Origin of the sequence: Providencia sp. wls1922 (assembly GCF_009706505.1) — a bacterium.
GTDB lineage: Bacteria > Pseudomonadota > Gammaproteobacteria > Enterobacterales > Enterobacteriaceae > Providencia > Providencia lanzhouensis.
The window spans coordinates 1-57,671 of sequence record NZ_WLUG01000047.1 but is presented as its reverse complement, the minus strand read 5'-3'; the positions used below and the strand labels follow the sequence as shown (position 1 = coordinate 57,671).

General features: G+C 41.4%; 37 protein-coding genes (1 of these 37 running past the window's edge). 13 read left to right on the top strand and 24 right to left on the bottom strand.

The features are described from left to right. From copA to ybaK, 4 genes are all read left to right on the top strand, one after another. Positions 1-2,451 carry the 3' portion of a copper-exporting P-type ATPase CopA gene (gene copA / locus GKR71_RS03515; protein ID WP_036952161.1) on the top strand. 288 nt of this gene lie to the left of the window's left edge, so only the last 2,451 of its 2,739 coding nucleotides appear in the window; its start codon lies off the left edge, out of view; it ends in the stop codon at positions 2,449-2,451. 144 nt (positions 2,452-2,595) lie between these two features. Next, a complete protein-coding gene (locus GKR71_RS03510) occupies positions 2,596-3,168 on the top strand; it encodes an HdeD family acid-resistance protein (RefSeq protein WP_036952163.1) in 573 nt (190 codons plus the stop codon). Positions 3,169-3,357: 189 nt separating this feature from the next. Beyond that, positions 3,358-4,164, top strand: a complete 807-nt coding sequence (locus GKR71_RS03505) for a TraB/GumN family protein (protein WP_154633950.1) — start codon at positions 3,358-3,360, stop codon at positions 4,162-4,164. Positions 4,165-4,199: 35 nt separating this feature from the next. Beyond that, positions 4,200-4,679 carry a Cys-tRNA(Pro)/Cys-tRNA(Cys) deacylase YbaK gene (gene ybaK / locus GKR71_RS03500; protein WP_154633949.1) on the top strand — a complete coding sequence of 160 codons (480 nt, stop codon included), beginning with the start codon at positions 4,200-4,202 and terminating at the stop codon, positions 4,677-4,679. Between the two features lie 46 nt (positions 4,680-4,725). Here the strand turns inward: ybaK and ushA are convergent, their stop codons facing one another. Continuing rightward, the gene (ushA, locus tag GKR71_RS03495; protein ID WP_154633948.1) at positions 4,726-6,396 is read right to left on the bottom strand and encodes a bifunctional UDP-sugar hydrolase/5'-nucleotidase UshA; all 1,671 of its coding nucleotides are present in this window, start codon (positions 6,394-6,396) and stop codon (positions 4,726-4,728) included. Positions 6,397-6,679: 283 nt separating this feature from the next. Between ushA and GKR71_RS03490 the strand changes: the two genes are divergently transcribed. Together GKR71_RS03490 and ybaL are read left to right on the top strand one after the other, a co-directional pair. After that, a complete protein-coding gene (locus tag GKR71_RS03490) occupies positions 6,680-7,894 on the top strand; it encodes an MFS transporter (RefSeq protein WP_108478325.1) in 1,215 nt (404 codons plus the stop codon). Between the two features lie 296 nt (positions 7,895-8,190). Next, complete coding sequence (gene ybaL / locus GKR71_RS03485; RefSeq protein ID WP_036952523.1) at positions 8,191-9,939, top strand: YbaL family putative K(+) efflux transporter; 1,749 nt, start codon at positions 8,191-8,193, stop codon at positions 9,937-9,939. Between the two features lie 74 nt (positions 9,940-10,013). On the opposite strand, the gene GKR71_RS03480 is transcribed toward ybaL, so the two are convergent. From GKR71_RS03480 to GKR71_RS03465, 4 genes are all read right to left on the bottom strand, one after another. Continuing rightward, positions 10,014-10,367, bottom strand: a complete 354-nt coding sequence (locus tag GKR71_RS03480) for a DUF1937 family protein (RefSeq protein WP_036952526.1) — start codon at positions 10,365-10,367, stop codon at positions 10,014-10,016. 114 nt (positions 10,368-10,481) lie between these two features. Next, complete coding sequence (locus GKR71_RS03475) at positions 10,482-11,258, bottom strand: DeoR/GlpR family DNA-binding transcription regulator (protein WP_051422679.1); 777 nt, start codon at positions 11,256-11,258, stop codon at positions 10,482-10,484. A gap of 35 nt (positions 11,259-11,293) precedes the next feature. After that, a complete protein-coding gene (locus GKR71_RS03470) occupies positions 11,294-12,523 on the bottom strand; it encodes an NAD(P)/FAD-dependent oxidoreductase (protein ID WP_036952529.1) in 1,230 nt (409 codons plus the stop codon). Next, the gene (locus tag GKR71_RS03465) at positions 12,520-13,920 is read right to left on the bottom strand and encodes an NAD(P)/FAD-dependent oxidoreductase (RefSeq protein ID WP_036952532.1); all 1,401 of its coding nucleotides are present in this window, start codon (positions 13,918-13,920) and stop codon (positions 12,520-12,522) included. Before GKR71_RS03465 ends, GKR71_RS03470 begins: the two co-directional genes overlap by 4 nt. 242 nt (positions 13,921-14,162) lie before the next feature. Here GKR71_RS03465 and GKR71_RS03460 point away from each other — a divergent pair, with 242 nt between their 5' ends. Together GKR71_RS03460 and eutH are read left to right on the top strand one after the other, a co-directional pair. Further along, complete coding sequence (locus GKR71_RS03460) at positions 14,163-15,602, top strand: FGGY family carbohydrate kinase (RefSeq protein WP_036952535.1); 1,440 nt, start codon at positions 14,163-14,165, stop codon at positions 15,600-15,602. Between the two features lie 35 nt (positions 15,603-15,637). Then, on the top strand, positions 15,638-16,888 hold the full coding sequence (gene eutH, locus GKR71_RS03455) for an ethanolamine utilization protein EutH (RefSeq protein ID WP_036952538.1): 1,251 nt from the start codon (positions 15,638-15,640) through the stop codon (positions 16,886-16,888). 73 nt (positions 16,889-16,961) lie between these two features. Here eutH and GKR71_RS03450 read toward each other — a convergent pair whose 3' ends face one another. The 9 genes from GKR71_RS03450 to apt all read right to left on the bottom strand — a co-directional run bounded on the left by GKR71_RS03450 (position 16,962) and on the right by apt (position 27,377). Further along, on the bottom strand, positions 16,962-18,275 hold the full coding sequence (locus tag GKR71_RS03450) for an inosine/guanosine kinase (RefSeq protein WP_036952541.1): 1,314 nt from the start codon (positions 18,273-18,275) through the stop codon (positions 16,962-16,964). A gap of 108 nt (positions 18,276-18,383) precedes the next feature. Next, on the bottom strand, positions 18,384-19,511 hold the full coding sequence (wzz(fepE), locus tag GKR71_RS03445; RefSeq protein ID WP_036952544.1) for an LPS O-antigen length regulator Wzz(fepE): 1,128 nt from the start codon (positions 19,509-19,511) through the stop codon (positions 18,384-18,386). A 108-nt stretch (positions 19,512-19,619) separates the two neighbouring features. Then, positions 19,620-20,597, bottom strand: a complete 978-nt coding sequence (hemH, locus tag GKR71_RS03440; RefSeq protein WP_154600098.1) for a ferrochelatase — start codon at positions 20,595-20,597, stop codon at positions 19,620-19,622. Between the two features lie 124 nt (positions 20,598-20,721). Continuing rightward, on the bottom strand, positions 20,722-21,366 hold the full coding sequence (adk, locus tag GKR71_RS03435; protein ID WP_036952549.1) for an adenylate kinase: 645 nt from the start codon (positions 21,364-21,366) through the stop codon (positions 20,722-20,724). A 192-nt stretch (positions 21,367-21,558) separates the two neighbouring features. Further along, positions 21,559-23,433: a molecular chaperone HtpG gene (gene htpG, locus GKR71_RS03430; RefSeq protein ID WP_108478328.1), complete on the bottom strand. Its 1,875-nt coding sequence runs from the start codon at positions 23,431-23,433 to the stop codon at positions 21,559-21,561. Positions 23,434-23,788: 355 nt separating this feature from the next. Beyond that, the gene (gene recR / locus GKR71_RS03425; protein ID WP_036952553.1) at positions 23,789-24,388 is read right to left on the bottom strand and encodes a recombination mediator RecR; all 600 of its coding nucleotides are present in this window, start codon (positions 24,386-24,388) and stop codon (positions 23,789-23,791) included. Continuing rightward, a complete protein-coding gene (locus GKR71_RS03420) occupies positions 24,388-24,717 on the bottom strand; it encodes a YbaB/EbfC family nucleoid-associated protein (protein ID WP_006659291.1) in 330 nt (109 codons plus the stop codon). The genes recR and GKR71_RS03420 overlap by 1 nt, the downstream gene beginning before the upstream one ends. A gap of 43 nt (positions 24,718-24,760) precedes the next feature. Then, positions 24,761-26,707 (bottom strand): DNA polymerase III subunit gamma/tau, encoded by a 1,947-nt coding sequence (dnaX, locus tag GKR71_RS03415; protein WP_154633947.1) that lies wholly within the window; start codon positions 26,705-26,707, stop codon positions 24,761-24,763. Between the two features lie 118 nt (positions 26,708-26,825). Next, complete coding sequence (apt, locus tag GKR71_RS03410; protein WP_036952557.1) at positions 26,826-27,377, bottom strand: adenine phosphoribosyltransferase; 552 nt, start codon at positions 27,375-27,377, stop codon at positions 26,826-26,828. A 143-nt stretch (positions 27,378-27,520) separates the two neighbouring features. Between apt and priC the strand changes: the two genes are divergently transcribed. Both priC and GKR71_RS03400 read left to right on the top strand, forming a co-directional pair. Further along, positions 27,521-28,069 carry a primosomal replication protein PriC gene (gene priC / locus GKR71_RS03405; protein WP_036952559.1) on the top strand — a complete coding sequence of 183 codons (549 nt, stop codon included), beginning with the start codon at positions 27,521-27,523 and terminating at the stop codon, positions 28,067-28,069. A 10-nt stretch (positions 28,070-28,079) separates the two neighbouring features. Continuing rightward, a complete protein-coding gene (locus tag GKR71_RS03400; RefSeq protein WP_036952561.1) occupies positions 28,080-28,250 on the top strand; it encodes a DUF2496 domain-containing protein in 171 nt (56 codons plus the stop codon). A gap of 12 nt (positions 28,251-28,262) precedes the next feature. Here GKR71_RS03400 and mscK read toward each other — a convergent pair whose 3' ends face one another. The 3 genes from mscK to acrR all read right to left on the bottom strand — a co-directional run bounded on the left by mscK (position 28,263) and on the right by acrR (position 32,813). Continuing rightward, positions 28,263-31,652: a mechanosensitive channel MscK gene (gene mscK / locus GKR71_RS03395; RefSeq protein WP_108478331.1), complete on the bottom strand. Its 3,390-nt coding sequence runs from the start codon at positions 31,650-31,652 to the stop codon at positions 28,263-28,265. A gap of 144 nt (positions 31,653-31,796) precedes the next feature. Further along, a complete protein-coding gene (locus tag GKR71_RS03390; RefSeq protein ID WP_036952565.1) occupies positions 31,797-32,150 on the bottom strand; it encodes a DsrE/DsrF/TusD sulfur relay family protein in 354 nt (117 codons plus the stop codon). Positions 32,151-32,162: 12 nt separating this feature from the next. Beyond that, on the bottom strand, positions 32,163-32,813 hold the full coding sequence (acrR, locus tag GKR71_RS03385) for a multidrug efflux transporter transcriptional repressor AcrR (RefSeq protein WP_036952567.1): 651 nt from the start codon (positions 32,811-32,813) through the stop codon (positions 32,163-32,165). Positions 32,814-32,947: 134 nt separating this feature from the next. Here acrR and GKR71_RS03380 point away from each other — a divergent pair, with 134 nt between their 5' ends. Then, a complete protein-coding gene (locus GKR71_RS03380) occupies positions 32,948-34,138 on the top strand; it encodes an efflux RND transporter periplasmic adaptor subunit (protein WP_036952569.1) in 1,191 nt (396 codons plus the stop codon). Between the two features lie 15 nt (positions 34,139-34,153). Continuing rightward, positions 34,154-37,312, top strand: coding sequence for an efflux RND transporter permease subunit (locus tag GKR71_RS03375; RefSeq protein ID WP_154633946.1), 3,159 nt, complete (start codon positions 34,154-34,156; stop codon positions 37,310-37,312). 68 nt (positions 37,313-37,380) lie between these two features. On the opposite strand, the gene GKR71_RS03370 is transcribed toward GKR71_RS03375, so the two are convergent. Then, on the bottom strand, positions 37,381-43,683 hold the full coding sequence (locus GKR71_RS03370; RefSeq protein WP_154633945.1) for a TcdA/TcdB pore-forming domain-containing protein: 6,303 nt from the start codon (positions 43,681-43,683) through the stop codon (positions 37,381-37,383). A gap of 281 nt (positions 43,684-43,964) precedes the next feature. Here GKR71_RS03370 and GKR71_RS03365 point away from each other — a divergent pair, with 281 nt between their 5' ends. Further along, a complete protein-coding gene (locus GKR71_RS03365; protein ID WP_036952573.1) occupies positions 43,965-44,591 on the top strand; it encodes a hypothetical protein in 627 nt (208 codons plus the stop codon). 131 nt (positions 44,592-44,722) lie between these two features. On the opposite strand, the gene GKR71_RS03360 is transcribed toward GKR71_RS03365, so the two are convergent. From GKR71_RS03360 to mazG, 6 genes are all read right to left on the bottom strand, one after another. Beyond that, positions 44,723-46,108, bottom strand: coding sequence for an SLC13 family permease (locus tag GKR71_RS03360; protein ID WP_036952575.1), 1,386 nt, complete (start codon positions 46,106-46,108; stop codon positions 44,723-44,725). Between the two features lie 374 nt (positions 46,109-46,482). Next, entirely contained in the window at positions 46,483-51,450 is a 4,968-nt protein-coding gene (locus GKR71_RS03355) for a TcdA/TcdB pore-forming domain-containing protein (protein ID WP_230085016.1), read from the bottom strand. Between the two features lie 75 nt (positions 51,451-51,525). Continuing rightward, positions 51,526-53,289: a T3SS effector HopA1 family protein gene (locus GKR71_RS20010; RefSeq protein ID WP_230085015.1), complete on the bottom strand. Its 1,764-nt coding sequence runs from the start codon at positions 53,287-53,289 to the stop codon at positions 51,526-51,528. A gap of 208 nt (positions 53,290-53,497) precedes the next feature. Next, on the bottom strand, positions 53,498-54,799 hold the full coding sequence (gene eno / locus GKR71_RS03350) for a phosphopyruvate hydratase (RefSeq protein ID WP_006659306.1): 1,302 nt from the start codon (positions 54,797-54,799) through the stop codon (positions 53,498-53,500). A 64-nt stretch (positions 54,800-54,863) separates the two neighbouring features. Then, the gene (gene pyrG / locus GKR71_RS03345; RefSeq protein ID WP_036952584.1) at positions 54,864-56,501 is read right to left on the bottom strand and encodes a glutamine hydrolyzing CTP synthase; all 1,638 of its coding nucleotides are present in this window, start codon (positions 56,499-56,501) and stop codon (positions 54,864-54,866) included. Positions 56,502-56,865: 364 nt separating this feature from the next. Continuing rightward, entirely contained in the window at positions 56,866-57,660 is a 795-nt protein-coding gene (gene mazG / locus GKR71_RS03340; protein WP_154600103.1) for a nucleoside triphosphate pyrophosphohydrolase, read from the bottom strand. Positions 57,661-57,671: the final 11 nt, after the last annotated feature.

Here is a 57,671-nt window from a genome sequence, read left to right as displayed (position 1 = left end):
GCCGCGGTAGTAGATACTCAACAGGCTAAAGTTTATGGCACTGCCTCTACAACCGATTTAATCGCCGCGGTAGAAGGCGCAGGATTCCACGCAGAACTTGCCCAAGAAGGTGCTAGCTCCCCAAAAACTGAGCCGCTGAAAACATCAATTGAACAGCCGGAAACGGGTTCAGCGGCAGTTTGTGATATTCCGGCACAAGAGTCTGACCTTGGCGAACAGCCTGACATTGCCGTGACCGATGACAGCATTCAATTATTACTCGATGGCATGACCTGCGCCAGCTGCGTCAGTAAAGTGCAAAAGGCACTTAATAGCGTACCTGGCGTGGAAAATGCACGAGTGAACTTAGCGGAACGCAGTGCGTTAGTCACTGGAACCGCGAAGCCCGATGACCTCGTCGAAGCGGTCGTAAAAGCAGGTTATGGCGCTGAAATCATCCAAGATGAAGCTAAGCGTCGTGAACGCCAGCAAGAAGTGGCTCAAGCGAATATGCGCCGCTTCCGTTGGCAATCTGCGCTAGCCCTTGCTTTAGGTGTGCCCGTGATGATTTGGGGGATGATCGGCGACAACATGATGTTAAGCGCTGATAACCACAACATTTGGCTCACTATCGGGGTATTAACGCTGCTGGTGATGATTTTTGCCGGTGGGCATTTTTATCGCAGTGCATGGCAAAGCTTAAAAAATGGCAGTGCCACCATGGATACCTTGGTTGCCTTAGGTACTGGGGCAGCTTGGCTCTATTCGATTGTCGTCAATATTTGGCCTGAGATGTTCCCAGAACAAGCTCGCCATCTTTATTACGAAGCCAGCGCCATGATCATCGGTCTGATCAACTTAGGTCATGCCCTTGAGCAGCGCGCACGCCAGCGTTCCTCCAAAGCCTTAGAGCGATTATTGGATTTAACGCCGCCAACGGCCCGCGTTGTCACCGAGCAAGGGGAAGTTGATATGCCCCTTGCTCAAGTGAAACAAGGCATGGTTTTACGCTTAACCACAGGGGATCGTGTCCCTGTCGATGGTGAAATCATTGAAGGTGAAGTGTGGCTGGATGAAGCGATGCTAACGGGTGAGCCTATCCCGCAGCAAAAAAGCCGTGGCGATGCAGTACACGCAGGAACCGTTGTGCAAGACGGTACCGTGTTATTCCGCGCCGCCGCAGTGGGTAGCCAAACCACGTTAGCGCGTATTATTTACTTAGTACGCCAAGCGCAAAGCAGTAAACCGCAAATCGGGCAATTGGCTGACCGAATTTCGGCGGTGTTTGTCCCGGTGGTAGTGGCTATTGCAGTGATTTCAGGGGCTATTTGGTATTTCGTGGGTCCCGCTCCACAAATTACCTACGCGCTGGTTATCACGACCACGGTACTGATTATTGCCTGTCCGTGTGCTTTAGGTCTTGCAACGCCGATGTCGATTATATCCGGTGTCGGTCGCGCCGCAGAGTTTGGGGTATTGGTGCGTGATGCCGATGCCTTACAGCAAGCTAGCGAGCTCGATACCATCGTCTTTGACAAAACCGGTACCTTAACTGAGGGCATGCCACAAGTTACTGATATTCACCTGTTCAACGGTTTTAATGAGTCACAAGCTCTGCAATTTGCGGCGTCCCTCGAAAGTGGTTCTAACCACCCGCTGGCTCGTGCAATTGTTAGCCGTGCAAAAGGGCTGGATATTGTTGCCAATCAGCAATTTAGAACTTTGGCTGGATTAGGAGTCACCGCGGTTGTTGAAGGTAAAACAGTTTTACTTGGCAATCAAAAACTGCTGACTGAAAACCAAATTGATACCCGTGAAATCGATGAAACGCTCCATCAGCAAGCGTCTCTTGGGGTCACACCAGTGCTATTGGCGGTTGATGGTCAGATTGCAGCACTGCTGTCTATTCGCGACCCATTACGTGAAGACAGTGTCAGCGCCCTCGCCCGTCTGCATAAACAAGGCTTCCGCTTAGTAATGTTAACCGGGGATAACCCAGTCACAGCTAAAGCGATCGCCAAAGAGGCTGGCATTGACGAAGTGATTGCGGGAGTGATGCCAGACGGAAAATCTGCGGCGATTGAAGCTTTGCAAGCCAAAGGTCATAAAGTAGCAATGGTGGGTGATGGTATCAACGATGCTCCTGCTCTCGCTCGTGCTGATGTCGGGATTGCCATGGGCGGCGGCAGTGATATTGCGATTGAAACTGCGTCAATTACCTTAATGCGCCAAAGCCTACACGGCGTTGCCGATGCAGTGTCTATCTCCAAAGGGACTCTACGTAATATGAAACAGAACTTGTTTGGAGCCTTCGTGTATAACTCGCTAGGTATTCCGATTGCAGCTGGTATTTTATACCCAATTACTGGCACGTTATTGAACCCTGTAGTGGCAGGAGCCGCCATGGCGCTCTCTTCCATTACCGTGGTCAGCAACGCCAACCGTTTATTACGTTTCAAACCTGAAAAATAGCCTTATCAAGCCACCTTTACACCTTAAAGGTGGCTTTTCCAACATTTTGACTCAACGCAATAAATCGCCCGAATACCTCAGTGCCTTCATCATTCCTGTTCTATAATTAAGTGATTCTAATTATTTTCACTGTTTGAGGGTTCCATGTTAAATATTAATCGCGAAAAGCTCACCAACTTAGCCAATGGTGACGTGAAAAAGCAACGTAATATTTTGGCGGTTCTCGCCGTGTTATTACTGCTAGGTGGTATCGCCTGTTTAGCTAATCCAGTTGCCTCTGGTATTGCCGTCAGTGCTATTGTGGGCGTGCTATTAATCTTAAGTGGCGTCGGTGCCATTGTGAGCATCCTGAGCACCACTATCTATACGGGCTGGTCTCGCCTCTTTGGGTTTGTCATCGGGATTATTTACTGCATCGTCGGTTATGCATTTATCAAAGAGCCTTTACAGGGCTTAATCGCCATGGCAATGGTGATTGCGGCGCTGTTTATTATTGGCGGGGTAATGCGCCTATATGCCGGTATCCAACAAATTAAATCTGCAGGTGGTTGGATGCAGATTATCATCGGGGTTCTGGACTTCTTTATTGCTTACTTATTAATTGGCAATGGTCCTATTACCTCGATTGCGCTGTTAACCGCATTAATCGGTATCGAATTAATTTTCAGTGCGTTTGGTTTATTCTCTCTATTAAGCCTATTAAAGCGCAAAGACTAATTTGCATAATGACTCACACAATATAATAAATAGCGCCTGATGATGAGGCGCTATTTTTTTATCTGCAATTCGTCTGCTTAGTGATAGGCAATATTTTAGTCATAGACCGTATCGTGCGGTGTGATTCGCAAATTCCTACAAGATTGTTTACTCTGTTTATCTCAGTCGTTAAATCAGGATAAATATCAGATGGGAAAACTACCCGAAAACTTAAAAAGTTGGCTGCACCGGGGAGTGGCTCCGAATTATCCTTATCCAGCTGTTGATGTTCGCTTACCTAATAATATAAAGCTGCACATTGTCGGCAGTATTCATATGGGAACCGAAAATATGTTTCCCTTATCCGCAACCTTGCTCGATAAAATCAACCACGCAGATGGGCTGATTGTTGAGGCGGATATCACGCAAGCAAACTCACCTTTCCCAACGTCTACAGCCTTGATAGCACCGATTTCCCAGAGATTAACGGACGCTGAGTTTGCCCTGTTTTTACAATACTGCCAAGAGATACGTCAATCCCCCACTCAGTTTGACCATCTTCCCTCTTGGCAAGTCGCCCTGACGATGCAAGCCACACAAGCGCAGTTATTGGGTTTACGAGGTCACTATGGAATTGACTACCAACTGATCCATAACGCACTAGCCCAAAATAAGCCCATTATTGAGCTAGAAGGTGTAGACTCCCAAGTGCAATTACTGCTCGATTTACCCGATGATGGTTTGCCATTATTGCAAGATACCCTAATTCATTGGCGCGCCAATGCCCGCTCCTTGCAAACCATGATTAGCTGGTGGCTGGATTTTCAACCGGAAAATTGCGTTACATTACCGAATACCTTCAGCGAAGGGGTTTATAATGTGCTGATGACTCAACGCAATCAGGAATGGGCGAGAAAACTGAAAACCTTGCCTGCGGGTAATTATGTGGTCGCCGTAGGCGCACTGCACTTGTTTGGTGAACAGAGCTTAATTGATTATTTACGAAACGATAATTGATCAAATCCAGTCATTGAAAAAGAAAAGGAATAATTATGACTCCGGCAGTAAAATTACTGGAAAAACAAAAAATTAAATTCACGCTACACCCTTATGATCACGATCCCAATGAGAGTAATTTTGGTGATGAAGCCGTCCAAAAATTAGGCTTAGATGCCAAGCAAGTCTTCAAAACCTTATTAGTCGCGCTTAATGGCGATCAAAAAACCTTAGCGGTGGCTGTCACTCCAGTTTCTGGGCAGCTCGATCTCAAATCTGTTGCTAAGGTATTTAAAGTCAAAAAAGTCGAAATGGCCGATCCGCAAATTGCCCAAAAAAACACGGGGTATTTGCTAGGAGGGATCAGCCCATTAGGTCAGAAAAAACGCCTTCCGACCGTGATTGACAGCCAAGCTCAAGAATTTACGACTATGTTTATTTCCGGTGGCAAGCGCGGTTTGGATTTAGAACTCGCCCCAAGCGATCTGGCAAGTGTACTAAATGCCAGCTTTGCGGATATTAAAAAAGAATCGTAAAAAACAAAAAGCCCCAATTAAGGGGCTTTTTCACACTCATTACCGATTATTTATTTTTATAAACAATCTCGCCTTTTGGCTCGTAATCAGCGGCTTTTAATGGAGAATGTTTCTCAATATAGCCTTTGAGCACTTCCGCATCCACAAAACCGGTGTTGACGTAGTTTGGATGATTATCGATAGCTGGATAACCATCACCGCCAATCGCGTTAAAGTTTAATGTCGCCATACGGTAAGTTTTGTTCTTATCGACGGGTTTGCCATCAATCTTCACATCGCTGATTGTGCCGTCGGCATTCAGAGTCAGGCTCACATTATAGAACTGACCGTAAGCACCTGAGTCAGGTTTCATGTTAGCGACCGCTTGCAGATACGGCAGAACCTCTTCGCCTTTAAAGTCCACATAGACTAATTCGTTAGCAAATGGCTGAACTTTCAAGACATCTTTATAGGTAATATCGCCGCTTTCGATGGAATCACGCACGCCGCCGCCGCTCATGATGGCAAAATCAGCCCCTGCACGCTCTTTTTGAGCCGCCAGTAGTAAATGCCCCATATTGGTTTGCTCAAAGCGCACTTTATTACGGTCACCCACCAGCTTGCCTTCCACTGAACCGACTTTCACGCCTAATTGCTGGTCGCCTTTATCTTGATAAGGGGTTAGCAATTTTGTCATTTCAGGGTTATGCGCAATTTCCTGTGTGTAGTAGACGTAATCCGATGAACCGTCGTCTTTCTTCACTTTTTTCTTCAGGTTAATTGGGATCAGCTGATAGTGTTTTAAGGTGAATTTACCGTTTTTGAATTCAAAGTCGGCACGACCTACATATTTACCCCACTCATGGGCTTGAACAATCCAGGTGCCATTTTGGTTGTCTGGCGCACATGGGGTTCCTGGCACATAGTCTTCTTGTTTGTAGTTTTTGTTCTCTTGAGACATACAAACAGGGTCTTGTGAGTGACCACCCACTATCATATCTAAATAGCCCGCAGGTAAGCTGCGCGCCATTTCCACATCCCCCGGTGCGTTAGAACCGTGGTTGCCATCATCGTAGTGTCCCATATGGGTTGCCGCGATAATAATGTCTGGTTTCTCAGTCGCACGTAGCTCTTCCACCACTTTTTTGGCTTCAGCAGCAGGGACGCGGAATTCAACATCAGGGAAGTTCGCAGGGTTACCGATTTTCGCGGTATCGTCAGTTGTTAAGCCTAAAACAGCAATTTTTACACCTTGCTTATCAAAGACTTGATAAGGTTTAAAGAGACGTTTACCTGTGCTGGTTTGATAAATGTTGGCAGATAAGAATGGGAACGTTGCCCACTTTTCTTGCTGCTTGAGGACTTCTAGCGGGTTATCAAATTCGTGGTTACCGAGCGCCATCGCATCGTAGCCCACCAAATTCATCCCTTTAAAATCAGGCTCAGCATCTTGCAAATCAGACTCTGGTACACCAGTATTAATATCCCCACCAGAGAGTAATAAAACACTGCCGCCTTGCTTCACCACTTCGTCACGAATTTCATCAACCACGGTTTTTTGTGCCGCTAATCCATACTCACCTTTTTCATTGTGCCAAAAATGACCATGATGATCGTTAGTATGCAAAATAGTGATGTTGTAGGTTTTATCTTTTTCCCACGCATTTGCCATCGCTGCGGGTAACAGCGCTAACGAGACAGTTAATGCGCATGCGGATGCCTTAAATGTCAGTTTCATACATTCTCCCTGCTGGTATAGAAATCTCTACCGATTACGTAGTTTTTTATGCGTAATAAGCTTATGAGTTAATAAGCCATGTGTTAATAGACTCAGTCTTATAGCATAAAAATGACGGCAAGATCTGAGCGGCTATGCACAAACAGAACGCTGTTACAAAGAAATGAGATCTGGATCGACTAATATTTTCCATCAATTTACCCATGCCACTCATATTGCCATTTAAATAATTTCTATATTAGTTATATTGGTTACAATTACGCAACAAACTAAAGTGATGATCATGAGTGAGCAAACAGCAGCGAATGGCGGCGCCAAACCCGCCAATAAAACGGGAAAAACCGTTTTCAGTATCCTGACGGCAATCAGTGTCTCTCATTTACTCAATGACATGATTCAGTCGCTAATATTAGCGATTTATCCCTTATTACAATCTGATTTTTCCCTTAGCTTCGCTCAAATTGGGATGATCACCCTCACTTACCAAGTCACGGCATCACTTTTACAGCCGATTATTGGTTATTACACGGATAAACACCCTCAACCCTATTCCTTACCGATAGGCATGAGCTTTACCTTGTCGGGTCTATTGCTATTAGCCATGGCAGAAACCTTCCCAACCATCTTAATCGCTGCCGCGTTAGTGGGGACTGGCTCTTCTGTCTTCCATCCTGAATCATCAAGAGTCGCACGGATGGCATCTGGTGGACGCCATGGTTTAGCCCAATCCTTTTTCCAAGTGGGCGGCAACCTCGGAGCATCATTAGGTCCTCTACTTGCCGCACTGATCATTGAACCTTATGGTAAAGGCAACATCGGTTGGTTCTCGTTCGCGGCACTACTCGCCATTATTATTCTTTTGCAAGTTAGCAGTTGGTATAAACAGCAGCATCGCGCTGCAAAGAAAAAGCCCGTCATTCACGGAGAAGTTAAAGTGCTGCCTCGCAAAGTCGTGGTTGGCTCACTCAGCGTTTTGTTAGTTTTAATTTTCTCAAAATATTTCTATTTAGCGAGCATTAGCAGTTACTACACTTTCTATTTAATCGATAAGTTTGGTGTTTCGGTACAAAACGCCCAAATTCACTTGTTTGTATTTTTATTCGCCGTTGCTGCGGGAACCATGATTGGTGGTCCTATTGGCGATAAAATTGGGCGTAAGTATGTTATCTGGTTTTCTATCCTTGGCGTTGCCCCATTTACGTTGATTTTACCTCACGCGTCACTCTTCTGGACGGGTGTCCTGACGGTGATTATCGGGATGATTTTAGCCTCAGCATTCTCGGCTATTTTGGTATACGCACAAGAATTGATCCCAGGTAAAACAGGGATGGTTTCAGGGCTATTCTTTGGTTTAGCCTTTGGTATGGGGGGCGTTGGTGCTGCTGTCTTGGGTCATATTGCAGACCAAACCAGCATTGAGCAAGTTTATCAATATTGTGCCTTTCTACCATTATTGGGTATTTTTACTGTATTGTTACCAAATATAAACAACAAATAGGCTTATTACCTTATTTTATCCATACTTATGTTTTTATAAGTATGGATAACCCTTCCTTTATTTCACAAAAGACTTCCATAAAAACGACTAAAATAAAAAGCTTGTAACGATTTAGCCCTATCAGCTCGATTTTTTTTTAGAAACTAGGCAATTTTTTAAAGAAATTTGTTTTCAAAACCGCTAAAATAGATAAACACGCAATTTGTATTTCAAAATGGTGATTAACGTCATCAACATTTTGAAAGCCAAAGGCATGTACCCACCTTTTTATTCATAAACAAACCAGAGGAGACTTAATGGAGCATTCAACGCCCTTAATTACAACCATTGTTGGTGGTCTCGCCCTTGCATATATATTAGGCATGCTCGCGCAGCGCTTAAAAATTTCGCCACTTGTCGGTTATCTTGCCGCGGGTGTATTAGCGGGTCCTTTTACCCCCGGTTTTGTTGCAGACACCACCCTAGCCCCTGAACTCGCTGAAATCGGGGTTATTCTTTTGATGTTTGGTGTTGGTCTACATTTCTCATTGAAAGATTTATTAGCCGTAAAAGCAATTGCCATCCCCGGCGCCATCGCTCAAATAGCCGTCGCGACTTTATTAGGTCTTGGCTTATCGATGTTATTCGGTTGGGGCGTATTTACGGGAATTGTCTTTGGTCTCTGTCTGTCAACAGCAAGTACCGTTGTATTACTACGTGCACTTGAAGAGCGGCAACTCATTGAAAGTCAACGCGGGCAAATCGCTATTGGCTGGTTAATTGTTGAAGATTTAGCCATGGTTCTCGCCTTAGTACTGTTACCTGCTGCCGCAGGGATCATGGATAGTAATGAAGCCAGTTTTGGCGAATTAGCCATGAGCCTTGGATGGACAATAGGTAAAGTCGTTGCCTTTATCGTCATTATGATTGTCATCGGGCGAAAAGTTATCCCATGGATTTTATCTCGCACAGCATCAACAGGTTCTCGTGAACTGTTTACGCTTGCGGTTTTAGCGCTTGCATTAGGTATCGCCTATGCTGCTGTCGCGATTTTTGACGCTTCCTTCGCATTAGGCGCATTCTTCGCAGGCATGGTGCTGAATGAATCAGAGCTGAGCCATCGTGCGGCTCAGGACACTTTACCGCTACGCGATGCGTTTGCAGTACTGTTCTTCGTGTCTGTCGGGATGTTATTCGACCCAGTGGTTCTCATTGAGCAACCGTTAGGGATCATCGCTGTTCTCGGCATCATTATTATTGGTAAATCTGCCGCCGCGCTGGTGCTCGTACGCATGTTTGGGCACTCACGCCGTACAGCATTAACCATTTCTGTCAGCTTGGCTCAAATTGGTGAGTTTGCCTTTATTTTGGCGGGAATGGGTCTGGCACTCGGGGTAATGGATAAAGACGCTCAAAACTTGGTATTAGCCGGTGCGATTGTCTCTATCATGCTAAACCCAGTGTTATTCAGCCTGTTGGATAAATATCTGGAAAAAACCGAGACCATCGAAGAGCAGCTTCTGGAAGAAACACTGGAAGAAGAGACTCAGATCCCAGTGGATATTTGTGGTCATGCAGTGATAGTTGGTTACGGTCGTGTTGGTGGCATGCTGGCTGATAAACTGCGTCGTCGTGAAATCCCACTGGTTGTGGTTGAAGATACCCGTGCACGCTTTGAAGAGCTGGCTGAAAATGGTTTCAGTGCCATCTTAGGTAATGGTGCCAGTAAAGATATCCTAAGCCTTGCCCGTATTGAATGTGCAAAATCCCTGTTACTAACCATTCCAAACGGTTATGAAGCAGGTGAAATTGTGGCTACCGCCAAAGAGCTGAATCCGAATATCACCGTGGTCGTACGCGCCCACTATGATGATGAAGTCAGCTTTATTAGAGAACGCGGTGCAGACCACATTATTATTGGTGAACATGAGATTGCAAAATCTATCACCACGTTAATGTGCAATGATGTGGCTGAATTTGGTTGTGCTATCCCAGATGATAAGGATAAAGATAATCACAACCCAGATGGCAAAAATTTGGATGAGTATCTAAAACCGAGCCACTAAGTTCAGTGTCAATTAAGTTCATTTTTAATTGAAAACAAAAAAGCCGTAACTGATTAACGTTACGGCTTTTTTTATTATGAATTCAGCATTTGTTCAGCAAATTCACTGTCAGTCCACACAGGTAAACCTTTATCTTTGAAGAATTGAATTTCTGCGGCAACACCACCACTTTTTTCCCATCCCGCCAGCGTCAGAACAATCAAACCATCGCAACGCTTTAAAAATTCCATATCAATCGCTGACCATGCCACTTTTTGCCCTTGCGAAGCTAAGTACTGATTGATCGGGTGAGTCATGGTAATTTGGCTATAGGTTGCAATTCCTTTAAGCGCTAATTCCGCTGCATATTGGGTACAAGCTTGAAAACGCATTTCCACAACATTGCTATCAGGATCAGAATATGGGCACGCAATAAAATAAAGTTTCATTTTAATTCCTAGTGTCGTATTTAACGAATTTTGAGCAAAGTAATCCTATGAAAAATAAATGAATTATTTTCCATAGGGTATAAATTAAATGGGTAATGCTTTGATTTTTATGGCTTACAGAATATCTGCAATAATAATTTTGGTTTTCGGGCGTTTTTTATTTTCAGCTAATTTAAAGTCTTTAGTGGTAGTAATGAGATAATCAATATTATCCCACCCAGCCACAAAGTTAATCGCATGCTTATGGGCTTTTGTTCCATCAGCTAACACCATCAGCTTATCACTGTTTTCCTGCATTTTTTGTGCAATGGCAGCCTCATCAACGTGTTGATCCATCACACCATGCTGAGGATGAAAAGCGCCAGCGCCGATAACCGCATAATCTGCGAAAAATTCCGTAATATTCTTTAATGCGATTGCGCCTAAGCAGGCATTTTGTGCCGCATTAAATTGCCCACCAATCAAAATCGTTTCGATGGTAGGGTTTTCCTGCAATGTGCTAGCTAATAACGGTGAGTTTGTTATCACCGTTATATTATCAATCGACTTAATGCGTTGGCTAAACTCGAAGGTCGTCGTGCCAAAATCAATAAACAGTGTGTCTCCAGGCTTAATTAACTCCGCCGCTTTTGCTGCTATCGCTTTCTTTTCATCAACAGCCGCTTGCGCTCGTTCTGTAAAATTACGCTCAAATTTGGACTGAATATTGACAGCCCCACCGTGAACTTTCTTTAATAATTTTTGAGTTTCAAGCTTGCTCAGATCACGACGGATAGTTTCTTGCGCCACATTAAAATGCGTCGCAAGCTCCTGTACATACACCTGACCTTGAGTCGATAACATCTCAATGATGGTTTGGTGTCGTACTTTTGAGGAGCGTCCCTCACACATAGTTTAATCCTTCTGACCATTTAACATTTCCAGCACTATACAACAGTGACAGTAATTTCAGTAGCACTCGCTTGGATTTTTGTTAAATCGATATTTTTCAGCAAAATACGACGAGTCGGTAAGCAGCGACGACGCTTTTCATACAGCACGGTATTACCTGCCATCACACGGATTGTTCCCGTTATCGCCGTGTTGACTTGAATGTTGAAATCCACATTTTTCGCAGTATTTTCGGACATATTGATACATGCAGGTACCGTAAAACGAATTGGCTCAGCAAATCGAATCGGCAATCTATTCCCTTGCTGTACATCCGTTTGATGGTGATTGGCTAATAAATCATCTGCAATATATCCGCCGGTGATCTCACCTTCTTGGTAGCACTGATCCCCCATATCCGCAGGGTGCAGCATGTTACCCGCCGCGTAATAGCAGCCATCAGAACAGCGGCTACGTTGATCAGTGACGGGTTTGCCTGTACTAGCCTCAAAACTCAAGTGGCTTTTACGAATTAACGTATTTTCACCCACAAAGCCCCCGGTAAAAATCACAGAGTCGCACTCAATTTTGCGTATTTGCCCTGCGGTTTCCACCATCACATATTCGACTCTTTCTAAGCCGCCAATTTCCGTGATTTTGCTATTCACATACACCGGGGTTCCCATGGCTTTAGCAAACAATGAAGCTGGTTTGAATGCCAGAATTCGTTCGCCACTTTCAATCATGGCTTTCGCTTTTACGCCCGCATTTTTTAATGTCCATAATGCAGAGAAACTGACTAACTCACTGCCAACGATCACTGGGTTCAAACACGGTTTTTGCCCTTTTAAATAGACAAATTGTTGTAGCGCACCCGCAGTTAAAATACCTTGAGGACGCAAGCCAGAAACTAAGCGTGGGTGACGTGGTGTTTCGCGAACGCCTGTTGCAATCAAAATGCGTTTACCGCGCATCTCAACCACGCCATCAGGAGTTGTGACTGTTAAAGTGCCATTAGGTTGTAATTGCGTCACAGTACAACGCGTTAGTATTGGTGTATCCCCTAAATTATTAACAATTTTTTCCGCAAACTGGTTGCCTTTCATTGGGCGTTTAAACACTAACAAACCGAAAGTGGGATGTTGGCAATGACGAGGAACACCACCTGCATGGGCTTCACGCTCTAAAATCGCAATATTATGAATACCACGGCGACGTAATGTTTGTGCTGCCGCGATACCCGCCGGCCCTGAGCCAATAATGATCACATCGTAATTTAAGCTCATTTCACTGCCTCCACCGCTAAGGTATTGTCAAAGCGACCGTTAATAATTTCAGCGACCTGACTACTACAATAAAAACCGTTACAACGCCCCATCATGACGCGAGTTCGGCGACGAAGTGCGCCTAAACATTCTGGTGGAATGTCAGAATCAAACGCGGCTTCAATTTCTCGTTGAGTCACTAATTCACAATGGCACACAATGCCGCCATTATTTTTACATTGGTAATCACGTTCATCATATTCAGAGAGCATCGGCATCTTAGGCCAAATTAATTCAGTTGGCGGTGATAGCTCAAATAATGCGTCAAAATTCTCTTGGTAAAGTTTCCCTAAGTGATTGGCGACCCCCAACGCTGCCGTTAAGCCCGTTGAGCGAATTCCCCCAGCACATATCCACTGCTTTTCGGGGTAATCATTAATTCGATAATATTTTTCTTCCGTGGCTGGGCGTAATCCAGCATAGGTGGCCGTCACACTGTAATTATGCAGTGATGGCAACATGCGAGAACCTTGGTCGATTAAATCTTGCAAGACTTCTTGCTTCACTTCCGCTTTCCAGCGGTCTTGTTGTTCTTCCGCTGTCGGGCCTAACAATAAGTTACCGAAAATGGTTTTCGATAGCAGAACACCTTTCGTAATCGCGGTGGGTACTGGCAAAATGATCGCATTGATATCTGCCGCTGCTGCTTTGTCGTATACCAAAAATTGACCTTTACGCGGTTTAATCTCAAATGGTGATGGGTGGCAGATAGATTCCACGATATCCCCATTAATCCCGGCACAGTTAATCACTAATCGGGCAGAAAATTCACCTTTTGATGTGGATAATGTCCAAATTCCCGCATTTAGCTCACCCTCAGTCACTTCACAATGAAATTGGTACTCTGCACCGTGTTTTACGGCTTGAGTTAAATACGCCAGTGGCGTGCTCCATGGATCAATCACCGATTCACCCGGAACTTCAACCGCTGCCAGCGCACCCTCCGCTAAATGAGGTTCTCGACGATAAAGCTCTTCTTTATCTATTATTCCCACATCCATGACGTTGTTAGTGTGTGCTTGCTCTACAATACCCGGCAGCTTATTGAGCTGCTCTTCGTTCCAAGCCACGACTAACGCGCCTGTTTTGAGTAACGGTAAATTCATTTTTTCTCTAATATCAATGAATTCCTGATACCCATCTTGCATGCATTCCAATTCTAATGTCCCTGGTGTGGCATCAAAACCGGTATGTAACAACGCGCTATTTGCTTTACTTGCTCCTGATAAAATATCGCCACCACGCTCTAACAGCAGTGTTTTAGCGCCCATCAATGTGAATTTTCGGGTCACTGCACAGCCAATGACACCCCCACCGATGACAATGACATCCCACATTTTTTTATTATTAGCATTCATGGCTGAAATCCTTAATATAAAACTTGGACACATAAAACCACACAATTCCCACAATCTCAATATATAAAACAACACAAATCACAATAACACTCCAAAAACTTCTCACATTGTTATCTTATTGTGACAGTTCTCACATTCACAGAAGTTATTGTGAGTTTTTTGTGGATTTTATTTCCGATTAAACGATAGTAAGCAAAAAAACAAACCTATTTACAACATTTATAACACTGGGAAATTCAGCGATGCTCAATCAACGTTATGCCGCTATCGATCAGGGAACAACGGGAACCCGGGTCGTCGTCTTTGAAGAAGGCGGCCATTACCATTCCCCGATGAGTATTCCACACAAGCAAATCACCTTAAACAGTGGTTGGGTTGAGCACGATCCTGAAGAGATCCTAACGAACATCATCAAGTGTCTGAATAGTTGTGAAGTCGTTGATGCTATTGGTATTTGTCATCAAGGCGAAAGTATTGTTGCGTGGGATGCTCAGACCAAGCGCCCCCTTTATAACGCGATTGTTTGGCAAGATCTGCGTACTGAAAAAACCATCCAGCAACTTAAAGATGCGGGGCTTGAGCCGCTTGTCCAATCAAAATCGGGACTGCCCTTAGATCCTTATTTCTCAGCCAGTAAAATGGGATGGATTCTGGAGAATGTGGTGGGTGCCAAATCCCTTGCGGATAAAAACCGCCTACGCATAGGCACTATGGATGCATTTTTCCTTGACCGTTTATGCGATGTTTTTGTGACGGATTATAACTCCGCATCACGTACCTCTTTACTCAACATTCATACCCTCGAGTGGGATCCACAGCTGTGTGAGATTTTTGGGGTGCCGATCCACTGCTTGCCGCCGCTGCGCGACAATATCGGTGACTTTGGCGCCGTCAATCTCGACGGACATCTCACGCCAGTCACTGCCATTATTGTCGACCAATTTGCGGGAACATTTGGTCATGGTTGCCGCCAAAAAGGGGATGCCAAAATTACCTTTGGTACTGGCGCTTTCTTGCAAGCCTTGACGGGGAGCGATATCCCACAAACTCATCAAAGCGGGTTGTTACCCACACTTTGCTGGAAATTCCCGGGTGAGGCCCCTGTTTTCGGCTTAGATGGTGGCGTGTATAACGCTGCCTCAGCAATCAACTGGGCACGTAAAATCGGCCTATTTGAGGATTTTGATGAACTTTCAGATTTTCGTGATGAACCCGCGATTAAACGTGGTTTAGCGTTTGTACCTGCACTCTCAGGTTTAGGCTGTCCTTATTGGGATCGCAGCGCTGCCGGCTTATGGGCGGGACTCTCATTAGATACCGATAAGAAAGATATGATGCAGTCGGTCTTAGAAGGAATAGCCGCCCGCTCCGCCGAAGTTATTTTCGCAATGGAGAAAATCTCTCCATTAGGTCAGTCCATTTCAGTCGATGGAGGGTTATCGTCAAATCAGTACTTTAAGCAGTTTTTAGCCAATTTATTACAAAAAAATATTGAAGCACCAGCAAATCGTGAAGTCACAGCACTCGGGGCTGCCTTGCTTGCTCGTAAAGGTTTGGGAATAAGCCATGAAATGGCGATACGACGCAACACCAGTGTCACGCGCCCAGACGGCACCAACATGCAAGGCGTAATGGAACAGTATCGCGACATTATTGCCCGTTCTCGCCAGCTAAGAAATTAATTCTTCCAACAATAAAAAAGAAAGGAAACCCTACTATGGCCGAATTCGGAAACTATATTATCTACTTAATCATGTGCGGCGCCGTGATTGGCGCTGTTGCATCGATTGTCAGACCTGCCAGCGACCTCGGAAAAGAGTTTGTAAACGGTATTTTTTCTATTGGTCCTGTGTTTCTCGCTCAAGCAGGGATCATGGCTGCCGTTCCGCTACTTTCACAATTGATATCTTACATCTTAGGACCAGTATTTAGCTCTGTTGGCTCTGATGTTTCTATCGCAGCACTATCCATTATCGCGGTAGATATGGGCGGATATCAGTTAGCAGACGCCTTAACGACGAATCGCGATATGTGGATCACTGCGATGTTGATCGGTTATACATCTGGGGCAACCATTGTGTATCTGATCCCCGTTGGTTTAACGATGTTAAATCGTAAAGATCACAAATATTTAGCCTTAGGGGCAATGGCAGGATTGATCTCAATCCCATTCGGGGTATTGGCTTCATTGCTGTTGATCACACTGAATAATATCCCTGTTCGCGATATTATTTCGACGAACTCCCCAGCGACTCATCAACTCACTCTTGATTTCTTGACGATGCTGCAATATTTAATGCCGCTATTCGTTTTCTGTTTCTTGCTGGCTGCGGGATTAAAATATCGTCCAATGCTAATGGTTACGGGCTTTCTGATCTTCGGTAAGATCATGGATGCATTCGTGAAATTAGTATTAGCCTTCTCCATTGTGGAACATTTTACCGGCGTATTTAGTAAAGTCTTTGGGGCTTGGGGATTCGATCCACTATTTGCCGATCAAAATGAGTTATTCCGTGCGATCGAGATTGCAGGTTATATCGGGATCATGCTCGCAGGTACATTCCCTATCTGTTACCTGTTCCAACGTTACTGCAAGCCACTAGTCAGCGCACTCAGCCGCCGATTAAAACTGAGCGATACAGGTTCTCTGGGTTTCATCATGGTGATGGCAAATATCATTGCAACTTACCACTTATTCAAAGAAATGCGTGCAAGGGATAAAGTGTTGTGCGTAGCCTTTGGGGTCTGTGCTCAAGCGACGATTGGCGACCACTTAGCCTTTACCGCAAACTTCCAACCCACATTGGTGCTACCAATTCTGTTAGGTAAATTAGTGGGCGGTTTCTTAGCGGTATTTATTGCGATTAAAATCTCTGTTCCACAAGCGATGCGCTATGAACAAGAAGATGAGAAAGCGGTTGAGGCGGTTAAAGCTGAGCACCCTGCGGGGATCGCCAAAGAAGCGTAATAGTTAGCGTCATGATAAAAACAAAAACACCTCATTCGAGGTGTTTTTTTATTTCAGCATTACTTATTCCAAGTTAGCGATCCCAATAGGACTCTTCTAAGCTATCTTCTTTTTCTGGTAGCCCGCGAGTTAAGCGCGGTGAATGCTGAGAAAGCACTTGATAACTTACACGGTTCGCATACTTACACACCTGTGCCAGTGAGGAATAAGTGAGATATTGACGCTCGTGCTTACTGGAATTAGGCACATTTGAACGGTGATATGAATTCGCCGTAATATCATGCAGTAACGCAGATAATGCACCATCACCCGCACCATTGGTATTCATGATTTTTTCGGGACCGCCCATATACGGCTCAATATGGGAGAAGATACGACGAGGTTGTTTACAATCTTGCATGCGCATCGCGCGGCTAAATTCATACAGGTTAAATTCAGCAATTGCTCCCGGCAGTAATGGGTGCTGAGTTTTACGTTTATATTCTTCTTCCGTAAAGCCTGCCATATACAGCCCTGAAGGTCCTGCTGTACACAGAACAAGGTCAACCCAATCCAGCGCCATATTAGATGCCAATAGGGGATCGCTAAAGCCAGTTAATTCCAAGGCTTCATCTTCGTTCATGGCGACTACTGATACATGATCTTTAAGGAAATCACGCCAGAATTGCGGATCTTGAGCGATAACAAACTTGGTTCCCAATGTCAGTACCACGGGAACATTATGTTTTTTCGCATAATGGATAGCTTGCATCGTCGCATCCGGCATCGTTTCCCCCGGCTTACAACGCACTAAATAAGCCGTTAATACCAACGCTGATGCGCCTGCAATAATCTCTTCAGGTATGCTATCAGGGTGCAAGCGGTTCATATGTCCAGGGCTAATTGCAAACGTACGTTCACCGTTATCAGTGACGAGCGTAAAACAGCGCCCAATAGGACCATCGACCCCTTGTAGGTAGTTTAGATCCATTCGGCTTGAAGTATGGCAGAGGTAGCGATAAGCATAACTACCAATCTGAATATTGTTGCACATCGTGCCCAATAAGACGGAGCGGTCATCGGCTAAGACAGAGTAATTGTGAAGCGTATTTCCTATCGTACCGCCTGCAAATTCATGGGTGATCAGTTTCTTATCGGTGAGCTCTTTGTAGAGCGCTTCAGCCGCATCATCTTCGATGACTAAAGAGTGACCTTTACTTAATTGATAACGTTCAATAAATTCATCATCAATTTTGGCTTCGATATCGACGAGTGTTTGGTCGATACCCACAATATACGATTTGCAGTTTTCATCATCAGAGAGCATCTCTTTCATCGGTTGTAAAAGAGGATCTCTGAGGGAGACGGGAAAGTAATGTTTAGATTTGCGTTGACCGGGGAATTTCATATTGGGAACATTAAAAAAGGAACATTTCCGTATTCTAACACGATAAAACAAAACCAGCACCCTTCGATAAAAAGGTGCCGGTTAGGTATTTATAATGCTTTAGAGTGATTACTTACGGCGAGTATTTTGCTGATTATAGTTACGGTACAGGTCACGACCTAGTACAAACGCACAGCTCATAATAAAGCCAAGAATAGCGCCTAATGCCACGATAAGCATCGATTTAGGGGAATCTTTAGTAATCGGTAAATCTGGAGTCAGAATAAATCTGATAGGCTCAAAATCTAATTCTTTAGTTGTGAGTGAGTTTAAGTTTTCAATATAGACTTTTGCATTTTGCAGTTTTTCACTGATCAGCGCTAAGTCGCGGTTCTTTAACTCAATCCCCAATTTTTCTTCTAACGCTTCTGAACCTAATGCAATTGGATAATCAGGGTCATCATTAATGGCCACTGAATCTCTTGCGATAGGACGCGTAATTCCAGCGGCTTTCGCGATAGTAATAGCGCGTTTTAAACGCTCAATTTTAACGTCATAAGAAATCTGGATTTTGTTGGTATCTTGTTTTAATGCTTCAACGCTATAAATCAGTTGGCGTGAAATTGCATTATCCACTTCTGTTTTCATTCTTTTACGGACAATACTCGCTGTATAACGAATATACCCATCCATTAAATCTTGCGCTTCAACCGCTGTTGGCGCGGTAAATGACAGAACAATGTCGCTATCATCACTGTCTTTTTCTTTACCGTTGTATTTAAGTTTAATCGAATCCGCAATAATGCGATTCACTAAGCGTTGAACCTCGAGCGGATCATTTTTATTCTCAAGCTTATCAAGCAGTGTTTTAAAATAATCGGTGCTTTTAACGAAGGCTTCTTGGTTAACTTTAGAGCGGTATTGAACAATAAATTCGTTGTAAATACGCTGAGAACTTAAGTCGACTTCCATGCCTAATGCATTTAAGTGCGCTGAAAATTCATTAGCTTCTTTTACCTCTTCAGACGTTGGCGGGATAATAATCGCTTCACTCGTCCATTTCTGAGGTAACATTTTGACAACCCCAATACTCAGTGCGGTAACAATGACTGTTGCAATAATAATCAATAATTTATTCTTGAACAGAACCGCTATCAACGCCATGAGATCTATTTCATCATTGTGCTGCAATTTATATTGCGGATCTTGCTCTAGCTGTTTTTTTAATTCTGGAGATAAATTGGTTTTTTCAGTCATGTTAATTCCAAACAACGCACTCTAAATTGTACCATTGAATATTGAGGTCATAATTATAGTCAAAATTTAAGTTTTGGATATAACCATTAACCTTCTTTATGAAATTACCTATGAAATCACTCTTTCTAAGTGATTTTTCAGAATTAACTGAATCATATTAATGCTGATATCGCTGTCATTCAGTGCAGGAATATAACGATATTGCTCACCACCATTATGTAAGAAAAATTCTTTATTTTGCTCGCTAATTTCTTCTAATGTTTCTAAACAGTCCACCGAAAACCCTGGGCAAACCACTTGCACTGACTTAACCCCCTCTGACGGTAGCTTTTTCATCGTCTGATCCGTGTATGGGCTTAACCATGGTTCACGACCAAATCGAGATTGGTAAGTCATTAACACTCGGTCACTTGGGAATTTCAGGGCTTGCTTTAATAATTCGGTGGTTTGCTCACACTCTTTATCATAAATATCCCCTGAGTCGCAGTAACGCTGCGGGATACCGTGGAAAGAGAGGATCAACCTATCTGGTTCACCGTGTTTAGCAAAACTGGCTTCGATGGATTCCGCTAAGGCTTGAATATACGCAGGATGAGTGGCGTAACTACGGATAAATTGCACCGACGGGATAGTCCGCATAGGTTTAAAAGCGCGAGTGATAGCCTCATAGACGGCAGCCGTCGTGGTGCAGGAATATTGTGGATACAGCGGTAAAACCACTAATTCCGTCACATCTTGCGCAATCAAGCTGTCGATAGCACTCTTTATTGACGGCGAGCCGTAAGTCATTCCCAGCTCAATCGGTGTATTAGGAAAAAATGCAGATAATTTTTCTTTTTGACGCTGTGAATAAACTAATAATGGCGAGCCTTCATCCATCCAAATTGAGCCATAAAGTTTTGCCACTTTGGAAGCGCGGATTGGCAAAATAGCACCATATAAAATAGGCTTCCAAATCAATGGGGAAACATCAATAACACGCGGGTCAGTTAAGAATTCAGCTAAATAGCGTTTAACGGCTGTTGTTGTTGGGGCATCGGGCGTTCCCAAATTTACCAATAGAATTCCATATTTTTTTTCTAACATTAGAACAGCTCCTAATTGATAATTATTCCCAACAATAACAGATTTTAATAACTAATTTTGCCAACTTGTGGCACAAAAAGAAAGGCAGCGATTAATGCTGCCTTTTTATATGATGCGTTAAAAATTAGCCTAAAATTTTTGCTAACTCTGCGCTCACTTCAGTCACTTTACGAGTACCGTCTAACTTGAAGTACTGAGTGCTGCTCGCTTTCGCTTCATTTTGATAGTAAGCGATTAATGGCGCAGTCAGTGCATGATATTCAACTAAACGTTTACGAACCGTGTCTTCTTGGTCGTCTTTACGGATAGTTAATTCATCGCCAGTTACGTCATCTTTGTTTTCAACTTTAGGTGGGTTGAAAGTGACGTGATAAACACGACCTGAAGGTGCGTGAACACGGCGACCAATGATACGTTCAACAATGATTTCGTCAGGAACATCGAATTCTAAAACGTAATCAACGTTGATGCCTGCTTCTTTCATTGCATCCGCTTGAGGAATGGTACGCGGGAACCCATCCAACAAGAAGCCATTGCGACAGTCATCTTGTTTGATGCGCTCTTTCACTAATGCGATAACCAGTTCATCAGTCACTAATTTGCCGTTATCCATCAGCTCTTTAGCTTGTAAACCTAATTCGCTCCCTGATTTTACCGCGGCACGTAGCATGTCGCCGGTTGAAATCTGAGGGATCCCAAACTTCTCCATAATAAATTGAGCTTGAGTGCCCTTACCAGCGCCTGGAGCGCCAAGCAGAATGATACGCATTGCGTAAACCCCTTGCTATTTAGTTTTTTATAATTTGAAAAGAAAACGCTCTACCATACCATTAGCATGGCATCTGACTCAAGAAGACACGTAAACGTTTTCCCATTTATCTTTTTTCGCAAAAGAAAAAAACCACGCAAAAAATCGCTTTTTTACGTGGTTTATGTTCGAAAACGAAAATACCTTAATAGACTACTTTAAAAGTAACTCGTTGATTTTTTTAATAAATAAGTTTGGATCTTCCAGCGTACCACGCTCTGCCAGTAGGGCTTGGTCGAGTAGTACATCCACCCAATCTGCAAACATGCTCTCATCTTCCACTTCAGACGCTTTTTTCACCAATGCATGGTTCGGGTTTAGCTCGAAGTTATATTTCACTTCTGGCGCCGCTTGACCCGCAGCAGCGAATAATTTCGCCATTTGGGTGCTCATTTCATCCGCATCGGTGGTCACAATGGCTGGTGTATCGGTTAAACGGTGAGTCAATTTAACCTCTTTCACACGGTCGCCCAAGAAGGTTTTCACGCGCTCAACAAATGGCTCTAACTGCTTCTCTGCTTCTTCTTGTTCCGCTTTATTTTCATCCGCTAACTTGTCTAATGACTCGTCGGCTTTGCTCACAGATTGGAACTGTTTACCATCAAACTCAGAGAGATAGTTCATCATCCATTCGTCAATGCGATCAGATAACAGCAGAACCTCGATGCCTTTCTTACGGAACAGCTCTAAATGCGGGCTGCTTTTCGCAGCGGCGTAACTATCGGCAGTAATAAAGTAAATCTTATCCTGACCTTCCACCATGCGGCTTACGTAGTCTTCCAGCGAAACATTTTGTACGCTACTGTCGTTATGGGTGGTCGCAAAGCGCAGCAGTTTTGCAATCGCTTCACCGTTCCCCATATCTTCCGCAGGACCTTCTTTCATGACCAGACCGAATTGCTGCCAGAAAGTTTGGTATTTCTCTGCATCGTTTTTCGCCAGTTTTTCCAGTGTTTGCAGAACACGTTTTGTCAGTGCACTGCGCAAGTTACGCGTCAGAGCGCTGTCTTGCAGAATTTCACGGGAAACGTTCAACGGTAAATCGTTAGAATCCAATACCCCACGAACGAAACGCAGGTAATTAGGCATAAATTGCTCAGCATCATCCATAATAAAGACGCGTTGAACATACAGTTTTAAACCATGGCGCTGGTCGCGGTTCCACATATCAAATGGCGCTTGAGATGGAATATACAGCAGGCTGGTATATTCTTGCTTCCCTTCCACACGGTTATGCGCCCAAGTTAGTGGGTCTGCGTAGTCGTGGGAGATATGCTTGTAGAATTCCACATATTCTTCATCCGAAATTTCAGATTTACTGCGAGTCCACAGCGCTTTTGCTTGGTTAATTTTTTCCCAAGTAACCGTGCCGTCTTCTTCGTTTTTCTCTTCGATTTCAACGGGCAGTGCAATATGGTCAGAATACTTGCTGATAACAGAACGTAAGCGCCAGTTATCTAAAAACTCTTTTTCGTCATCACGTAGATGTAAGGTGATTTCGGTTCCGCGATCGGCTTTTTCGATATCTGCGATAGTGTATTCACCTTCGCCAGCAGATTCCCAGAATACCCCTTCGCTCGCTTCAGCACCTGCGGCGCGGCTACGAACGGTGACTTTATCCGCGACAATAAACGCAGAATAGAAACCCACACCAAACTGACCGATCATTTGGCTATCTTTAACTTGATCGCTGCCTAATGATTCTAAAAATGATTTAGTGCCTGATTTAGCGATGGTTCCTAAGTTTTCAATCACTTCTTCACGGCTCATACCGATGCCGTTGTCACTGATAGTGAGAGTACCTTTGTCTTTGTCTGCGCTAATACGCACACGCAGTTCGCCATCATTTTCATACAGTTCAGGCTTAGATAATGCACGAAAACGCAGTTTATCCGCCGCATCGGATGCGTTGGAAATTAGCTCACGCAGAAAAATTTCTTTATTTGAGTAAAGAGAGTGGATCATCAACTGGAGCAGTTGTTTGACTTCTGATTGAAACCCACGAGTTTCTTGTCCTTTCATACTCATTAATCGCCTCTATATCATCAATCTAATAGTTAGTTTTGACTTATCGATGGAAACTAATTTGGGGACAAAAAAATAGAATTCAACCACTAACCACAAATTAGCAGCCAAATTAATATGAACAAAAGGAAATGACCAAAAACTACGATGCTTTTGCTTGGAAGGTTTTGCTTTAATATTTTTGCTTTGAGAGGTTTGCCTTTAAATTTTAAAATCAACTCCCCACCATCATCCTCTAAATAGTTCAAAGTTGTAGGTAGGCGGCAAGCAAGCTTATCCCTAGGAGCATACTGAAGTATGTGACTAGGGTGAGGTTGTGCAGCCAACACCCCCTACAATTTGAAATATGACGAGGATGCTACAATTTCGAGCGGCCTGACAACGAATGAGAAAGCGTCGTGCTATCGACCATTTCTAACTCACCGCCGACAGGCACCCCATGAGCAATCCGGCTCGCCGCCACCCCATACTGCGCACACATCTGCCCAATATAGTTCGCCGTCGCCTCCCCTTCTACTGTCGGGTTGGTTGCCAAAATCACTTCAGTGATGTTTTCCGATGCCAGTCGTTCTTCGAGCCTATCCAGCCCGATATCCATCGGTCCAATGCCGTCTAATGGCGACAAATGCCCCATGAGTACGAAATAGCGCCCCGAGAATTGCCCGGTTTGCTCGATAGCGTAGATATCTGCGGGACTTTCCACTACGCAAATCAGCCCATTTTGCTGACGACGCGGGTTATCGCAGATATTGCAGGTGTCTTGCTCAGTAAATGTGCGGCAGTCGCGGCAATGCCCGATTTCGGACATTGCACGAGTCAGCGACTGAGCCAAACGCATTCCGCCACTACGGTCACGTTGCAGAAGTTGGAAAGCCATTCGCTGCGCTGACTTGGGTCCCACACCGGGGAGACAGCGCAGCGCTTCCATCAATGATTCAAGAAGCGGACTCGTTTGCATTAGAATGGCATCTTAAAGCCTGGTGGCAGTTGCATACCGCTAGATACGCTAGCCATTTTTTCTTTTTGCGTTTCTTCGATACGACGAGCTGCGTCGTTGAATGCCGCAGCAATCAAGTCTTCCAGCATATCTTTGTCGTCTTCTAACAGGCTAGGATCGATTTCAACACGGCGGCAGTTATGTGAACCATTGATGGTCACTTTGACTAAGCCAGCACCAGATTCGCCAGTAGCTTCGAGTTGAGCGATTTCTTCCTGAACTTTCTGCATTTTATCTTGCATTTGCTGGGCCTGTTTCATCAGGTTACCCAATCCACCTTTACCAAACATAGTTTTCTCTCACAACTGAGGCTACAGATTCGCAACTGTAGCGTTAAACGGGGCGAATACTCTCTTCATCCAACTGCGCATCAAACATGGCACGCAATTTTTGAATTGTTTTATCCGCAATAATAGACTGACGGGCTTGCGCCAGTTTCTCTTCATAAATCGCCTGACGCCATTCCAACGGCGTTTTCACCGCCGTATTATCATCGTGAACGATTTTCAGTTCAACAGGGCGACCATAATGTTCACTCAACGCATCTTGTAACGCTTTTAGAGCGCTAGGTTTATCAAGATGGCGTTGAGCGGAGCGCAAGTGCAATACAATTTGCGACTCGTTCAATTCTTCTTTATATGAATTCAAAGCCAATTGTTCAACTAGCTTCGGAATATTTAATTGCGCGATTTCCCCCGACCAACTATCACGTTCACGCCCTTCTTCGGTGATTTTTATTGCTAATTCAGGGGTTTTTTCATATTCCAACGCCTCTTTGATCTCAGTAGGCGTTGTCACTGCGTCTTTTGCCTCGAGAACCTCACCATTTTGAGGCTTCCACTGGTATGCCTTCGGCTTCGCAGGCTTTGTTTTCTGTGACGCTTTTTCCATCACATTTTGCTGATGTTTGCTGGTTACCGCGGCCAGCCGCTCAAGTGCTGAAACCGCCGGCTTAGCCCTTTCGGACGTCACCGGATGAGTCTTTTTTGGACTCGGATCCTCACTTTGTGGCGTTTGTAGTGCCTGTCTGGCTTTCAATAGCTGCAATGTTGGGCTATTTTCTGGTAAGTTCTCTGCGCTCGCCGGTTGCGGGGCTGGGCGCCTTACCGTCGATGGTGCTGGTTCCGGCTGAAAAGCAGGTGCTGGCGCGCTTGAAACCAATTTCGGCGGCAACTCCACTTCTTCAATAATGCTCTTTGGGTGGAAGGCTAACGCTCTTAATAGCGCCATTTCCACGCCCATGCGTCTTTCTGGTGCGAATGTCAGTTCTTTACGCCCCACCAGCAAGGTTTGGTAGAAAAGTTGAAGATCCGCTGGGGAAATCAATCGCGCCACTTGTCTTAGGCGCCCTTCTGTAGAGGAAGGATCCGTTTCTTGCTCCGCTGGCAGCAGTTGGATCATCGCGATGCGATGAAGCTGCGAGAGGATTTCAACCAGTAGGTTTTCCCAGTCAGCGCCACGGGAAGCGGCTTGCTCCACTTGAGCCATCACGCCAAGACCATCTGCACGAACGAGGGCTTCAATAATGGCAAGAGGCTGCTCATCGTCAAGCGTGCCCAACATTTGGCTCACGATATCCGCAGTGACCTTACCTTGCCCCATAGCTATCGCTTGGTCAGTCAAGCTCAGCGCATCACGCAAACTGCCGTCAGCGGCGCGGGCAATCAACTGACGAGCACGAGTATCGTGCTCAATATTTTCCGCATTCAGGATCAACTCGAGCTGTTCACTGATTTGTGGGACATCCAGCGCTTTCAGGTGGAACTGTAAACAGCGGGATAAAATCGTGACAGGCAGTTTTTGCGGATCGGTCGTGGCAAGTAAAAATTTGACGTGTTCCGGTGGCTCTTCGAGTGTTTTAAGCAGCGCATTGAAACTGTGGCGCGACAACATGTGAACTTCGTCTATTAGGTAGACTTTAAAGCGACCACGCGCTGGCGCATACTGGACGTTATCCAGTAACTCTCGCGTATCTTCGACTTTAGTGCGTGATGCCGCATCAATCTCAATCAGGTCAACAAATCGCCCCTGTTCAATTTCCAAACAGTTGGCGCATTTTCCGCAAGGCGTTGCCGTGATCCCCGTTTCGCAGTTTAACCCTTTGGCAAACAAACGGGCGATCGTGGTTTTCCCGACACCGCGGGTACCCGAGAAAAGATAAGCGTGATGAAGCCGTTGGTGCTCAAGCCCATTAGCAAGTGCAGTCAACACATGCTGCTGACCAACAACGTCTGAAAATTTTTGGGGGCGCCACTTACGGGCAAGTACCTGATAGCTCATGGATTCCACTGTTATTCAACATGGGACATTGATAAATATAATAATAGTACCATGCTACCACAGCCTCAACCCATTGGGCGAGACTGCAGTAAAAATAGTAAGAAGAGTGCGGAGCAGATTAGTGGCCTGGGAACTCAACAAGACTGTAGGACGTAACGCCTTCTTTAGCTAAACGCTCAACACCGCCTAAATCTGGCAGTCCGATAACGAAAGCAGCATCCACCACTTTTGCGCCTAGCTGTTTGATCATTTTCACGGTTGCTTCGACAGTACCACCGGTTGCTAATAGGTCATCTACCACCAGTACGTTGTCTTGTGCGGTAATGCTGTCTTTGTGGATTTCCAGTGTGTCGGTGCCGTATTCCAGATCATACGTCATACTTAAAACTTCACGCGGTAATTTGCCTTTTTTACGCACAGGCACAAAACCTACGCCTAAGCGTAATGCAACAGGAGCGCCGAACAGGAAACCACGGGCTTCAGTACCAACAATTTTGGTCACACCTTTGTTTTGATAATGCTCAACCAGCATATCGATTGTCGCTTGATAAGCCGCCGGGTCATTTAACAGTGTGGTAATATCGCGAAACAGCACACCCTCTTTTGGATAGTTAGGGATAGTCGCGATACTTTCTTTAATCAATTGCAGTTGTTGCTCTTTAGCGGTCATAATAAAAACCAATATAGTAAATACGAAAGGGTAGAATCTATGCAAACTACCATCAAAATGCAATAAGAAGCCGTCTATTTGCTGTAAGTTTTATTGTTGGATATCAATATTCCGCCACTTTTCACATTTATTGAGAATAAAAAATGAAAACACAGGCTCTGTTAGAGGCATTGAAAAAGCAGATTGATGAATTAGCGGAGCGCGTGGCCCCCATCAAAGACCATGAGTTTTCACACTCCCGATTTGATATGCAGCTATTTAGCCATAAATCCACCAAGTTAGGGGATTGCCAGAAAGAGCTCAATACCTTGTATCAGCAATTGTGTAATAGCGTTGCCCTTAACCATGCCCAGCAAGTGAATTTTTTAACCGAAAAAATCGTGCATCAAATGCAAGCTATCTCCCGAGAACTGTCTACACAAGGGCTACGGGAAAAAGAAGATTCTTTTCGGTCGAAAAAGGAACAGGTTGATTTATATGAACGTTTATCACAACATCAAGATTATGAACGCCGTTTACAAGCAATGGTGAGCGAAAAAGAGCTCTATTTAAGTGGCTTAACTGACTCACATTTACAGCACCAGTGCCAAAAAGAACTCGCCGCGTTGGCTGGTCGTTTATATCGCTGTAGACAAGCATTAATGCGTATTGAAAAAGCCATCGAACACCAAGAAAACCAATTTTTTGATTAAAGGATCGCGAATGGAAACACTGGACACTGCACCACTCGAAACCCAGCTCGCGGTAGATTTAATTTACTTGTTAGAATCAGCTGAAGTTGATACCAATACCGTACTAAAAGCATTAGAGATGGTTAAGCAGGATTATCTCAACAAACAGGCCGCCGAAGCAGCCTGTCAGAATGATAATTAACGCAGGTTATTTTTAATCGCCATTTTTATCATTATCTTTATCTTTGATAATCTTGGTCACTTCCTGCACTTCATCCCCTTGATTGTTATGCAAATGCACTTCCAATTGATTGAAGGCGATATTGATATCGTTTTCACGACATAACCGGTCAATTTCACGGTTCACTTCATCACTGGTGATAGTACGCTCACCGATTTGGCGCACATAAAAACGTAATTCGTGATCCAATGTGCTGGCACCAAAACTTAAGAAATATGCCGCTGGCGCAGGATCCGTCATCACTTTACTGTTAGAGGTGGCTGCTTGCAGTAATACGCGCTTCACTTTTTCCAAATCTGAACCATACGCGACACCTAAAGAGATCGTAATTCGCGTGACCGTGTCTGAGAGCGACCAGTTGATTAAACGCTCAGTAACGAATGCTTTGTTCGGAATGATCACCTCTTTGCGATCGAAATCCACAATCGTGGTAGCACGAATACGGATCTTACTGATTGTTCCCGAGTAAGTCCCGATGGTGACGGTATCCCCAATGCGAATCGGTCTTTCGAACAGTAAAATAATCCCCGAAACGAAGTTCGCAAAAATTTCCTGTAAACCAAAACCGAGACCAACGGTTAAGGCAGCAGCTAACCATTGCAACTGATTCCACGTGACCCCTATCATCCCAAGGGATGCAATTGCCCCGATACTGACAATCACATAGGTCAGCATGGTGGTGATGGCATAGGTGGAACCTTGGCGCAGTTTGAGCCGCGATAATACCAACACTTCCAGTAACCCTGGTAGGTTGCGTGTCATGATCCACGCCACTACCACAATCACCACCGCTAAAATCAAGTTCGCTAAGGTCACATGCTGCATGATATTCGCCCCTTCCGCTGATGTGGCGGTATAGCTCCAGAGTTGGACACTATCGAGGAAGGAGAAAATCGTAATAAAATCAGACCAAATGGCGTAAAACGCAAACGCAAAAATAATAAACAGCACCATTGTGGTTAAGCGCAGAGACTGCTGGCTAATCAACTCAATGGTCATTGGTGGCTCTTTGATAGGCTCGTTTTCAGTATCTTCTTGCTGTTTTGACTGCGCTCGGCGCTCAAGCGCACGCTTATACGCCAGTTTTCTTGCGCCTAAACTTAACCCACGTAAACAAACATTATATGTGATGTACCAAAGCACCAGCAGGTACAAGCTATCTAACCAACGGTTGGCTAAACGGAGTGTGGTGTAATAGTATCCCGCAATCATCAAGCCGATTAAAATCAGCGGAGAGAATGTCAGTAACGTAATCAAAATCGAGCGAGTTAAGTGGCTCCCCGTTTCCTTCCACACCTGTTTACAGAACGGGATAGTAAAAATACACAATAATAATAAACAGATAGAAACCACTAGCTGCCCAATCACATCCTCAGACACCTTCAGCGGGTTAATCATTCCATAAGTGGAAAAGAAGATAAGCGGGATCAGCGGTACTGATAAACGCACCATTCGACGGCGCATACGCTGAGCATTTTCATGTTCAATATTAAAATGTTTCTCTGCAATACCTTGAGGTTTTAACACCCTGAACGTTAATTCAAATAGCGCCCAGAAAATAGCGAGTTGCAAGAAATAAGACCAAATAAACTCCCCTTGCAGGTTACCGGTTTTTAAGAACCAGTAACCAATGGCGATAACCACTAATGAGATTGGGATGGTTTGTAGCAACGTGAGAAACAGCGCCAACGGTGTATTCAATACGCTGTCGTTACGCAGACTGGATAAACGCAGGTCAATATCATGTAGACGTTGGGTGATTTTTCGATTCAACCAGATAAAGATCAGTGCCGCCAATAATAAAGGGATCGTCACCCACAGCGAGCTCAGCAAGCCTTTTTTCAGGCTAGAGAATGAAAAATCAAAATCGAGGTGAGTTAATTGATTTGTGGCCGCTTCTGGAAACGCTTTTAACCACTCGATATCCATCGGTTTATTACTGTTTACCCAGAAAATCTGCTGAGCCAAAGTATGCTCAAGCGAGCTGACCACACTCAATAATTGGTTTTGATCCAGTTGCAAATTAATGGCTTGGGAAATTTGCCCACCTAGCTGTAAATTCAATTCATCCAATAATTCACGGCGAACATCCAAGATTTTTACCAGTGCCGCTTTATCTTCTGGGGTAAACAAACGAGCATTTTCTTGCTCTCCAACCTTAACCGCTTGCTCATGCTCCAGAGTATTAATGTAGTCAGTAGGTTGGTATAACGCATCACGCTGCTGGTTAATATCAAATTGCTCCAAACGCAGGTCGGCGATGGTGACAGGTAAGTTTTTGGTTAAGATATCAGCGGGTAAATCAATTTGTTGCTGAAAAAGAATTCGCGATAGCAGCAAACTTCCGCGTAATACGTTGATTTGCTCTTTTAAGTTTCGTTCTGACTGTGTGGCACGTTCTAACCAAGTTTTTACTCGGATGCCATTTTGCACCATTTTGTTGCCGTCTTGAGTCACTTCAATCAAGCGGTTGCTCAGTTTGTTATTGATCTCCACCTCTTTTTGAATAATCGGATTTTGCTGTACGGTATCATCCGTAGAGGTGTTTTGTGCTTCACGGACTGTCGATTGGGAATCACTGAGACGCTCTTTGCTAATCGCTTCTTGGATCACCTGAATTCGCGCATCGAGTTGCTCAATGTACGCCGCCGTGTAATCACGCTGTTTCTGTAAAACATCTTGGAGTTGCGTATTGGCTTGAAGAACGCGCTTTTGAAATTCGTTTTGCTGCTGTAGAAGGTATTGCTCCAGTTGCAGCATATTCACTTGTGAGGGACGAAGCTTGTTGGAGTCAGTCAATGTGCTGTTAAGCTCATTGCGGATCTCTTGCAGCCTTCTCGCATTATCCAACATGATAGCTTGGGCGCGCTCAGGTTGAGTTTGCAAACCGATCAGTTGGCTGTTGTACGTGGCGAGATCATTTTGCTCCGCTTGCAGGTTATCCAAATGGGTTGCCAACATGGACTCTAATTGTTGCAGGCTGCTATTTTCAATTTGATGCTGAAAGTTAATATCAGGATTTTCATTCTGATTTTTTATTTGCAATAAACCTTGAACCGCTTTTTTTGACTCTTCACCGGAGTGACTTAATTTTTTTTGCAGTTCGTCTGAACGCTGATCGAGTTTTTCCAGCTCATCATAATAATTTAATGACTTTTCCAAATCGGCAATAGTGAATTTATCTTCTTGCCCCGCATTGTTTTTTTTATTTAGCGAATTGAGCTCTGTTTTTATCTCGTTTTTGCTGGGAAGGTTATTAATTGTTGCAGCGGAAATTTGAAAAGAGAAAAAAGTGATGGCAAATGCCAAAAATATTCTGATTGAATATAACCACACTTTTCTATATTGCATCAGTGAGCCCATGATATCTCGTTGTCATCCTACTATTATTTAGCACTTAAATTGTTTAGCGCTAATACCAATTAGTTCTAACTTGCTATTTGAGCTGCAATTTTGGCAAACCGCAGCTCAATTCTCAAAAAGCTTTTTTAATCAATAGCGATAAAATTAAAAGGTGAGAACTTTTTCGGCGTCTAATGTCCACGCAGCTAAATCAACCAGTGTACCGATTTCGACGCCATCAATTAATGGCAGCTCACTGATACCACGAGCATCAGTACAGGTCTTGCATAATTTAACAGGTACGTTTTGCGCGGTTAAAATCTCTAACATTTGCTGAAGGTTATACCCTTCTTTCGGTTTTTGTGCAGTGATCCCTGCAGTGACGGCATCGGACATTAGGAAAATTTTCAGGTCGGTTTGAGGGTGTTGCTCTTTTATTGTGATAGCTAAGCGCAGAGAGTTAAACAACATTTCACTTCCGTAAGGTGCGCCATTCGCAATGATCAAAATGGATGACATGGTTTTCTCCGATTATTCGTTTGGCGTCGGTTTGACTCGCAGCGAAACGCTATTTTTGAGCGTTTCTAATAGAGTATCAACTAACGTCGTTGTATGTGCGTCTATAATAAAACGCTCTGGCTGTAATAACCAGTTTTCAAGTAAGCCCGACATCAGTGCGCGGATCATAACCGCACTACACGCTAAATCTAAATCGGCAGGAAGTTGCCCTGCATCCACACAGTCACGTAAATTCTTAATAATCCGCTGTTCGCTTGCCAGATAATTTTCACGTTTAAAATCAACGACAGAAGCCATTTCTCCGACGAGCTCACATTTTAAGAAAAAGATTTCCATTAACGCGCGGTTTTTAGGAGTACTAATAAAATCGGTAAGAATATATATTAGCAATTCTCTTAGTATTAAAAGTGGATCATTGGTATATTTCGAACGATAATAATCCTCAGCTTGAGTAATTTGATTATCGCTAAATTCGCAGGCTTGATGGAACAGATCCACCTTATTTTTAAAATGCCAATATATAGCTCCACGGGTAACGCCCGCAGCTTTGGCTATATCGGCTAATGATGTGGCTGTTACTCCTCGTTCAGAAAATGTTTTGATGGCTGCATCTAATATTTCCTGACGGGTTTCTTCAGCCTGTTGTTTAGTTTTTCGTGCCATTGACGCTCGTTTTTATCGAAAGCTGATTTACATACATTAGTGTATGTTTGTACTATAGCATAGTGATAAATCATATAATTTGCTTTTTTTCTTAATTTTGTTTTGAACTCATATCGATTAATTGAGGTTAACTTATGCGAAAAAACAGAGGGGTGTTACCTCTGGCTCTGTTGGTCCTTTCAGGCGGCTTAGCGTTATCTGGTTGTAACGAAGAACAGAAAGGTGGCGGTGAACGCCCGGCGCCTGATGTAGGAATTGTTACGCTGAAAGCTGAACCTCTGACCATTAAGACCGAACTCCCAGGCCGTACATCTGCATTTCGTATTGCAGAGGTTCGCCCACAAGTAAGTGGCATCATCCTAAAACGTAACTACAAAGAAGGTAGCGATGTTGAGGCTGGCGTATCGTTATATCAAATCGACCCGGCACCTTTCCAAGCAACCTACAATAGTGCTAAAGCAGAATTAGCCAAAGCGCAAGCAAATGCTAATCTCGCCGCATTAACTGTTAAACGTTATAAGCCACTGCTTGGCACGAATTACATTAGCCGACAAGAATACGATCAAGCGAACTCAACGTATGCTCAATCACTGGCTGCAGTAAAAGCGGCTGAAGCGGCAGTTGAAACAGCACGTATTAATTTGAATTACACCAAAGTCACTGCCCCTATCAGTGGACGTACTGGTAAATCCAACGTGACTGAAGGTGCTTTAGTTTCAGCTGGTCAAGCAACTGAACTGATGCGCGTTCAACAGTTAGATCCTATCTACGTGGATGTCACTCAGTCGAGCGAAGATTTCTTACGTTTAAAAGCTGAAATCGAAAATGGTGCTCTGCAAAAAGAACCGGGTAAAGCGCCTGTTAGCTTAGTCATTAATGGCGGGCAAGAATACGCGCAGAAAGGGCAATTAGAGTTTTCTGACGTTACTGTCGATGAAACCACAGGTTCCATCACGATGCGTGCAGTATTCCCTAACCCGAACAAAGAGCTGATGCCGGGTATGTTTGTTCGCGCTATTTTAGAAGATGGTGTGAAAGAAAACGCGATTTTAGTCCCACAACAAGGTGTTGCACGTACTCCGCAAGGTGATGCGCAAGTGATGGTTGTTGGCGCTGAAAACAAAGTTGAAGTACGCAAAGTACAAGTCGCACAAGCGATTGGCAACAACTGGTTAGTAACTGAAGGCATGAAAGATGGCGACCGTGTCATTGTGATTGGCTTACAGAAAATCAAACCAGGTATGGTTGTTGTGCCGAAGCAAGCAAACTTAGAAACCCAATCCATTGTAGACACTCAGGCAAAACCTGAAACCGCGTCTAAATAAGGGAGCGATTGATTAATGCCTAAGTTTTTTATAGATAGACCAATTTTTGCGTGGGTAATTGCGATTATCACCATGCTTGCGGGTCTGCTGGCAATTATCAAGTTACCTGTCGCTCAGTATCCGACGATTGCACCGCCGGCTGTTTCCATTTCAGCTAACTACCCAGAGGCGGATGCGTCAACGGTACAAAATACGGTGACCCAAGTTATCGAACAGAATATGAACGGTATCGATAACTTGGTGTATATGTCATCAACCAGTGATTCATCAGGTTCAGCAAGTATTACGCTGACTTTTGAAGCGGGTACTGATGGCGATATCGCCCAAGTACAGGTACAGAATAAGCTGCAATTGGCTATGCCACTTTTACCTCAAGAAGTACAGCAACAAGGTATTAGTGTGGATAAGTCAACCAGCTCATTCTTAATGGTTGCAGGCTTTATTTCTAAAGACGGTTCAATGGGTCAATACGACATTGCCGACTACGTAGGTTCGAATATTAAAGACCCTCTTAGTCGTGTTAATGGTGTTGGTGAAACCCAGCTGTTTGGTACCCAATATGCAATGCGTATTTGGTTAAAACCAGAGCAACTTGTTAAGTACAACATGGCAACTTCGGATGTCATTAATGCGATTCGTGTACAGAACAACCAAGTTGCAGCCGGTCAATTAGGGGGAACTCCTCCTGTTGGCAGCCAGCGTTTGAACGTATCAATTATTGCTCAAACTCGCTTAAGCAACGTTGAAGAGTTTTCTAACATCTTATTACGCGTGAACCAAGATGGTTCTCAAGTTCGTTTGAAAGATGTCGCTACTGTTCAATTAGGTGCGGAAAACTACAGTACAATTGCTCGTTTTAACGGCATGCCAGCTGCGGGTATTGGTATTAAACTCGCAACGGGCGCAAACGCACTGGATACGGCAAATAACGTCCGTGCAGCATTAGCTGATATGGAACCGTTCTTCCCTGAAGGACTAGAAGTTGTTTACCCGTACGATACAACGCCATTCGTTAAGATTTCAATTAACGAAGTAGTTAAAACGCTGGTCGAAGCAATTATGTTGGTTGTTGTGGTTATGTATCTGTTCTTGCAGAACATCCGTGCAACATTGATCCCAACAATCGCGGTACCAGTGGTGCTGTTAGGTACCTTTGCTATCTTGTCAGCCTTTGGCTACTCGATAAACACCTTAACCATGTTCGCGATGGTACTTGCCATCGGTCTTCTCGTGGATGACGCCATCGTTGTGGTTGAAAACGTTGAGCGTGTAATGCAAGAAGAAGGTCTGCCACCAAAAGAGGCGACCAAAAAATCCATGGGGCAAATTCAAGGTGCTCTGGTCGGTATTGCAATGGTGCTGTCTGCGGTATTTATCCCAATGGCCTTCTTCGGCGGGTCTACAGGGGCAATTTACCGTCAGTTCTCTATCACCATCGTTTCATCGATGCTGCTATCAGTATTAGTTGCGATGATCCTGACCCCTGCACTGTGTGCAACCATGTTGAAGCCAATTGAAAAAGGCAGCCATGGTTCCACAAAAGGGTTCTTTGGATGGTTTAACCGCGTATTTGAAAAGCAAGCTCACCATTACACAGACAGCGTAAGCCGTATGTTGAATGGTACAGGTCGTTACCTTGTGATCTACGTTTTACTGGTAGTGGGTATGGCATTTATGTTCGTTCGTCTACCATCATCATTCTTACCAGCAGAAGACCAAGGGGTGTTCTTATCCATGGTGCAGTTACCACCAGGATCAACTCAAGAGCAAACCGAGGTCATCTTGGATGAAGTGAGTAATTACTTCAGAGTAGATGAAGGTAAAAACGTTGAGTCTGTATTTACTGTTGGTGGCTTTAGCTTTGCAGGTGCAGGGCAAAACATGGGTCTTGCGTTCGTCGTTCTGAAAAACTGGGATGAGCGTAAAGGTGACGAAAACCATGTGGATGCGATTGTTGCACGTGCAAACGCAGCACTATCCAAAAAACAAGGCGCCTTCATTTATGCCTTTAACTTACCAGCAATCGTCGAATTAGGAACATCAAACGGTTTTGACTTTGAGTTGGTAGATAAAGCAGGTTTAGGTCATGAAAAACTGATGGAAGCACGTAATCAGTTACTTGGACTAGCCGCTCAGCACCCTGAAATTTTGCAAGGCGTACGCCCGAATGGTCAAGATGATACCTCACAGTATCGAATCTACATTGACCAGCAAAAAGCACAGGCGCAAGGCGTTGCGATCAGCGATATCAACGCAACTCTCAGCTCCGTGTTTGGTGGATCGTACGTCAATGACTTTATCGACCGTGGTCGTGTGAAGAAAGTTTACGTACAAGGTGACGCGGAAAGCCGTATGTTGCCGTCAGATATCAGCAACCTGTATGTTCGTAATAACCAAGGAAAAATGGTGCCATTCTCGGCATTCTTAGATACATCTAAAGATCCTTGGAAATACGGTTCACCACGTTTAGAACGTTATAACGGTGTTCCAGCGATGAACATTCAAGGTCAAGCAACAGAAGGTCAAAGTACCGGTGCTGCAATGTTGATGATGGAAAAACTGACCACCGAAAACCTACCTGCGGGTATCGGTTATGAGTGGACAGGTATGTCGTATCAAGAGCGTTTGTCTGGTAACCAGGCACCTGCCCTGTATGCGATTTCCCTGATTGTTGTATTCCTGTGTCTAGCTGCACTGTATGAAAGCTGGTCTGTACCGTTCTCGGTTATGTTAGTGGTTCCACTTGGGGTTATCGGTGCGTTACTCTTCACCTCAGTCCGAGGCTTAGATAACGACGTTTACTTCAAAGTAGGTCTGTTAACCACCATTGGGTTATCGGCGAAGAACGCAATCTTGATTGTTGAATTCGCCAAAGACTTGATGGAGAAAGAAGGTAAAGGATTGATTGAAGCAACATTAGATGCAGTTAAAATGCGTCTAAGACCAATCCTGATGACATCACTGGCATTTATGCTGGGTGTTATCCCTCTGGTATTCAGTAATGGTGCAGGTTCTGCAGCACAGAACTCCGTCGGTACAGGCGTACTAGGTGGTATGTTCGCAGCAACATCATTGGCTATCTTCTTCGTTCCGGTATTCTTTGTGGTGATCCGTCGCCGCTTTGCAAAGGCACCAGAACACGTTGATAACAATCAGCCACCAGCAGCTCATTAATCGCTAGTGCGTTAAAAAAGCCCCCTTAATTGGGGGCTTTTTATTTATATGACTGCCATCAATAGCATTTAGTGTGTTTTATATTGAATCATATCTATAGAAGAAATCTCTGGGCCTCGCGTATTCATCTGTACATTATCATATTGTAAATAACTAAAATCTTTGTTTAATGTTATTTGGCTACAACTTTCAGCTAAAAAAGCCAGCTCTTCATTACATCGTGGCTTCTCTTCAAAATAGCTTAATAAATACATGGCACCACGATGATCGGTAACCGCTTCTGCAAGTTCACTGATATTTAAAATGCCATCATCAAAATGAATCATTAAATGTCGGCTATTTGATGAATTATCTCCATAAATATTATGCAAAATTAGTGAAGTCTGATTAATGGAGTCCGTAAAAATTAAATCATTATTCAGTCGATTAACAAAAATTGCATTGTTCTTCGCATTGATTGGTATAGCAAGATAATCCATTTGCTTATCTTGTGATTGATTATCAATAACAATAGTCTCATGGTTTTGCCAATCTTCTATTTTCAAGTGATAAACATCTTTACCTTCCCCACCACTCAATATTAATGTCTTAACCGTATTTAACTGTCTTGGTGCAAGAACATCATCATTATTTGTTCCTTTAATAATAAAGGATGAGCCTAATGGTTCACTTTTTGATAATGGATGAAAAATAATTTGGCGTTCTCGAGAAGATAACATTAACCCCCCATTTATTTTCTGAACATGTTCAAGAGAGACATCTGGATATAATTCAATATATTCTGGTAAATGTTCCGAAGGCTTTAAAGATTTATCATCATCAAACATAGTCGCTAGCAGCACACTAGAGATTGCCTTTTGTTGATATAATTTTTTGGCTTGTGTATCAAAAATAATTCCACTGTCATTATGTAAGTCAAAACCCAAAAACTGTAATGTATTTTCAGATGGTAAAGACTCACTAATAATCACTTTGCCTTTGAAATACCACGCTGATAAAGATTGTTTTCCATCTTTTACTTTTAAACCAAACAGTGTGATTGGATGAGGCTCATCAATAAAACCGCTTAAATTTTCCCAATTAAAGGATTCATTTTCAAACCAGTTTTTATTTATTGCAACAGTATCTGCACTACCATTAACATTAAGTTGTTTCACCACTCCGCTTTTTTGGATAACTAATAAATTACCATGCCAATCAAAAACTGTTTCTATTTCATTAAAGCTTAATCGCTTAGCGGTTGGATTCTTAAGATCAATATCCTTTTGCCCTAGCCCTTCTTGACGAAAAATTGTATCTGACTCTTTGCTATAAAAGAAAAAGACCTCGCCTCCATTATCATCAAATAGACTACCTACCAATGTGAGATCGGTTGGCGGTTTCCAGTTCCAAGTATCCGTGAGCGGATCAAATTTTTCAAAGCATGCCCCCACTATTTTTATTAATGTAGGCTCTGTATTTGCCACCCTAAATCGCTCTTCAACACCTAACAATATCCATTTGTTTGTAAAACCAGCATAAGTAGGATCTAATACATCCTTGAAAGGTTCACCATTTGCAAGCCTACGATTCATATAAGCTAATTCGTCAGGGTTAGTAGAAAACCAGTGCATTGTTTGAGATATGTTATCAATTTCCTTTTGATCATGATCATCTGGTCTGGCTAAATTAGGTTTTATTAATACGCCGTCACGAGTACGTAGCCAATAAACAGACTGGAAACCTAAATAGTTTGTATTTTTTATCATCACAGTTGGAGCGAGGTTTGGCGAAGGGGCTGTTATTAATGATGTTATTTGTGATGCATTTTTATCCTCCTTACTCGCTCTAATATAGTTATCATTAACTAAATAATCATGATTTAAAAAATATTTTTTCTGCTGTGGTGACATTACTGGATTTATTTTGGCTAATTTTTCCATTAAAATAAAGTCATTTGAAATATTCGCCAATTTCAATTTATTATCCACTAAATAATAAACGACATTCACTTCACTACGTCTATTTCTATTTTTTAACTCAACAATAATCACATTGTTTTTTATCGATATATTTTCAACGCTTGAGTTATTACCTAAAATATCAAAAAAATCAAATCTCCCATATAACTCGCCATTATTAGCGTTAGTTGACCAGATTATATTCTCAGCTTTAGAATAAAAATATGCCGTGTCATCAATAATCGTAATCAACATTGCAGATTGGTTTTCTTTATTAGATGAGTTGGTATGTAGCATGCGCTGGTTAGCGACATCATAAAATGCCCTGCCAACATTCATTCCGTTAACTTGATAATTATCGATAATGACATATTGTTTATGTAACTGATTTTTATTATCTAAATCATCAAGATAGGATTTAATACTGCTTTTTTCCGAATCCCACAGCTTACCATTCAGACGAACGATATCTATAGTTTTATTATTAAAATCAACTTCTCTGATCTCATTCTGACTATTTATAATCTGAAATTTATTGGACTTAGCCGTACCATCAATATAAATAACTGTATTGCCAATTTTAATATCATTATCATTAATTTTAATTGGCAGATCTTTATTACCATCAATATAACTAGTATCAATAATCCACGTAGACTGGCTAGTCGTAAGAGGAGATTGTTTCAGTCTTAAAGAAGCGCCTTGATTTATTGTAATCTGATATTCCCCTCCGCTCCCTGTAATTGCATGCTCTATATAGCCATGCCAAGATTCTGGAAGCATAGGAACAATTAAATGTTTATTTTTAAAATCTAAAAAAACTGAAATAGGCGTGAAAACATACTCAGGTCTTAATTCTGATATAGCAGATTCTAGAGCACAATAAAAATAGTCAAAATAAAACTGATAATCCTCCTCTATTTTTCTAAGAACCGAAAAACCATAGTCGTTACGACTTGTAACACCCAAAAAAGAGGAATACTTGTAACTTAAATAGCATTCTGGTATTACAGGTAATACCAGAATATTCGATTGAAAGGGATTAAATTCCACCTCATTTTGCGAAACACCAACTACTTCTCTAATATTGATCGCTTCATCTTTATTGATATCAGCTCGTGGACGTGATTGAAAATCGTGTAAAACACTATGTCCAAAAATCCATGTTCTTTTTTCACCTCGATAAATATAGTGACTACCTAGCGTAAAGCTCCCATCAAGAAAGTTAATTTCCTTAATAACAATGCCTTCTGTTGGAATTAATAATTTTTTCTCCTCATCATAACTAATAGCTGCATTCTGATAGTGATCTTTATATTGAGCAAAAATAATCCCAACTTCTAGCGTTTCTTGTGCATGACGCTCATTAATTTTGACTAATTCAGTGATACCAATTCCAAGACCCGTTAAAGGCACAGCTAATGGCATAGCGACACCAGCAGCAGTTTCAGCTCCCAATAGCGAAGCCCCATACCCCATAACGCTTGTCGCCAGCGCTGCAGAATCAAATGCCAACTGAGTCCCAATAATAGTTTTCTGAGGTTCATTTTCTGCATTTGCAAGTTCATAAATATCAAACCCGACCATTACCCCTTGAAAAACCGTACCAACCCCTTCATTTGCTGTTCGTAAAATTGATGATGAAAAGCTATTCATTTCTGTTTTTACAACCTCACCCCCCTCTTTCCAAAGTGCCCCCGCTAAACGCACAACCCGTGATACATCATTTAGCGCCCCATGAGCCATCATTGTATAACTCACATATGCATGGATTTTCAAAGCACTTTCTAAGTTAGAAGGATTACCCGAAGCAACCGACTGACGATTGCGATTTGCTGACCATTCAATCAATGCCTTAATACCAATGGCTGAATTAAGCCCATCCACATGTTCAGTACCAGAAAGACACTCTTCATGTTGTAACTCTAAATCATTAAATGTGTAATGATCACTAAAATAACGCATTGATTCATAAGAATATTGTTTAAATTCAAAAAACGTTTTGTCATAGGTTTCAATCCAACGGGAAGATTCTTCGTTGTCTTTATGAACAAACTGAATTTGATACCGCCCATCCTCTAATTTATCCGTGCTAGCAAAAACAGGTAGCCAGTGTTCATCTAATTGATGCTCTTGCGTGATTTTATCAAGTGATGATTCTAAGCGGCCTCCCCATTGCTCCGCTTTTAAAATACTCAAAGACGATTTTATTTGCCTATCTTTTGCCAATAACCTTTGATGTTCAATAAAGTTTATTGTTTCTTGGCGCCTCGGAATAACCTCAGATAACTCAGAGGAAGACACTAAATCTTCGACTTTTAACCCTGAGCCAACATCTACGTTTGCCATTTGCTCTACATCAATCGATACGAGATCAAAAACAGGCACAGACTCTTCCATTAACACATCGTATTGATATACCATTTTTTCTTTGATCAAAAAGTTATTTAATGAATTAAATAATTTTTTAGGGTTATCAAAAACGTAAAGACCAAAATTTGGATCATAAAAATAGTAATGAGTTTTACCATTATAATTTTTTTTCCCTATTAGCATTGAATGGCTTCGGGTATTTAAGGCATACATCTGAGTCCCATTAGATTCAATGAATAGTTTTTTTATCTCCTTTAAATTAAGTAGACCAATTGAAGAGGAAGCTCCTACAGCTTGCGTATTAAAATGTAAGTTTTGCAGTGATGATCTCAATAAAACTGAGTTTCTATCTTCCGGTGATGCAGCTGCAGTAAATAGCTTATTGAAAAGTTCATCAGAACCATAAGTACCATCATGTAGCGCTAATGCAACAGACATGGATCTAACGAGAGGATAGCAGCGCCCTCCTTCATCATCCCCCATTAATTGTAAATAGAAATCTTGAGGAGCAAGGCGCTGATAAATGCTTCCTCCATCCTGAAATAGGGTATTTGTTTTTAATGTGAAATTTAAAACATTTTCTATGTATTCAGACTCTTCCTTTATTTTAATATATTGAGATAGAGCACCACGCTCATTAGCATTTAACCCACCCTTAATATAAAGCTCTCGCATTTCTGATGAAGACATTTTATCATCGAAACCGCGGATACTTTCTTTTTCATATTGTTGAATCCCATTATTAAAATCACTATTATTTTTCCATATATCATTACTTAATAGGACATTATATTTTTTTCTATCTCTGGTGTTTTCAGATTGAACACCTGATTTAATAGTCGCTTGATTTACGTTAATCACAGTATCTTCACCATGATTGTTTTTTATTTGCAACCATAGCCAACTACGTTCTACAGATAAACTTTCAGATAGAATAGAGTTATACTTTTGCTTATAATATTCTTTCAACCTCTGATTAAATTCAATGATTTTATTTAATTCATCTATTCTAACTTTATCTTCATAAGTGATTTCTGTTTGATTTAACTCGGTTCTTTTATTTTGTAAGCTACTAAGTTCCTTTTTTGCATCCTCTATTTTTACATCTATTTTTTCTCTCTCAATATTGAGATGTTTTTTTATTTCATTTCGAAGATTTACCCAAGGAAGAATCGCAGGATGTTGTGATGAAAAGTCACCGCCCTCATAAACACCATCTTCAATATGCCCCGTATCAATATTAAAATCCCGAGCAAGATTCACTAATTCTTGGTGAGTATCACTACGGTATCGATTAAATTTCTCTAGATTTGATTGAGATAATTCTTCATCTGGATATAACTGACTTATTGTTTCACCTTGTGTTCGTCGTTGTGGTGTGGGAATGCCATTAATAACCTCATATTGCTGACGCTGTAAAATTAACTCCCATTGACCTTCATTAAACCGCATATAAACCATTGCCAAACCTTCATCTGTCCCGGCAACTTGGTAATCAATAAAATCAAATGCCATGACCACATTGTCATATAATATCGAGCTATTAACTCTTCCATCATGGTACACACGATACGTCGTATCATTATGTTTTGTAACGATAACTGAGCATCCCGTTAAAGACCCAGTAAAGAGAAAGCTTTCTTCCGCTGCCTGTATAGGTATATCAACATAAGCCGGTTTTGTACTTGATTGATTAGCGCCGTTATACCCTAAAAAGTAAGCATTAACGATTAGCTCTGGGCTAAGATTTGAAGCACTGGAGATGGGTTCAATGGTGTAAGTATTTGGTGATTTCTGAGTCAATTTCACAAAACCTTGTGAGGGGAGTTTCCCCGCTCTTGTCATGCTATCAGCACTAATTGTATTGGTATTAGAGAACGATATCGCATTCTCCTTAAATAGCTTAATATCTTGACTTGCAGAAGTTTCTTGAGCTGATCTATTCCACCAAAAAGGTGATCGTAACGCCAAATCACGTAATGCCTGAGATATGATTCTAGGGTTAATGTTATTTTTTTTAGAATAAAAAGCAGATGAACAATGAAAATCAATTTTCATTTCTATAACTCCATTTATTTAATAAAAAATGTAATAATTAAAAAATTATTCTAATTTTAATTATTGCACAATAGTTTTAAATAAATAACAAAATCCATCTGTGAAATTAAATTTAAGATCAAATATAAAACCATACCAATTCATTTTCATTAAAAATAGAGGTATTAAATAGCATTGGTGTTTTTAATAGCTCTCTCTTATTTTTTGATAACGTCAGAATAGAAAATTAGCGTTATAGTCATCTGCGTTAAGGACATTTAATAGCAAGGAACTTATAACAGATGATTCACACAATAATGCTAACGAACCCCTTTCTGCTCAGTTGGAACATTCTTTCAACAATAGTCATTGAGCATAATTTTTTCTTGAGTAATGAGAATCATGGTCAGCGGAGTTTGACCATTCAAATCGCCAAGATGATGTGGGCGAAAATACCCAAAATGGAGAACCACTTTCCAAAACAACGAGTCATAAAGCTAGTTAATTCAAGTTCATCTAGCCAATCTTCATTATCCTCATCTTTTCAATTAGCAAAACCTGTCTTGTTTGCTAATCGCTTCAGTCATCAAAACACCCCTTTTATCACTTCTTCGAAACAACACAACTTCAATCCATCAAACACTCTATTCACTCCCCTTCATGACGGTATTTTGAGTGCAGCTCGTTATATGAAAATCGAGACTTTTCATCAACAAGCACACCATCTTGTGACAGACAAGGACGTCACGATTTTCGGTAATATCCGCCCTCTTGAAAGCCATCAAACATTATGCAAAGCATGTCTTCTTTGCCCGCAAAATATAATTGATATTAAAGGATTCACTCAAACTAGAAATTCCTTACTACGTGGAAATAGTGAGATTTCAATATTCAGAACAGGAGACTTTCAGCTAGGGAAGAATCAATAGATGCATGTCATATCAACAGCATCAGAAAATAAAAACGGCCTCATTCTCTGAGGCCGTACTATTATTACGTTGCTATTTACGGTATTGCGCTTTATTAACAACGTCTATTTTGTTGAATTTTCCGGGGGCTATTACAGCCAGAAGAACCAAGCAAATAAAGAGATGACAATGATACATGCCACGTTCAATACAGCACCTACACGTACCATTTCAATTTGTCGAATATAACCCGAACCAAATACAATCGCATTCGGTGGTGTCGCGACAGGTAACATAAAGGCACAAGATGCACCGATACCGATAATCATGGTTAACGCCATAACAGGCATACCTAATGCTTCCGCAACCGTTGCAAAGATTGGAACCAACAGCGCCGCACTGGCTGTATTACTGGTAAATTCCGTCAGGATGATAATAAAAGTCGTCACCGCAAGAATGATTACAAACCAATGACTTTCACCAAATGTCATTTGCATCCAATCTGCCATGATTTTACTTGCACCAGATGAGCTTAAAATCGCGCTCAGTGTCAAGCCACCACCAAACAGCATCAATACGCCCCACTCGGTATTTTTCTGGATTTGTGACCAACTCGCCACCCCCGTAATACCGATTAATACTGCCGCGCTCAATGCAATGATGGTATCTAAATCTTTCACACCACCAAGAGCATCACTAATAAATGTACTAGTGATCCAGCAAACAACTGCCAATAAGAAGATACTCATCGCAGTAATACGCTTGCCATTCCATTCAACTTTTTCTAATTCAATTTCAAAACGGTGTTTTAAGTTTGGACGCAGCATCATATACATCAAAACAAACATCATTGGCAGTAAAACTACCATGATTGGAATACCGTATTTCATCCATGATAGGAAATCTAAGCCAAGAGCAGAAGCTGCAATTGCGTTCGGTGGGCTACCTACGATGGTTCCTAAGCCACCAATACTGGCACTATAAGCCACACCCAATAATACGAATACAAACGTATTGCGCTCATGGCGAACATCAAGGTTAGAAAGAATACCTAAAACCAGTGGTAACATCATTGCGGCAGTTGCCGTATTACTGATCCACATCGATAACCCTGCGGTCACCCCGAACAGCAAAATCACTGCAACAGATAAGCGTCCACGTGCTGCCATCAGCAGGCGGTTAGCAATCAGGCGGTCAAGACCTTGAATATGCAATGCAGTTGCTAGTGCAAATCCACCAAAGAATAAGAAGATAATTGGGTTTGCGAATGCTTTTAAAGCATCCCCTGTTCCCATTAATCCGAGACCTACTGCCAATAATGGGATACAAAGTGCGGTAATGGTCACGTGAATAGCCTCTGTCAGCCAAAGCACACCGACAAAAACCATTAAGGCCAGCCCAGCGTTTGCTTTGTCATCAAAAGGCAAATATTTCAACAGTAAAATCAGTAATACAACATCAACAGCTAAAATTATCCAACCACGCTTATTAGAAGGGGTTGGAGGAACTGCTGGTGTCAAAGATTCAGAAGCATCCATGTTTACTCCATAGCTCGGAAGCAATTTAAGTTTTCAAGTAATTTTTGTTAATCATTTTTTACAGGAGGTAAAATATAGAGTTAATTTAATGAGATGGAAATGTAGATAACCTAAAACTGCGATCTGAGCCGCGCAATTTATTTGCTTTATAGCTAAAATCTTAAAAATCTCGCTAGCGATTCACAAAAATCGCAATTTAATTACCGAAAACAAGGTATAGGCAAGCATAACTCACTACTTTCCCTTCTATAAATTATTCCCTTTAAAAACATATAACAATTTGATAGTTCAGATAAATCGTCCTATATTCATTTTGTGAACTGTAAGCCAGCTAATTGTGTAACTTAGACTGGCTTACATTTTTCTTTGTTATCTTAGGAAGGGGAATTTAACAGGCTATAATATAGTCTCTTTTGAGGCAGCTGCTCAGTCTGCATTCCTGATACCCCTAAAGATTCTTTTTGTTCAAGACTGGATGTGTACCCTGACAATAGTGATATATCCACGTCACTCTCTATATCACTGTAGTTTGGTATGCTAATGTTTGTTTCTACCAAGTCGTCAGTCATTATGAGCAGATGTTGACTCATAAATTCCTCAAGAGGAATACTATTTGGCTGGTTAATAAAACGTAATTGCAAATGTTGATGAGACGCTTTCTGATCCCCAAAAACCTGACGTAAAACCAGTACAGTATTTTGGCTAACATCCGTAATCAATAAATCATCCCCATGTTGATTCACGAGTAGCTCATCTATGTTTTCAATGGGTAATATCAATGTATCCAACTTTAAGTCATGTGAATTATTATCAATGATAATTCCATGATAGTGCTGCCAAACTTCTTGTGAAATCCAGTAAGTGTCCTCACCCTCACCTGCGCTTAATACGATATTTTTGACATTCTTAATGGTCGATGGAGACAATACATCATTCTCTCTTCCACCACGTATGACTAGCGAAGAGCCTATATGCATTCCATTATTTTCTAGTATATCGATATAGATAATCTCACCGCTCACCGCTGAAAGTAATAGCCCGTGACCAATCTGTTTAATATTTGAAAATTGCAAATTGGGATAAATATCCTCAGCAGAAGGTAGATCCTCATGCTTTAAAAGTGTTGAGCCTTGCGCAAACGCCAACCGTAATTGGCGTTCACTCACCACAGGCTGCCTATACAATTTTTTTGTCGTAGAATCGAAAAGTAAAGCACTTGATTTCTGTTCATCAAAACCCAAAAATTTAATCTCATTTTTCAGTGATAATTCGTGTGCTATCACAATTTCACCATTAACAAACCAACCGGGAAAGGAGTCTTGACCTGTCGAATCCTGTAATCCAATTAACATAATAGGCTGACAGCAGTAGTAATCACCTAATGCTTTCCACCATTCCGCTCGTTGATTAAACCAAGTTTCATTGATTGCAACCACATGGAATTTCCCTTCTGCATCAATTCGGCTGACAATTCCATCCGCATCAGACATAAAAATTTTCCCCTGTAAGAACACCACATTTTGTAAACTAAAAGGGGTATTTAAGAACCATGCGGTCGGTTTAATCACATTAAGTACATCTTGTCCTGGCCCTTCTTGGCGATAAACTTCCTTATTCTTCTTGCTATAAAAATAGAAAATCTCAGTACCTTGTTTATCGAACAAACTACCAACTAATGTGAGGTCAGATGGAATAGGCCAATGACTTTGGTGTAATCGAATATTTGTCGGTGTTTCTCCATAGCCTAAAGAAGGGGATAAATTAGGTTTGATAAGTAAACCATCCGTTTTTCTCAACCAATAGCGGTGCAATGCTTGATTACCATCGACGCCTGAGATAGTAACTGTTTGACCTAAAATCGCATCCATATGTTGTACTTGTTGACCATGTAATTTATAGGTACTGCTAAGCATATAACTCTGTAGAAATGAGTGAGGGGATTGTGATGAAGATTGAGTCGGCGTTTCTGCAAGACGCATTAATAATCTTGAATCTGCATTTAAACCCAATAATTCGACTTGATTTTCCTTAAGCTGAAAATTGGCAACTTCATAAGTATCAGAATAACGGCACGAAAAATAAATATGTCCATCACCTTTCCATAATTGTAGTATTTCAAAATTCCGATTATTTTTATTTTCTAATTGGTATTCAGCATTAATCACACCTGTAGCAATATCAACTTCCCATATCTTTTTCTGTTCCGGCAAGTAAAAATAAGCGTTTTGACCAACAGTTGTGCTAAAAACTGCATTTTGTTTATTTTCATTCGTACTACTAATAAAAATATAGCGCTGAGAACTGACTTCATAGAACGCCCGCCCAACATTTTCATTATTATATTGATGATTTTCTATCACAACATATTGCCCATGATTTTGATTCTGTTCAGCGTAATGTTGTAAATGTTGAGTTAAACCTTGTGGCCCCTCTTTCCATTTTTTTTCATCTTCACTAAGGATACTCATTTGTTGTGATGAGAAAGTAACTTTTTGTATTTCATTATTTTTATCAATAAATAGTATCATTCCTTGAATACTACTGGAATCGACATCAATAATGATTCCATCTACTATCAACTGACCATTTTTTATCTCAACATAATTACTTCCTAACTGACTAATATCAATAATCCACTTAGAATGTTGATTATTAGATGAATCATCAGTTAGCTTAATTTTAACACCTTTATTCAACGTTAATTTATATGTACCGCCATAGCCTTGTATATGATACTCAATCTTTCCATACCATTCCGATGCTAATTGAGGTATAACTAAATTACGGTCCTTTTTATCAAGAACAATATTTATAGATGTATCTACATATTCATGAAAAATTTGGGTAATCGTATTTTCACTTGGGAATATGTAAAAGTCATAATCAAAGTTATCTTTTTTCTCTAAACGCCTAATAACATTAAAGCCACTATCATTACGCGATGTACAACCGGGCCATAAGTTATAACTGTATTTTATATAAGACTTAGGTATAACTGGAAGGATTATTGTGTCCACATGTTGAAAATCAATATCACGCTCTTTGTTTTCATAACCAATTCCTTGACGAATATTTATGGCTTTAGATTTATCCAATAGCATCGAGGGAAAATTACCAGCCCAAAAGATATAATTTTTCCGTCCACCTCCTGCTGAATTCGGTTTTGTACGATATATATACTGACTATCAAATTCAATTTTACTATCTCTAAGAGAGATAGTACTAAATACCGCACCAAATTTTGGAATGAGCATATTTTTATCTGAAATATAATCAAAACCATTACCTTTATAAGCTTCATCTAGTGTGTAAAAATAGCGTCCAACTGCCTTTGCATCCTCACCAATGATTGCAAAATTACGTGCTAATCCAACAAATCCGATACCTAACCCTGCCACAAGAACACTAGCGCTCCCTAAAGCACTTGCGGCCCCTGTACATCCAGCAATACCTAATCCTATTCCTCCAGAGCCTGCTGCAAAACTAGCAGAGTCAAAAGCAAGTTGAGTGCCAAATATAATACGTTCAGGATCATTTTCCGCATTTGATAATTCATAAGCATCAAAACCAACTAAGGCCCCACTAAAAATAACTGTCATTCCTTCATTCGCTGTTTTTGTCATTGATGAAAAGAAAAAATTCATTCCTTTCCCTGCTATTTCATTTTCTTGAGCTAGCTCTAATTTAACAATATCATTGATTTTTACTATGTCATTCATTGCACCATGTGCCATCATTGAGTAATTAACATAGCTATGAATTTTTAATGCTAAATATAAATTTGATGATATTTTTCCTTTTGATACATTATTATGATTCTTTTCTTCTGCCCATTGAATTATTGATTGGATTGCAATACCTGCATTTAATCCATCAAATGATGAAGAACTTGCTTCACCAAACTTTTCACGTAGATGGTTTTCTTCAAATGTATAATATTGTCTGAAGATTCCCATTTGCTCTAAGGAATGGCGCTGAAATCGCATAAAAACACTATCTTTAGTTTCAACCCAACAAGTTAACTTTGAGTCCTTAATATTAACGAACTGAATTTTGTAATTTTCATTACCCAATGACTCTACTGACGAAAATAATGGTATCCAGTTTTCATCCAATTTATTTTCTGTTGTTAATATTGTTAGAGATTGATCGATATTTTCAGCCCATTGCTCCGCATCTAAAATCACTAAAGATGTTTTCAATTGAGTGTCATGGATAATTTCATTTTGTTGATGGAATAAATCCTCGATTTCCTTTTCTCTTAATGACTTTATTGATAATTCTTCAGATGAAACTAAGTCATTTACAGTCAAATGATTACCGATAGGAACATCTTTCATACGACCGACATCAATAAAGACTAACTCAAATGCAGGATTATTATTACGCTCAAAAGCGCTATAATAACTTGCCATTTTCTTATCAATAAAAAAAATCTTTAAGGCTGCAAATAATCGTTTACTATTTTTGAAGGAAAATAAACCAAAATTAGGATCGTAAAAATAATATGTACTTTTCCCATTTTCTACAACCTTCCCAACTAGCATCGAATGGCTTTTACTGTTCATTGCAAACATTTTTGTTTCTTCATTGATATCTAGTAATGTCTGTATTTTCTTCAATTCCATCACGCCATGAGAAAAGGAGGATTCAACCGCACTAACATTGGAATGAAGATTTTTGAGTGACGATTGTAATAATAGCGCATCCTTACTTTCAGGCGCTGCCGCTGCCATATATAGCTTATCAATAAATCTATCAGCACCTGTATGTCCATTAAGAGCTAATGCTACAGACATCGTTCTCACTAAAGGGTAACAGCGACCACCTGAATCACTTCTTATTAATGATAAATAAAAATCTTGTGGTATTAACCGATTTGTTTTACTGCCTAAAGAAGAAAATAACTCACTAATCTTCCCTGTTTGATTTAAAACCTTTGAAATATATTCAGAATAACTTACATCTTGAATTTGGCGATATAGTGCACCTCTTTCTTTTGCTGTATATTCTCCAGTAACATACAATTTCTTTAATTTATTTGAATTCATTGATACATCAAAACCAGGAATGTTAATCTCTTTATAATTTTCAATACCTAGGTTAAATTCATTTTTAAATCGTAGGTTTCGAGTTAACTTATGTGAATAAATTAAATTTTCATAGCGTTCATTAATAGTAAGGTGGTATTCGGAGCTGGCATTTACTTCTATATTTTCATCATGATCAATTGTTTGAATAACAGCATCTGTCCCATGTTTTTCTTTAGTACTGATCCATATCCAACTCCGTTCCACCTCTCGTAAAGCATAAAGTAAATTCCCGTATTTTCTTTTATTCAATGAAACAATCGTTTTATTCGTTTTAATAAGGCTTTCTAGATACTGTCTTTTATTGCTATCGGTTGTATTGGAAAGTTAAAATTCTAAGAATTTACATTTTTCATTTAGCTTATTATTTTGGATATCTAATTTTAATTTTATACACTCACCTATATCCAACCAAGTGTTTACTGATGCACTTTGCTCTAATGGCTCTTGCAACATATCTTCACTTTCAGGTATATCACTAAATATAATATTTAGATTACTAGCCAAATCTTTCAGTTCTTGATGTATCTTATTTCTATAAATATAAAAATCATGCATTCTTTGCTTTCTTGAGTAATCTCCAGGCTTTTGCCTTATAACCATATTACTTTCTGGATTTAATGAACTATCGTTTCTTTGCGGCTGAAAAATAAGGCTCCACTCTCCATCATTATAATGCATAAATACGCTAGCTTTAGTAATATTATGTTCTTTAATATTGTAATCTCGCTCATCAATAGCCATCACGACATTATCATATAATAAAGATGCATCACTTCGATTATCCCTATATACTCGATATGTTTCACTATTCAATTCTGTAACAATAATAGAACCACCACGCAATTGCCCTGTAAATAAAAATTGTATTTCCGAATTTTTTTTAGGGATATCAATATATTCAACTTGTTGACTATCTTTACTTCTCATTTTTGATTCTAAAAAATAGCAATCAATAGAATTAAAGTCATCATTTCTATAACTATCATCTACATACTCAATAAAATAACCGTGACCAATCTTTTTATTAAAAATAACTTTGCCTTCCGATGGTAACTGTAAAATTGTATTCAATTCTTTCGCATTCAATATATACTGCTGAGAAAAATTTATAGGATCCTGTTTAAAAATATTAATATCTTTACTGGGTAATACCTCTACCCCATGATTGCTGCCAGCTAAACTAATATCATGACTAGCCTCGCGAACGGATTGAGAGATCAATGCTGGATTTTCAACTGAATAACCATAGATACTTAGCTGATGGTCAAGACACTCCTCTACAGGCGTCCCTGTTAATAATGACTCGGACACAGCTTTAGCCATTATCTCTGCTCTTACTTCTCCATGGCTGCTCGATTGATTTTTCAAGGTTTCAGAATAAGAGATTCCCTTATCAATACGGTGCATCCCTATAGGTACATGTTCAACAAATGCATCTTCAGGTAATAGTTCCTTTAATTCATTCGCAATCTCAATTGCATCTTGTAAATTTGCATTGGGAAAATAAATAACAGCTTGATCTGTTAAGTTACCTAATTTTTTAGGTCCCATAATCTTTGACTGCATAATTTTATTATGAGGATCTCGTTCATACAAATAGACTAGTGCTTCAGCTAATGAAAAGTAATGCTCTTTTTTCACATTAATTGTTAATCGTGACATTAACATCGAATTATTTTTATATCGCCCATTGAAGTCCTTGGGTAAAAGACGATAAGCATCACCATCTAAGAGATCACTATCCGATAAGTGACTAAAATAGTCTTCATTTTTTCCTTGAATTCTAATTTCAATATTTGAATTATTTTCAGCTAATAATTTAAACTTATCCAAATATTCTTTTTGCTCTTCACTAGTTAAGCTGCTTGCATCTATAGGCTTATTTGAACTGTATTTTTTATATATAAAATTTGAAAGATTTGATTCTATTATTTTTAGTTTTTTAACTGAAGATGAACTCCAAGATCCATTATTTTTATATTCTGTCTTTATCTCCATCACTAATTTCTTAATAGCCGTATTACTATTGGCATATTGATAAAGATGTTTTGTTTCAGTTAACAATGAATTACGACTATTTGTCGGCATAATTATATCCCTATTTAGTATTCATATTAGTTAATACAACAATCCTATTAGATTGTTATCCTATTACTAACACAAACTTTCAAAATGACTAAATAGAGTTAATCTGTATTATTTATAGATTTTAAATACTTTCAAAAGCATTTTTTTTAAATAAAAAAAAGGGACGATTTCTCGTCCCTTTTCTCAATTTAATCTAAGCGAATATAAATTACGCTTGACCTTTAACTTCTTTCAGGCCGTTGAATGGTGCGCTGTTACCCAGAGCTTCTTCGATACGGATCAGTTGGTTATACTTAGCAACACGGTCAGAACGGCTCATAGAACCGGTTTTGATTTGACCTGCAGCAGTACCAACCGCTAAATCAGCAATAGTTGCGTCTTCAGTTTCACCTGAACGGTGAGAGATAACGGCAGTATAGCCAGCATCTTTCGCCATTTTAATCGCAGCTAATGTTTCAGTCAGAGAACCAATTTGGTTGAATTTGATCAGGATTGAGTTAGCGATGCCTTTCTCGATACCTTCTTTTAAGATCTTAGTGTTAGTTACGAATAAATCGTCACCAACTAATTGGATTTTGTCACCAAGAACTTTAGTTTGGTATGCGAAACCATCCCAGTCAGATTCGTTTAAACCATCTTCGATAGAAACGATTGGGTATTGTTTAGTCAGTTCTTCTAAGTAATGAGTGAACTCTTGTGAAGTGAAGGTTTTACCTTCGCCTTTCAGTTCATAGTTGCCAGTTTCTTTGTTGTAGAACTCAGAAGCTGCGCAGTCCATCGCCAGAGTCACATCTTTACCCAGAACATAACCCGCTTGCTCAACCGCTTCTTTAATAGCAGCCAGTGCAGCAGCGTTAGATTCTAAGTTAGGTGCATAACCACCTTCATCACCAACAGCCGTATTCATACCTTTAGATTTCAGTACTTTTGCTAAGTGATGGAAAATTTCAGAACCCATACGTACCGCTTCTTTCAGAGTCGGTGCGCCAACAGGTTGGATCATGAATTCTTGGATATCAACGTTGTTATCTGCGTGCTCACCACCATTGATGATGTTCATCATTGGCAGAGGCATAGAGTATTGACCGTGAGTACCATTCAGATCAGAAATATGCTCATACAGAGGCATACCTTTTGCCGCAGCTGCTGCTTTTGCGTTTGCTAAAGAAACTGCCAGAATTGCGTTTGCACCGAATTTAGATTTGTTTTCAGTACCATCTAAGTCAATCATGATTTTATCGATATTTGCTTGATCTTTAGCATCTTTACCGATAACTGCTTGAGCGATTGGACCGTTAACAGCGGCAACAGCTTTCAGAACACCTTTACCCAGAAAACGTGATTTATCACCATCACGCAGTTCCAGTGCTTCACGAGAACCTGTAGATGCGCCTGATGGAGCCGCAGCTAAACCAACAAAACCACCTTCTAAATGTACTTCAGCTTCAACAGTTGGGTTACCACGAGAATCAATGATTTCACGACCGATCACTTTAACAATTTTGGACATTAGGTTTTCCTCAGTACAAGTTAAATTTCGGGAAGTTGGCGAAAATTGCCGACTTCCCCGTATCTTATTTCAACTCACCTTTCTGGTACTTACCAGCGGCTTTAACAAAACCTGCAAACAACGGATGACCATCTCTTGGGGTCGAAGTGAATTCAGGGTGGAACTGGCAAGCCACAAACCATGGGTGGTTTGGATTTTCAATGATTTCAACCAGTTTATTATCCACGGAACGACCTGCAATGTTCAGACCCGCATCTTCGATACGTTTCAACAGCAGATTATTCACTTCGTAACGGTGACGGTGACGTTCAACAATTGTTTCTGCGCCATACATACCGCGCACTAAACTGCCATCGGTTAAATGACATTGCTGACCACCAACACGCATTGTACCGCCAAGGTCGCTCTCTTCAGAACGCACTTCAACGTTACCATCTTCATCACGCCATTCAGTAATCAGCGCAACAACTGGGAATTTGCAATCTGCATCAAACTCAGTGGAGTTCGCGTCTTTCATATTCGCAACATTACGTGCAAATTCAATGAGAGCGACTTGCATTCCCAGACAAATACCTAAATAAGGAATTTTATTCTCACGGGCATATTGTGCCGTCAGAATTTTGCCTTCAATACCACGAGAACCAAAACCGCCAGGAACTAAAATCGCATCCAGACCTTTGAGTAACTCAACGCCACGGGTTTCGATATCTTGAGAATCAATCAGCTTAATATTCACTGTTAAGCGATTTTTCAGACCCGCATGTTTCAGTGCTTCGATAACTGATTTGTATGCATCTGGTAATTCTACATATTTACCCACCATACCAATGGTAACTTCACCTGCTGGATTGGCTTCTTCGTAAATAACTTGTTCCCACTCAGATAAATCAGCTTCTTTGCAGTCAAGACGGAAGCGATTACAGATGTATTCATCTAAACCTTGCGCCTTCAGCATGCCAGGGATTTTATAGATTGAATCTGCGTCTTTCAGAGAGATAACCGCTTTTTCTGGAACATTACAGAATAGGGCAATCTTCGCGCGCTCATTCGCAGGAATGACTCGATCTGAACGACAGATCAGCACATCTGGCTGAATACCAATTGACAGTAACTCTTTCACAGAGTGCTGTGTTGGTTTTGTTTTCACTTCGCCCGCAGCCGCTAAGTATGGCACTAAGGTTAAGTGCATATACAGTGTGCGCTCACGGCCCACTTCTGCAGCCATTTGACGAATAGCTTCTAGGAATGGTAGAGACTCGATATCACCGACTGTACCGCCGATTTCGACTAATACGACGTCATGACCTTCACCACCACGGATGATGCGATCTTTGATTTCATTAGTGATATGAGGAATAACTTGGATGGTCGCGCCTAAGTAGTCGCCACGACGCTCTTTGCGCAGGACTTCAGAATAAACACGTCCAGTCGTAAAGTTGTTGCGACGTGTCATTTTGGTACGAATAAAACGCTCATAATGACCTAAATCCAAGTCAGTTTCAGCGCCGTCTTCTGTAACGAAAACTTCCCCGTGTTGGGTTGGGCTCATTGTGCCTGGATCTACGTTAATGTAGGGATCCAGTTTCATAATGGTCACATTGAGTCCACGGGCTTCGAGTATAGCCGCCAAGGAGGCTGCGGCAATGCCTTTACCCAGAGAGGATACGACCCCGCCGGTCACAAAAATATAATTAGTTTTCATGCTGAACCTGAACGTTTAGGTTTAAAAGATGATGGATATAACAGGACGGGAAAACAGTATACCCGAACCTTAAATCTCCTACAAATGTTCTAAGCGCAATAAGGCTAGTTTTCATTAATACCTTAAATAAATCAGCAAGTTAAAAATAAAAATATTTATCGTTTGATAAATAGTCACTTTCTAGGGTGCTATTCAACTGTTTTGCAAGATTAACACATTTTTGTGTAAATGCTAAATCCTTTCAGCTTAATCTATCACTGAAAAAACATCATTTTGCCGATTGTTTGATTTTGAATAACTATTTCAATCCGTGACTATCATTATCGACGAGCATTCTTTGCAAAATTTAGCTGTCTGAATTGGGTTATTCATTTAATTTGATAGACACCCACAATGCTTCCATCTCATCAAGTGTAGCAGTTTCTGTCGATTTGCCAGTTTTTGCTAATCGTCTTTCGATTTCACGAAAACGGCGTTCAAACTTACTGCACGCTTTTTGTAAGGCAAGCTCAGGTTTGTGCCCTAAATGGCGGGATAAATTCACTGTCGCAAACAGTAAATCACCAATTTCTTCTTCAAGATGCTGTTCATCCACTACTGCTTGAGTGGCTTCTTCCATCACTTCCGCTAGCTCTTCGGTGACTTTACCAGCCACAGGACCCAGTGTATCCCAATCAAAGCCTACTGAGGCACAACGTTTTTGAATTTTATAGGCTTTCATTAAGGCAGGAAGTGCATTCGGGATATCATCCAACACTGAGTATTGGTCTTTCTCTGCACGCTCTTTGGCTTTACGCTGCTCCCAACCTGCAATGGCTTCTTGGCTGCTGAGTTGGTTGTTTTCGTCGAAAATATGAGGATGGCGGCGTTCAAGTTTGTCGCTGACAGCTTGGCAAATATCATCAAAATCAAATAGATTTTGCTCTTGTGCCATTTGCGCGTAGAACACCACTTGAAAGAGAAGATCCCCCAACTCGCCTTTTAAGTCGGTAAAATCTTCCCGTTCAATGGCGTCTAGAACTTCATAGGTTTCTTCAAGGGTATAAGGGGCAATGGTTTTAAATGTCTGTTGCGTATCCCACGGACAGCCATTTTGCGGGTCTCGCAAACGCGCCATAATAGTGAGTAACCGTTCAATTTGTTTATTGCCCTGCTGCATATTTAACCCTT

What these genes read in the sequence shown, in the direction of transcription:
- GKR71_RS03510 (WP_036952163.1), top strand. Translation starts at nt 2,596, where the DNA reads ATGTTAAATATTAATCGCGAAAAGCTCACCAACTTAGCCAATGGTGAC.
- GKR71_RS03505 (WP_154633950.1), top strand. Translation starts at nt 3,358, where the DNA reads ATGGGAAAACTACCCGAAAACTTAAAAAGTTGGCTGCACCGGGGAGTG.
- ybaK (WP_154633949.1), top strand. Translation starts at nt 4,200, where the DNA reads ATGACTCCGGCAGTAAAATTACTGGAAAAACAAAAAATTAAATTCACG.
- ushA (WP_154633948.1), bottom strand. Translation starts at nt 6,396, where the DNA reads ATGAAACTGACATTTAAGGCATCCGCATGCGCATTAACTGTCTCGTTA.
- GKR71_RS03490 (WP_108478325.1), top strand. Translation starts at nt 6,680, where the DNA reads ATGAGTGAGCAAACAGCAGCGAATGGCGGCGCCAAACCCGCCAATAAA.
- ybaL (WP_036952523.1), top strand. Translation starts at nt 8,191, where the DNA reads ATGGAGCATTCAACGCCCTTAATTACAACCATTGTTGGTGGTCTCGCC.
- GKR71_RS03480 (WP_036952526.1), bottom strand. Translation starts at nt 10,367, where the DNA reads ATGAAACTTTATTTTATTGCGTGCCCATATTCTGATCCTGATAGCAAT.
- GKR71_RS03475 (WP_051422679.1), bottom strand. Translation starts at nt 11,258, where the DNA reads ATGTGTGAGGGACGCTCCTCAAAAGTACGACACCAAACCATCATTGAG.
- GKR71_RS03470 (WP_036952529.1), bottom strand. Translation starts at nt 12,523, where the DNA reads ATGAGCTTAAATTACGATGTGATCATTATTGGCTCAGGGCCGGCGGGT.
- GKR71_RS03465 (WP_036952532.1), bottom strand. Translation starts at nt 13,920, where the DNA reads ATGAATGCTAATAATAAAAAAATGTGGGATGTCATTGTCATCGGTGGG.
- GKR71_RS03460 (WP_036952535.1), top strand. Translation starts at nt 14,163, where the DNA reads ATGCTCAATCAACGTTATGCCGCTATCGATCAGGGAACAACGGGAACC.
- eutH (WP_036952538.1), top strand. Translation starts at nt 15,638, where the DNA reads ATGGCCGAATTCGGAAACTATATTATCTACTTAATCATGTGCGGCGCC.
- GKR71_RS03450 (WP_036952541.1), bottom strand. Translation starts at nt 18,275, where the DNA reads ATGAAATTCCCCGGTCAACGCAAATCTAAACATTACTTTCCCGTCTCC.
- hemH (WP_154600098.1), bottom strand. Translation starts at nt 20,597, where the DNA reads ATGTTAGAAAAAAAATATGGAATTCTATTGGTAAATTTGGGAACGCCC.
- adk (WP_036952549.1), bottom strand. Translation starts at nt 21,366, where the DNA reads ATGCGTATCATTCTGCTTGGCGCTCCAGGCGCTGGTAAGGGCACTCAA.
- htpG (WP_108478328.1), bottom strand. Translation starts at nt 23,433, where the DNA reads ATGAGTATGAAAGGACAAGAAACTCGTGGGTTTCAATCAGAAGTCAAA.
- recR (WP_036952553.1), bottom strand. Translation starts at nt 24,388, where the DNA reads ATGCAAACGAGTCCGCTTCTTGAATCATTGATGGAAGCGCTGCGCTGT.
- GKR71_RS03420 (WP_006659291.1), bottom strand. Translation starts at nt 24,717, where the DNA reads ATGTTTGGTAAAGGTGGATTGGGTAACCTGATGAAACAGGCCCAGCAA.
- dnaX (WP_154633947.1), bottom strand. Translation starts at nt 26,707, where the DNA reads ATGAGCTATCAGGTACTTGCCCGTAAGTGGCGCCCCCAAAAATTTTCA.
- apt (WP_036952557.1), bottom strand. Translation starts at nt 27,377, where the DNA reads ATGACCGCTAAAGAGCAACAACTGCAATTGATTAAAGAAAGTATCGCG.
- priC (WP_036952559.1), top strand. Translation starts at nt 27,521, where the DNA reads ATGAAAACACAGGCTCTGTTAGAGGCATTGAAAAAGCAGATTGATGAA.
- GKR71_RS03400 (WP_036952561.1), top strand. Translation starts at nt 28,080, where the DNA reads ATGGAAACACTGGACACTGCACCACTCGAAACCCAGCTCGCGGTAGAT.
- mscK (WP_108478331.1), bottom strand. Translation starts at nt 31,652, where the DNA reads ATGGGCTCACTGATGCAATATAGAAAAGTGTGGTTATATTCAATCAGA.
- GKR71_RS03390 (WP_036952565.1), bottom strand. Translation starts at nt 32,150, where the DNA reads ATGTCATCCATTTTGATCATTGCGAATGGCGCACCTTACGGAAGTGAA.
- acrR (WP_036952567.1), bottom strand. Translation starts at nt 32,813, where the DNA reads ATGGCACGAAAAACTAAACAACAGGCTGAAGAAACCCGTCAGGAAATA.
- GKR71_RS03380 (WP_036952569.1), top strand. Translation starts at nt 32,948, where the DNA reads ATGCGAAAAAACAGAGGGGTGTTACCTCTGGCTCTGTTGGTCCTTTCA.
- GKR71_RS03375 (WP_154633946.1), top strand. Translation starts at nt 34,154, where the DNA reads ATGCCTAAGTTTTTTATAGATAGACCAATTTTTGCGTGGGTAATTGCG.
- GKR71_RS03370 (WP_154633945.1), bottom strand. Translation starts at nt 43,683, where the DNA reads ATGAAAATTGATTTTCATTGTTCATCTGCTTTTTATTCTAAAAAAAAT.
- GKR71_RS03365 (WP_036952573.1), top strand. Translation starts at nt 43,965, where the DNA reads ATGATTCACACAATAATGCTAACGAACCCCTTTCTGCTCAGTTGGAAC.
- GKR71_RS03360 (WP_036952575.1), bottom strand. Translation starts at nt 46,108, where the DNA reads ATGGATGCTTCTGAATCTTTGACACCAGCAGTTCCTCCAACCCCTTCT.
- GKR71_RS20010 (WP_230085015.1), bottom strand. Translation starts at nt 53,289, where the DNA reads ATGCCGACAAATAGTCGTAATTCATTGTTAACTGAAACAAAACATCTT.
- eno (WP_006659306.1), bottom strand. Translation starts at nt 54,799, where the DNA reads ATGTCCAAAATTGTTAAAGTGATCGGTCGTGAAATCATTGATTCTCGT.
- pyrG (WP_036952584.1), bottom strand. Translation starts at nt 56,501, where the DNA reads ATGAAAACTAATTATATTTTTGTGACCGGCGGGGTCGTATCCTCTCTG.
- mazG (WP_154600103.1), bottom strand. Translation starts at nt 57,660, where the DNA reads ATGCAGCAGGGCAATAAACAAATTGAACGGTTACTCACTATTATGGCG.